Raw genomic sequence first — 55,316 nt, 5'->3', positions numbered from 1 at the left:
CGGATCGACGCCCTCATCCGGCCCTACATCGCGGCCACCCGCGACGACGCGCCGGGTGACGCCGCCCAGGTCCACCTGTTCTTCCACGGATTCCCCGGGAGCCCTGATGACCGCACTACGGCACCGTGACTTCCGCCGGCTGTGGCTGGCCGGCCTGATCTCGGACACCGGCGACTGGCTGCTGCTCGTCGCGCTGCCGATCCTGGTGTACCAGCGGACGCAGTCGACCCTGCAGACCGCGTTCGCGTTCCTCGTCGAGCTCGGCCCGGCGGTCCTGCTGGGCCCGCTCGCCGGGCGGCTGGCCGACCGTGTCGACCGCCGTCGCCTGCTCGTCGCCGTCGTCCTGGCCCAGGCCGCCGCGCTCGTGCCGCTGCTGGTGAGCAGCGCGCTGCCGGTCCTCTACGCGGTCATCGCCACCGAGGCCGCGCTCGTCGCGCTGTTCGCCCCGGCCAAGAACGCGCTGCTGCCGGCGCTGGTCCCGGACGGCGAGCTGGTCTCGGCCAACGCGCTCGTCGGGCTCAACCAGAACCTCGGCCGGCTCGCCGGCGGGCCGCTCGGCGGGCTGCTGCTCGCGGTCGGCGACCTGCGCGCGATCGTGCTCGCCGACCTGGTCACGTTCCTCACCGCGGCCGCGCTCATCGCCGGCATCGGCGCGCGGCCCGCGCCCGCCCGGGCCAAGACCGCTGCGAGAGCCCCGCTGGGCCGGATCCGGCTCGCACTCGCCGTCGCCGCCCTGGCCGGGATCGCCCAGGGCATCTTCGTCGTGCTGTTCGTCGTGTGGGTCGCCCGGGAGCTCGGCGGCGGCGCGACCGAGACCGGCCTGCTGCGCGGGGTGCAGGCGGTCGGCGCCATCGCCGCCGGTGTCCTGCTCGCCGTCCTGCGCCGCACGCCTGGCCCGGCGGTCCTGATCCCGGCCGGGGCCGGCGCGTTCGGCCTGCTGTCCGTCGCGGTGTGGAACGGCCCGGTCGTCACGACCGCGCTACCGGTCTACGTCGCGCTCTTCGTGCTGGTCGGCGTGCCGGGCCTGGTCATGGTCACCGGGCTGGTGAGCCACCTGCAACGGGTGGCCGGCGAGGGCGCGCGCGGCCGGGTCTTCGGAATCTTCGGCGCCGTCTACGACGGTGCGAGCGGCCTGGGCATGCTCGCCGCCGGCCTGCTCGGCGACCGCCTCGGGATCATGCCGATCCTCAACACCCAGGCCGCGCTCTACCTCGCCGCGGGCCTGCTCTTCGTCCTGGGCCGTCAGTCGTCGTCATCGTCGGTCGAGAACGCCTTGGCGAGCAGCGCCGCCAAGGCCACCCCGACCACCGCGATGCCGACCTGAACCCCGATCACGAGCCAGTCGTAGCTGTGCCCGCGCACCACGAGGAACTTGTCGCTGTGGATGTCCCAGCGGTCCGCGGCCCAGGTCCCGGCCACCGCCGCGCCCATGCCGATGAGGACGGTCAGGATGATCCCGATGTTCTGCCGGCCGGGGAGCACGATCCGCGCCACGATGCCGATGACGGCGCCGAAGATGATGGCGGCCAAGTAGTCCTGGAGGTTCACAGCCGCAAGTGTGCGACGGCGGCGCAAGATGGTCGAGTGCGGCACGTGTACTGGATCGGCGGCGGCAGCGGCGCCGGGAAGTCGACCGTCGCCCGGGCCCTCGCCGCCCGCCACGGGCTGCGGCTGTACGCCACCGACGACGTCATGGCCGAGCACGCCCGGCGCTGCCCGCCGGCCGACTGCCCGTGCCTGGCCCGGTTCGCGGCGATGAGCATGGACGAGCGCTGGCTGCTGCGCACGCCCCGGACCATGCTCGAGACCTTTCACTGGTACCGGGGGGAGGGCTTCCACCTGGTCGAGGCCGACCTGCGCGCGGTGCCGCAACCGGTGGTCGCGGAGGGCTTCCGGCTGCTGCCGTCCCTCGTCCGGCCGCTGCTCGGCGAGCCGCATCGAGCCGTGTGGCTCCTGCCGACGCCGCGGTTCCGCCGGGCCGCGTTCGAGCACCGCGGGGGGCTCTGGCAGATCGCCGGCCGCACCAGCGACCCGGAGCGCGCGCTGCGCAACCTGCTGGAGCGCGACCGGATGTTCACCGAGCGCCTCCGCGCCGAGACCGCCGAGCTGGGCCTGCGCGCGATCGAGGTCGACGGCTCGCTGACGTCCGACGAGCTCACCACCGCGGTCGAAGAGGCGCTCGGCCTCTGACGCGGGTCGGAGCGAGGGTCGCGCGCCTCCACCAGCCGCTAGGGTCGTCGATACAGCGGAATCGATCGATGTGGAGGCAGCACATGCTGCGCATGAGACACGCGCTGTTGTCGATCGCCGTCGGGCTGGCCGGTGCGGTCACCGGGGTCACGAGCCCCGCCGCGGCGGCCGACCCCGACATCCTCCAGCAGCTGCGGGCCGTCCCCGGCCTGACGGTGCTGGAGGAGCAGCCGGTGGCCGCGCCCTACCGGTTCTTCATCCTGAGCATCACCCAGCCCGACGACCACCGCCACCCGCGGGCCGGCACCTTCCAGCAGCGGTTCACCCTGCTGCACCGCGGCACCGACCGGCCGATGGTGCTGCACACCACCGGCTACAACGTGCCCGGGTTCGCGTTCCGCTCCGAGCCGACCCGGCTGGTCGACGGCAACCAGATCTCGGTCGAGCAGCGCTTCTTCACCCCGTCGCGACCGGCGCCGCCGGACTGGGACGACGAGCTCACGATCTGGCAGGCCGCGACCGACCACCACCGGATCGTCGAGGCGCTGAAGCCCGTCTACGCCCAGAAATGGATCTCGACCGGCGCCTCCAAGGGCGGCATGACCTCGGTGTACCACCGGCGGTTCTACCCCGGCGACGTCGACGGGACGGTCGCCTACGTCGCGCCGCAGGACGTGGTGAACAGCGAGGACTCGGCGTACGACCGGTTCTTCACCCGGGTCGGCACCGCCCAGTGCCGGGCCGCGCTCGACGCGGTGCAGGTCGAGGCGCTGCGCCGGCGGTCCGAGCTGGTCGCCCGCTACCAGGCCTGGGCGGCCGCCAACGAGCGCACGTTCACGATCACCGGCAGCGCCGACCGGGCGTTCGAGTTCATGGTGAACGGGACGACGTGGGCGTTCTGGCAGTACAGCCTGGCGAGCGACTGCGCGGACGTGCCGCCCGCCACCGCCTCCAGCGACGCCATCTGGGACTGGCTGGACCTGATCTACGGGATCGACTCGAACACCGACCAGGGCATCGAGCCGTACATCCCGTACTACTTCCAGGCGTCGTACCAGCTGGGCTACCCGGAGATCAGCCTGCCGCACCTGGCGCGGCTGCAGCGGTACCGCGGCCAGGACCGCGCCCAGTCCTACATCCCGCGCTCGATCGTGCCGCGCTTCCAGCCGTTCGCGATGGGCGACATCGACCTGTGGGTCAGGCTGTCCGGCCGGCAGTTGCTGTTCGTCTACGGCCAGAACGACCCGTGGGGCGCCGAGCCGTTCCGGCTGGGCCCGGGCACACGCGACTCGCTGTCGTACGTGGCCGCGGGCGCCAACCACGGCGCCAACATCGCCCTGCTGACCGCGCCGGAGTCGGCGACGGCCACGGCGGCGGTCCGCCGCTGGGCGGGCGTCCCGGCGGTGACGTCCCTCGCGGGCCCGTCGTACATCCCGTCCCTGGACGACCACAACCTCGCCCTGGACCGCCGCTTCACCCGCTAGCGCGTTCGTAGGGGCTCCCGGCCGTCGGTCGGGAGCCCCCTACGCTGTCGGCCGGCCCGTGACCGCGGCCGGTGGGGAGACCGGGTGGTTGCGCGCGCCCGGGAACGCGCCGTGCGTCGACGTCATTGCGCCAGCCGCTCGACGACCGCTTCCTCGTCCCAGACCTCGGCGTACTTGGCCGCCAGGTCGAACAGGTTGGCCTCGTGCGGGCGCGGGTCCCGGTCGCCGACCGCCTGGCGCACCACGATCGGCACGTAGCCGTGGGAGATCGCGTCGACGGCGGTCGCGCGCACGCAGCCGCTCGTGCTCACCCCGCACAGCACCACGGTGTCGACCCGCAGCGCGGCGAGCGTGGCGCTCAGCGACGTGCCGAAGAAGGCGCTCGCGTACTGCTTGGCGATGACCAGGTCGCCCGGCTGCGGCGCGATCTCCGGCATGATCTCGCCGAGGTCGCCGCCCGCGCCGGCGACGAAGCTGCGCAGCGCGCCGACCTTGCGGAAGAACAGGCCGCCGTCGATGCCGCCCGGGCCGTACTCGACCCGCGTGTAGATGACGGGCACGCCGCCGCGGCGGGCCGCCGCCAGGACCCGCCCGGTCGCGTCGAGGCAGTCACGGCTGCCCATGTACAGGTCGGCGCCGGGCTTGAAGTATGCCCGCACCATGTCGATGACGAGGACCGCGGGCGACTCGCCCCACTCCAGGTGCCCCCCGAAGCCGGCGGCCGCGTAGTCGTCGTCGAGCCCGCTCACGCGTCCTCCGCTTCGCTCCGGCCGCCTGAGCTCCGCCCTGAGCCCATGATGAGCGGCCTCCTCCGCTTTGCTCCGGGACCGCTCATGCGTCAGATCACGCCGGCGCCGGAGAGCCGGCCCAGCTCGTCGTCGCCGAGGCCGAGCAGGCCGCGGTACACGTCGTCGTTGTCCGCGCCGAGCGCCGGCCCGGTGGCCCGCACCCGGCCCGGCGACTCGGACAGCTTCGGGAACACGTTCTGCATGGCGATCTCGCCGATGGTGGGGTCGGTGAGGGTCACGATCGCCTGCCGGGCCGCGAAGTGCGGGTCGGCGAACATGTCCTTGGCCTTGTAGATGCGCCCGGCCGGCACGCCCGCCTCGTGCAGCGCGGCGAGCAGGTCGTCGGCCTTCAGGCCGGCGGTCCAGGCCGAGATCAGCTCGTCGAGCTCGACCATGTGCTCGCCCCGCGCGCCGTGGGTGGCGTACCGCGGGTCGCCGGCCAGTCCGGGCTGCCCCATGACGCCGGCCAGCCGACCGAACACGCTGTCCTGGTTGGCCGCGATGAGCACGCTGTCGCCGTCGGCGGTCGGGTAGACGTTGCTCGGCGAGACGTTCGGCAGCACCGGCCCGGTCCGCTCCCGCTGGTAGCCGGCGACCTGCCACTCGGGCAGCAGCGACTCCATCATCGCGAGCACCGACTCGTAGATGGCCGCGTCGACGACCTGGCCCCGGCCCGACTGCTGGCGCTCGTGCAGCGCGACGAGCGTGCCGATGGTCGCGTACATGGCGGCGAGCGAGTCGCCGAGCGAGATCCCGGCCCGCGACGGCGGCTGGCCGGGGGAGCCGGTGACGTAGCGGATGCCGCCCATCGCCTCGCCGATCGAGCCGAACCCGGCCTGCTTCGCGTAGGGGCCGGTCTGGCCGAAGCCGGTGACCCGGGTGACGATCAGCCCGGGGTTGACCTTCCACAGCTCCTCGGGCGCCAGCCCCCAGCGCTCCAGGGTGCCCGGCCGGAAGTTCTCCAGCAGCACGTCGGAGCGCGCGACGAGCCGCCGCACCAGGTCCTGGCCCTCGGGGGTGCGCAGGTCGCAGGTGACGGAGCGCTTGTTGCGGGCGACCACGGGCCACCACAGCGACTGCCCGTGCGGCTTCTCCCGCCCCCACTGCCGCATCGGGTCGCCGCGCCCCGGGTCCTCGATCTTGATGATCTCGGCGCCGAAGTCGCCGAGCAGCTGGCCGCAGAACGGGCCGGCGAGCAGCGAGCCGAGCTCGACGACGCGGACGTCGCGCAGTGGCAGCGGACGACGGGTCATGCGGTCTCCTCCGTGTTCCGTGGGCCCAGCAGCGAGGCCCGCGCCGACAGCAGGTGCGCGCGCATGACGGCCTCGGCCCAGTCGCCGTCGCGGGCGCGCAGGGCGGCGACGATCTCCAGGTGATGGTTGACGCTGCGGCGGCGCGCCGTCTCGTCGAACGCGTGCAGGGTGCGCACCAGGACCGAGGCGTGGACGAGCTGGGCGACCGTGGCGGCGACCACCGGGCTGCCGGCGAGCCCGTTCAGCGTCGCGTGGTACTCGGCGTTGAGGCGGTACACCTCCGTCAACCGTCCGGCCTCGGAGTGCTCCTTGAGCTCGGTCGCGATGGTATCGAGCCGGTCGATGTCCGCGGCCGAGGCGGTCGTGGCGGCGGCCCGGGCGGCCAGCCCCTCGACGCGCGCGCGGATCTCGAAGATGTGGTCGAGGTCCTCCCGCGGGTACTCGGCCACTCGGGCGCCCTTGTTGGTGGCGAGCTCGACGAGCCCCTCGGCCGAGAGCCGGCGCAGCGCCTCGCGGACCGGGGTCCGGCTCACGCCGAGCTTCTCGGCGAGGTCGACCTCGCCGAGCCGCTCCCCGGGTGCGTACTCCCCGCCGAGGATCCGCTCGCGCAGCTGCTCCACCGCGCGGTCGCTGGCCGCCGTCATGTTGTATACATCTAGCCGATGGGCGGCGCGAGGGCAAGAGTGCTAGAACAGGCCCATGTCGGTTGAGATCGTTGAGGTTGGCCCGCGTGACGGCCTGCAGAACGAGCGGACCCTCGTGAGCACGGCCGCGAAGATTGCATACATTGGGGCGCTCGTCGCGGCCGGTGCGCGGCGGATCGAGGCGACCAGCTTCGTCCACCCGCAGCGGGTGCCGCAGATGGCCGACGCCGAGGCGGTCATGGACGGGGTGCCCCGCGTCCCCGGGGTCAGCTACATCGGGCTGGTCGTCAACGCGCGCGGGCTGGAGCGGGCGCTCGCCGCCGGGGTCGACGAGGTCAACGCCGTGGTCGTGGCCACCGAGACGTTCAGCCGGCGCAACCAGGGCATGTCGGTCGCCGAGGCGGTGCGCTCGTTCGCCGCGATCAGCGCCGGCGCGCACGCGAACGGCCGGCGGGTCACCGCGACGATCGGGGCGAGCTTCGGCTGCCCGTTCGAGGGCGAGGTCGGCGCGGACGCGGTCGCCGAGCTGGCCCGGCAGTGCGCCGACGCGGGCGCCGGCGAGATCGCCCTGGCCGACACGATCGGCGTCGGCGTGCCGGCCGACGTGGACCGGCTCGTCGACGCGGTCCGCGCGGTGACCGGCCTTCCGCTGCGCTTCCACTTCCACAACACGCGCAACACCGGGTACGCCAACGCGCTGCGGGCCGTCGAGCGCGGCGCCGCGGCCCTCGACAGCAGCGCCGGCGGCATCGGCGGCTGCCCGTTCGCCCCGGCGGCGACCGGCAACATCGCGACCGAGGACCTCGCCTACGGCCTGCGCCGCTCGGGCGTCGCCTCCGGCCTGGACCTGGACGGCGTCGTGACGGCGGCCGCGATCGTCGAACGCGAGCTCGGCATCACCCTGCCGGCGCTGCTGGGCCGGGCCGGCGACTTCCCGGGAGGTCGGTGAGCGGTCGGTTGCGGTGTCCGCTCCGTGACGACGCACCGTGGAGGACCGAGGAAATAAGCGGTGGGACGGCGGCCGCTCCGTGTCCTGGTATCTCGCGCTCGGCGACGACCCGGCCGGACGTTCCACGAGACGCTGCGCGAGGCGGTGGTGGCGGCGCGTTGGCGCGGCTGACGCGCCGCCGGAACGTCACCGCACCGGGACGTCCACATAGGACCCGCCGGCGACGGTGACGGTGCTGCCCGGCGCGTTCGCGTCGTAGTACAGCGGATCCGTCGTGTCGACGACGAGCGTCAGCGAGTGTCCCGCCGGCAGGTCGTAGGCCGTGGCCGAGAGCGCCACGTCCACCGACCGGCTGCCACCGGCCGTCCCGAGCCAGCTCACCGGGGCGTGCGTGATGAGCTTGGCGTTGCCGAGCAGGTCGAGGTCGTAGAGGTACGCGACCAGCGTGCCCTGTGCCGCGGTCCCGGTGAGCTTCAGGTGTACCGAGGGGATCCCGCGGATCCGCAGCGCGCTCGACGGCCGCTCCGCCGCCCAGACGCCGGCCCGCAGCCGGTCCACCGCCGGCAGCCAGATCTGCGGCTGCTGCCCGGTGAACGCGCCGACCCCGTTGGTGAGCAGCACGACCCCGCCGCCGGCGACGGTGTCGAGGTCGCCGGGCAGGGTCTTGCTCCAGCCGGTGCTGGGCGCGCCCCCGAGCAGGCCGGTGCCGTCCCACCAGCGGATCTGGCCCAGTCCGTACCGCCGGCTGCCGACCGACGGCCACGCGGGGTACCCCTCGGCGGCGGCGTTGAGCGGGGTGAGCTGGACCGCCGGCTCGGCCGCGATGCCGGTGTCGACGCCGCCGAGGTACTGGTCGAACCAGCGCCGGACGCTGGTCCACACCGCGTTGTCCAGCCCGATGATGCCGGTGAGCTCGGCGATCGCGTGGTCGCCGGGGCGCAGCTCCAGCCGCTTCGGGGTGGTGAGCCGGCCGAAGAGGTCGACGAGCTGGTTCGGCGGGAAGAACGAGTCGCCCCACGCGTTGGCGATGAGCACCGCGGGGCGGTTGGCGTTGATCGCGTCGAGGTAGGTGGCCGGGGAGCGCACCCGGGCCCAGGCCTTGACCTCGTTGACGTTGCGGTTGGCGGTGAAGTCGCCGAGCTTGCCCGACAGGTCCGTGCCCGGGTTGCCGAGCAGGTCGGCGGCCAGCCCGAGCAGCCCGGCCGACTGCTGGTGGCGGGTGTTGTCGCCGTAGAGCGAGTAGACCAGGTCGGTCCAGCCGCTCATCATGGCGACCGCGCGGATGCGGCGGTCGGCGGCCGCGCCGAGCAGGCTGATTCCGGCGCCGTACGAGACGCCGGCCGCCCCGATGCGCGCCGGGTCGGTGGCGGTGTTCGCGATCGTCCAGTCGATCACGCGGGACAGGTCGGCGAGGTCGCGCGGCCCGGCCGTGTCGATCTCGCCGCCGGAGGCCCACCAGCCGCGCGGCGTGTAGGAGACGACGACGTAGCCGCGCTGGGCGAAGGCGGTGGCCTGGGCGAGGTACTCCAGGTCGTTGAGCCCCCAGCTGGACGGGAACACGATCGCGGGGTAGCGGCCGGTGGCGGCCGGCGCGACGACGTTGGCCTTGAGCGTGACGCCGTCGCCCTGGATGTCGACGAACCGGACGGGGGTGGTGGCGGCCGCGCTCGCCGGCAGCGCGGGTCCGGTGAGGCCGGCCAGCACGGCGACGACGAGCACGGCGAGCAGGCGGAGACGCATGCGGTACCTCCTCGTGGCGGGTGGCGGCAGCGTAGGAGCGGGTACCGAGAATTTGAAGTTCGTGACATTATCATTACCAGTCGGTAACATGCTGGGTCGTGCTGTACGGAGCCCCGACGCCGCAGCGTCGCGACGCGCAGCGCAACCGCGCGGCGATCGTCGAGGCCGCGAGCGAGCTCATGACGGCCCGGCCGGACAGCATCCCCATGCCGGCGATCGCCCGGCGGGCCGGGGTCGGGCTGGCCACCCTCTACCGGCACTTCCCGGACCGCTCGGCGCTCGCCGACGCGGTCGTCGCCCACCAGCTCGACCGGCTCGAACGCGCGGTCACCGGCGACTTCCGGCACCTGCTCGGCGAGGTGCTGCGCACGCAGGTGGCGATGCGGCCGCTCGTCGCGCTGGTGCGCCGGTTCGACCAGGGCACGCGGGAGCGGTACCTGCGGCGGGTCAGCGCGGCGCTGGCCGGCCCGCTGCGCCGCGCCCAGGCCGGCGGCCGGGTCCGTCCCGACCTCGTCCCGGGCGACCTCATGCTGCTGTTCACCATGGTGGCCGACGTGACCGACGAGCACGCCGAGCGCTCGATCGCGCTGCTCCTCGACGGCGTTTTCACCCCGGACGGCGCATTGACCCCGGATGGCGGCGGATCTACGGTCGCCGCATGACTGTGCTGTCCGACCTCGTCAAGGCGCTGTCCTCCGGGGCGGTCGAGGTCGTCGACCTGACCGCACCCCTGTCGCCCGCCACGCCGATCCTCACCCTCCCGGAGCCGTTCGGGCAGACGTGGCGGTTCTCGCTCGACGAGATCAGCCGCTACGACGATCGCGGCCCGGCCTGGTACTGGAACAACTTCACCACCGGCGAGCACACCGGCACGCACTTCGACGCCCCGATCCACTGGGTCACCGGGAAGGACGGCGCGGACGTCTCGCAGGTGCCGGTCAAGCGGCTCGTCGCGCCGGCCGCGGTCCTCGACTGCACGGCCGAGGCGGCCGCCGACCCCGACTTCCTGCTCGAGGTCGACCACATCAAGGCGTGGGAGGCGGCCAACGGCCCGCTCCCCGCGGGTGGCTGGCTGCTGTACCGCACGGGCTGGGATGCCCGCAGCGCCGACGACGCCGCCTACGCCAACGGCGGCCGCACCCCCGGCATCTCCGTCGAGTGCGCCAGGTGGATCGCCGAGGAGGCGCCGGTGCAGGGCGTCGGCGTGGAGACCGTCGGGACCGACGCCGGGGCGGCGCACTCGTTCGACCCGCCGTTCCCGTGCCACGCGCACCTGCTCGGCAACGACAAGTACGGACTGACCCAGCTGCAGAACGTCGCGCAGCTGCCGGCGACCGGCGCCGTCATCATCGCCGGCCCGCTGCCGATCGTCAGCGGCTCCGGCAGCCCCTGCCGGGTGCTGGCCCTCGTCGAGAGGTGAACGTCGCCGAGGCGGTCGCCCGCGTCCTGGTGGCCTGCGGGGCCGACCACGCCTTCGGGCTGATCGGCTCCGGCAACTTCCACCTCGCCAACGCCTTCGTCGCGGCCGGCGGCCGGTTCGTGCCGGCCGTGCACGAGGGCGGCGCCGCCAGCATGGCCGACGGCTGGGCCCGGACCACGGGCCGGACCGCGGTGCTCACCGTGCACCAGGGCCCGGGCGTCACCAACGCGTTCACCGGCCTCGCCGAGGCGGCCAAGAGCCGCACGCCGCTCGTCGTGCTCGCGCCCGAGGCGACGAACCCCCGCTCGAACTTCCACGTCGACCTGCCCGGCCTGGCCGCGGCGGTCGGCGCCGGGTTCGTCCGGGTGCGGGCCGAGCACGCGGCGGCCGACGTCCTGGGCGCCTTCCGCCAGGAGCGCACGGTCGTGGTGGCGCTGCCGCTCGACGTGCAGGCGGCGGAGGCACCCGGCGGGGCCTCGGTGCCGCCCGCGCCGCCGTTCCCACCGGCCGCGGTGGATGTGGCGCCGCTGGCCGGAGCCCTGCGCGCGGCCCGCCGGCCGGTGTTCATCGCCGGCCGCGGCGCGACCCGCAGCCACGGCGCCCGGGAGGCGCTCGTCGCCCTCGCCGACCGCTGCGGCGCGCTGCTGGCGACCTCGGCGGCGGCGAAGGGCCTGTTCGCCGGGGAGCCGTGGAGCCTCGACGTCTCCGGCGGGTTCGCCACCCCGCTCGCGGCCGAGCTCATCGGCGGCGCCGACCTGGTGGTCGCGTTCGGCAGCACGCTGAACATGTGGACGACCCGGCACGGCCGGCTCATCGGCGACGGCGCCGTCGTCGCCCAGGTCGACACCGACCCGGCCGCGCTCGGCGTGCACCGCCCGGTCGACGTGGCCCTGGCCGGCGACGTGGCGACCGTGGCCCGGGACTGCCTCGCGGTCACCGACGAGACGCCGGGCTGGCGCGGACCGGCCCTGCGGGAGCGGATCGCCGCCGAGGGCGCCTGGCGGTCGGTCGCCTACACCGACGACGGCGACCCCGGCCGGATCGACCCGCGCACGCTCAGCATCGCCCTCGACGACCTGCTGCCCGCGCAGCGCACGGTGGTCATCGACTCCGGCAACTTCATGGGCTACCCGTCGATGTTCCTGTCCGTGCCGGACCGGGCCGGGTTCCTGTTCACCCAGGCGTTCCAGTCGGTCGGCCTGGGCCTGGCGAGCGCGCTCGGCGCCGCGGTGGCGCGGCCCGACCGGCTCACCGTGGCCGCGCTCGGCGACGGCGGGTTCCTGATGTCGGCGGCCGAGCTGGCCACGGCCGCGACGCTGGGCGCGCCGCTGCTCGTCGTGGTCTACGACGACGCCGCCTACGGCGCCGAGGTGCACCACTTCGGCCCGGACGGCCACCCGCTCGACCTGGTCCGCCTCCCGGACCGCGACCTCGCGGCGATCGCCCGCGGCTACGGCTGCTCCGGCGTCACCGTCCGCACCCGCGCCGACCTCGACCCGGTCGCCGCATGGCTGGCCGGCGACCGCTCGCGCCCGCTCGTGGTCGACGCCAAGGTCACGTCGGAGCGGGGCGCCTGGTGGCTGGAGGAGGCCTTCCGAGGTCACTGACCGGGGTGTGTTGCGGGGTGATCGGGCGGCGGCCGGCCGGACTGTCCGGCACGCTGGTGGCATGCGTTACGACGAGCTCGTGGCCGCCTTCGAGCGGCGGCCCGACCGGCCCGAGACCCGGCTCGTGCGGCTGCCCGGGCTCGACGGGAAGCTGGCGTACAACCCCTGCCGCATCGCCGACGGGGACCGGACCCTGCTCGCCGTCCGGGTCGAGTCGCCCGGCAGCTACTGGCGTGACGCCGCGTCGTGGGACCCGGAGGTCCGGTTCTTCGAGCCGGCCGGCGACGGCTGGACGCCGGCCGCCGACGCCCCCGTGTTCGCCGCGGCCGAGGACCCCTTCGCCGCCTGGATGCGCGACCGGGCCGGCCGGCGGCGGCTGGTCTTCGGCGTGGTCACGCTCGACCACGGGGCGGAGCCGCCGCGGGCCGTCACCCGGTTCTACGCCGCCGACGGGGTCGCCGGCCTCGACCCGGCCGCGCCGTTCCTGGAGGTGGCCGGGATGAAGGACATCCGGCTGCTGCAGCGCGACGCCGACGTGGTCGTGTGCGGGCGGCCGCAGGGCGGCCGGGCCGGCATCGGCCGGATCAGCGTCGCCGTCACCGACTCGTACGAGAACATCACCCCGCAGCTCGTCACCGCCGCGCACGTCTTCACCGACCAGGTCCACCCCGGGACCAAGCTCGGGGTCAACGAGCTGCACGACCTCGGCGACGGCACGGTCGGCGCGCTCGGCCACGTCGCGGTCGGGCAGGAGGGGTCGACGCAGCGGTACTGCGCGGCGTGGTGGACGATCGACCCGCAGCGCCTGACCGCGACCGACCCGGTGGTCGTCGCCACCCGGTCGAGCTTCCCGCCGGCGCCGGCCAAGTTCGACTGGCTGGAGGACGTCGTGTTCCCCGGCTCGCTGACCCGGCTGCCCGGCGGCCGCCTCCAGGTCGTGTGCGGGCTCGGCGACGCTGTGGTGGCCGAGGCGACGCTGGAGCCGTCGGCGATCCACCCGCCGCTGGCCGTGGTCTGAGCCCGCCCTCTGGACACGTCCGTCCCCGCGGGGCTGTGATGCGTCCATGATGTTCGACGAGCAAGGATCGGCCGATGTCGTCGCGGCGAGTTTCGGCGGTACCCCCGACGCCCGCCTCCGCGAGATCATCACCGCGCTGGTCAGGCACGCCCACGCCGTCGTCAAGGAGGTGGGCCTGACGCCCGAGGAGTGGGCGGCCGGCATCCGGTTCCTCACCGAGACCGGCCTCGCGTGCGACGCCACCCGGCAGGAGTTCATCCTGCTCTCGGACGTGCTCGGCGTGTCGATGCTGGTCGAGACGCTCGCCAACCGCGCCGTCGGCGGCCTCACCGAGTCGACCGTCGAGGGCCCGTTCCACCTGGTGACGTCGCCGGAGCGGGCCCTGGGCGACACGATCGACGAGGTCGGCGCGGGGGAGCCGTGCCTGGTGACCGGCCGGGTCGTGGACGCTGCCGGCGCGCCCGTCGCCGGTGCGAGCATCGACGTCTGGCAGGCCGACGCCGACGGCTTCTACGACGTCCAGCGCCCGGCCGAGGTGCCGTCCGGCAACCTGCGTGGCCGCTTCACCGCCGACGGCGACGGCCGGTTCTGGTTCCGCTCGATCGTGCCCCGGTACTACCCGATCCCCACCGACGGCCCCGTCGGCCGGCTGCTCGCCGCGACCGCCCGCCACCCGTACCGCGCCGCGCACATCCACGTCGAGGTCACCGCGCCCGGGGTACGCAGGCTGACCACCCATCTGTTCGTGGAGGGTTCGCCGTACCTCGACTCCGACGCCGTGTTCGGCGTGAAGGAGAGCCTGATCCGCCCGTTCGCCCCGGTCGACGACCCGGCGCTGGCGGCCCGGCACGGCCTGCCGAACCCGTTCCGCCATGCGGACTTCGCGATCACCGTCCGGCGCAGCTGATCACCGGCGTCTCGCCCCCGCAAGGAGCCGCGCACCGCGCTGTCAGGGGAGGTGGCGGTCTCCCGGATGCGCTGGGCCCTGGCCACGGTCCACGACGCCTACGCCCTGGCCGCCTGACCCGCCCGGCCCGCAGTCGGCGGGGCCGGCCGCGGTACGCCGGTGCGCGATGCTGCGGGCATGGCCGAACGGCGATGCTACAGTCCGGCATGCACGACGCCTGGGTACGCCGGGTGACCGGGTGGGCGGCCCGCTGGCCGCTGGTCTTCGACGGCTTCCTCGCCGTGCTCGCGTGCGCGGCGACCGTGCTGCCGCTGACCGCCGACAAGCCCGACTGCGACTGCGTCGTGACCCCGTGGGCGTTCGTGACGGCGGCCGGCATGACGCTGCCGCTGACCTTCCGGCGGCGGGCGCCGTTCCCGGTCAACCTCGTGATCGCCCCGTTCGCGCTGTTGTTCGGCTTCAACGGCTGGCCCAGCCCGCTGGTGCCGATCGGGCCGCTGGTCGCGCTGCACGCCGTGGCCGCCTACGCGCGGGTGTGGCAGTCGCTGGTCTGCCTCGCCGCGTCGCTGCTCGCCGTTCCGATCATGTTCCTGACCCGCCCGTACAACTCGGACCCCTTCGAGGCGTTCAACCTCACGCTCGTCGTGTTCGTGGCCTGGCTGGCCGGCGTCCTGACCCGTTCCCAGCGGGCGGTCCTCGAGCAGTACCGCAGGCGCGTGGTCGCCGAGCGCGCCCGCCGCCGCGCCGAGGCGGCCCGGGCCGTCGCCGAGGAGCGCAACCTCATCGCGCGGGAGATGCACGACCTGCTCGGTCACTCGGTCGGCGTGATGGTGGTCCTGGCCGAGGGCGGGGCGGCCGCGACCGAGACCGCCCCGGCGGCCGGCACGCAGGCGTTCGACCTCATCGCCCGCACCGGGCGGGAGACGCTCGCCGACCTGCGCCGGCTGCTGGGCACCGTCCGGGCCGGCGACGACGAGGAGCTGCGGCCGCTGCCGACCACCGCCGACCTCCCGAAGCTCGTCGACACGATGCGCCGGGCGGGGGTCGACGTTACGCTCGACATGCCCGGGCCGCGGGTGGTGGCGGGGGCCGCCGGGCTGGCCGCGTTCCGTATCGTGCAGGAGTCGCTGACCAACGCGCTGAAACACGCCCCCGGCCGGCCGGTCGCCGTAGACGTCCGGGACGGGGCGGAGGAGCTGACGATCGCGGTGTGCAACGCCGTTCCCGGCGGGGCGGGCCGGGTCGAGCTGGGGCACGGTCTGCGGGGCATGCAGGAGCGGGCGGCGAGCGTGGGTGCCGCGCTGTCGTACGGGGCGGAGGGCGGGACGTGGACGGTGCGGCTGACGCTGCCGCGGGAGGCGGGGCGGTGAACCCCATCCGGGTCGTGCTCGCCGACGACGAGGAGCTGATCCGGGTCGGCATGGGCCTGCTCATCGGCTCGCAGCCGGACATGACCGTGGTCGGCGAGGCCTCCGACGGCGACCAGGTCGCCGGCCTGGCCCGCGACACCGGCGCCGACATCGTGCTCATGGACATCCGCATGCCGCGCATGGACGGCATCGCCGCGACCCGCGAGGTGACCCGCAGCGCGCCCCGGGCCCGGGTCATCATCCTCACGACGTTCGACCTGGACGAGTATGTCTTCGACTCGCTGCGCGCCGGCGCCTCCGGCTTCCTGCTCAAGGACTCGCCGCGGGCCGACCTGCTGCGCGCGGTGCGGGTCGTCGCCGGCGGGGAGTCGCTGCTGAGCCCGGCCGCGACCCGCCGGCTCGTCACCGAGTTCGTGCGGGCGGTCCCGGTGCCGGCCCGCCGCGCGGTCGACGAGGCCGTCACCGCCCGCGAGCGCGAGGTGCTCACCGCCATCGCCGCCGGCCTCACCAACGCCGAGATCGCCGGGCGGCTCGGCGTCTCCGAGCACACGGTGAAGACCCACGTCGGCAGCATCCTGGCCAAGCTCGGCCTGCGGGACCGGGTGCAGGCGGTCATCTACGCCTACGAGACGGGTCTGGCGGGGCCGCAGTAGTCCCTGGGTCCGATGCGGAGAACCAGTCCGTGCTCCGATGTGCCGGGGCGCCGGGATTCTTAGCGTTGGCGGCATGAAGGAACGGGTTGAGATCAGGGCGCTCGGCGGTTTCCGGGTCCTCGCCGCCGGCGTCGACGTCACGTGCCCCACGACACACGCCGAGCGCCTGCTGCGCCACCTGGTCCGCGTCGGCGGCACCGAGTCCCTGCCCGCCGTGACCGCCGCCCTGTGGCCGGGCACACCGCCGCGCACGGCCCAGCGCCGCCTGCGCAACGTGCTGGTCCGGCTGCGGGATCGCTACGGTGCGGTCGTCCGCCGCGCCGGCGACGACCTGGTCCTCGACGCCCCGGTCGACGCGTTCCGCCTGGCCTCCGCCGCCGACGCCGTGGCCTCCGGCGGCCGCCGTCCGGGCGCGACGGAGCTGCGCGCGTGCGCGGCCCTGTGGCGCGGCGACCTGCTGGCCGGGGACGACGCCTCCGGCCTGGAGGCCGCCCGCGAGCGGATGCGGCAGCACTACCTCACGCTGCTCGACCGCCTGGCCGACCTGGCCGCGGCCGAGGCGCGCGTGCTCGACGAGGCATACTGGCTGGACCGCGCCTACCGCACCGCCCCGCACGACGAGACCCGCATCGTCCGCATCGTCGCCCGGCTGGCGGCGACGGGGCACATCGGCCGCGCCCGGGAGGCGTTCGAGCTGGGCTGCGACACGTCAACGGAGCTGGGCGTCCGCATCCCGCCGGCCCTGGCCGCGGCGGCCGCCGCGCTGACGGCGACCACCCCGCTCACGGCCACCAGCGCGCTGGCGCCTTCCGCCCGGCTCGCGGCGGCCGTCCCGCTGGCGTGTGGCGGCGCGGTTCGGCCGGGTCTCGTCACCGCCCACGGCCTGGTCGCGGCGCCCGTAGGGTAGCCGTATGTCACCGGGGCGGGCGTGGCCTGCGGTGCAGCATCCGGGCGAACGCGCGCCGAGCCGGCCAACCTTTGGTGGACACCGCACGAGCTGGCCGCCGCGGCACGAGGCACGTGGTGGAACTCAGCGGGTCCACAGTCGACGCGGCCCGCGCCGACCCTGCTCTGGTCGCGCGGGCCGCGAGTTGACCCTGGTGGATTCCGTCGCCCCGACGACGTTGTTCTCCCGAGGCCAACTCGCGACCGCTGGCCCGGCCTTGAGCTCCTCCGCGAACGGCGCACGCCGTTTCGCGGCGGTGATCGTCGTGGCCCGGGCCGCTGGCGACCAGGGTCAGTGGCGGATCGGCGTGCGGTTCGGGGCGGGCGCTGGGCGTTGCTCGGGGAGCGGTGCGGCGCTCGTCAGGAGGGTGGCCAGGGAGTTGCTCCGAGGCGGGGCCGGGTCGGACGTCAGCAAGCGGTGCGCCTCGTCGCGGAGAGATGCCGCGGCCGGGCCGCGTTCGCGGCGCTCCAAGAGGGCCGCCTGGCGGAGCAGGGCCAGCGCGACTCGGCTTCTCGGGGCGTCGCGGCGTGAGCGGTCCAGCGCCACCAACGCCTCGACCGCCGCCAGCGCGGCGTCTCGGCGGCCCGCCGTCTCCAGGGCCGCCGACAGGGCCAGCAGGTCCCAGTCCGGGCCGGCGTCCGGCGACCGTCGGCGGGTGATCTCGGCCGTCGCGCTGCCGGTGCGCAGCACCGCCGCGGCCCAGGTGTGCAGGTGCTCGGCGGCCTCCAGCAGGAAGGGCTCCGCCGCCGACGGCGGCGTGGCCGGCGAGAAGCCGTCGACCAGGACGCATAGGGCTCGGGCCAGGCGGGGGCGGTACACCTGGGGATGGACGGTCGTCATGATCCGGAGTGCCTGCACCAGGTCGGAGCGGAGGGGGTGGTCGTTGAGGAGTACTACCTGGGCCCACGCGATCATGCCGGGGTCGGTCAACTCGCAACCTCCAGTTGTCGTGAGCGACGAGCGTACGACCGAATAACCCCAGCTCAACAGGGCTGTTTGCCCGAGTGATCGGCGCCGATGGGTGCGTTATGCTGTTCACGGACCTACCCTGCGGCCCGCGGAGCCGGCCAGGAGCATCCCCCGCCGCGACGATCACCGGCGGGGAGCGGCGGCGGCGCGTGCGTGGAAGACTTGGTGGCATGACGGCTGCGGTCCGGACCGGCAGGATCTACGACGCCCCGCAGACCGGCGACGGCCGGCGGGTGCTGGTCGATCGCGTGTGGCCGCGGGGCCTGCGCAAGGACGCCGCCCGGTTCGACGAGTGGCTGCGGGAGGTCGCGCCGTCGACCGAGCTGCGTCACTGGTATGGGCACCAGCCCGAGCGGTTCGCCGAGTTCCGCCGGCGCTACGTGGCCGAGCTGGCCGCCCCCGAGCGGCGGGAGGCGCTGGACCATCTCCGCGAGCTGGCGGAGGGAGGCCCGGTCACCCTGCTGACGGCGACGCGCGACCTGGAGCACAGCCAGGCCGCGGTCCTCGCCGAGGAGATCACCGCGTAGGGCAGGACCGGCCGGATTCGAACCGGCGTCCTTCGTCTTTGCCGGACGGTGCGTCGACCTCTGCGCTACGGCCCTGCCGCGCGTGAGTCTAAGGCCTGTTGCATCACTGGACTCCGCCTCGCTGCGGCCCCAGTGATGAGACAGGCCTTAGCGGCCCGGCCGGTAGCGGATCGCGCGCAGGAAGTCGAGGTCGGGGCGGTAGGTCCAGGCGGCGGCGCGCGGGTTCGGGCCGCCGCTCATCGCGGACGGGTCGGCGCCCGCGTCGAGCAGGCCGCGCACCAGCCCGGGCGCGCCGAGCGCGACCGCGACGTGCAGCGGCGTCTCGCCGGCCCGGTCGCGGGCGTCGATGTCGAGGCCGGCGTCGAGCAGCCGGCGCACCAGCGCCGGGGACGAGCGCCGCCCCTCCTCGTCGGACAGCCACGGCAGCAGGTGCAGCAGGGTCCGGCCGCGCTCGTCGCGCACGTGCGGGTCGACGCCCTGCTCGACCGCCGCCAGGACGGCCGGGCCGTCGCCGTGCCACACCCGGGCGAGCAGCTCGGCCCGCAGGGCGCGCATCCGGCGGTGCATCCGCACGGCCGGGTCGCGCCAGCCGTCGCGCGCCGCCATGCAGCCGGCCACCCGCCCGCCGAGCGTCTCCAGCACGCGTTCCCGCTCGATCTCGGCCGGGCCGTGCGGGACGGCGATCGTGCCGCCGCGGAACCGGACCTCGTGGGTGGCCTCGTCGCAGTGCACGCGCACGGTGCCGGGCAGCGGCGGGGCCGGCCGCGGCCCGGGCGCCGGCCGGTCGGGGAACAGCGCGGCGTGGACGAGCGGGTGCAGGTCGTCCGGCGACCACGACCCGGCGCGCAGCGCGTCGAGCTCGGCCGGCCGGCGGGCCAGCGCGTGCGGCAGGCGCGGGATCCGGTCGAGCACCGTGCCGAACGCGTCGACCTCGGCCGCCTCGCGCTCGGCGTCGGCCTGCCGGTACCGCGCGGTCGCCACCAGGCGGGCCCGGGGCCGCGGGCCGTCGAGCCGGTCGAGCACCAGGCACCGGCCGCGCAGGTCGACGCGGAACAGCCCGGAGTCCTCGGCGAGGTCGGTGCGCCACGGCGTGACCAGGGCCGGGTCGTCGTTCCACGGCGCGTTGGCCCGGGCGTCGGCCAGGTGCCACCGCACGCGCCCGGCGGCCTCGGCGAGCCACCAGTGCGCGGGCCGGAGCCAGCCCAGCGCCCGGTCGACCGCGGCCGCGCGCCGACCGGCCCGGACGACCGCGGCCGACCCGAACGAGGAAGGCCCGAACGAGGAAAGCGCGAACGCGGCAGGGTCGAACGCGGCAGGGTCGAAAGCGGCAGGGTCGAAAGCGGCAGGGTCGAACGCAGCGGGGTCGACCCGGTCGTCGCCCCAGCGCGGGTCGAACAGCAGCACCTCGAGGTCGAAGCCGGCGGCGCTCCACGCGTCGGCGGGCCGCCCCTCGTCGTCGATCTGGACGATGAACTCGACCCGGCCCTCGGGCCCGTCGCCGGCCACCGCGTCGTCGTCCAGGCGTTCGCCGCCCGTGGTGAAGAACGGCAGCCGGCTCGGGCCGCCGCAGCGGGCGCGCAGCTGCGCGGTACACCGGGAATCCCAGCGCTCGCGAAGGAGGAGCAGGCTGTCGTCCAGCGTGGCCCGGCGGAGCGTGCCGCCGGGCCGCTCGAACCGCACGGTGATCCGCTGCGGCCGGTCGAACCAGGCCGGCGGGTGCACGACGAGTGCGTGCCCGTCGGGGAACAGGGCGACCGGGTGCCACGAGTCGCTGCGCAACCGCCCGTCGGGGCGGCGCGGCAGGTGCCACCGGAGCAGGTCGGGCGCGAGATGGGTGAGGTCGTCCTCGACCCGCCGGGCGACCTCGTCCCCGTGCACCCGCCGGATCGCGGCCAGGTCCACCTCGACGTCGACCCCGGCGACCTCGCAGGCCCCGCGCCAGTCCCCGGCGAGCCGCCGCGCGGTGGCGCGCTCGACCATCCAGCCGGGGACGGCCGACGGGTGCAACGGCCGGAGCATGCGGCGAGTGTAATAGCGGCATGGCAGAGCAGTACCTGTCGGCGTGGCCGTTCCCGATGCTCGTCCCGGACGCAGCGCGGGAGGAGCTGGCGGCCTTCGACCCCGACGAGATCTACGACGACGAGCGGTACGAGGACGACGCCGAGGAGCTGATCGCCCTGCTGGGCGAGCGCCTCCCGGCCTGGCTGACCGCCGCGCACGGCCAGGGCCGCGTGCTGCTCGTGGTCCGCGACGGCGGTCGATAGCACTCTCAGTGCCGTCACAGCGGCGGTACCGCACCATGGCCGGCATGCGCGCGGTGATGTTCCGGGAATACGGTCCGCCGTCCGTCCTCACGCCGGTCGAGGTGCCCGCCCCGTCGCCCCGGCAGGGTGAGGTGCTGGTGCGGGTGCACGCCACCACCGTCACCACGGCCGAGTGCGGGATGCGGCGCGGGGAGCCCCGCTGGGGCCGGGTCATCCTGGGGCTGCGCCGGCCGCGCAGGGGCGTCCGCGTGCTCGGCCTGGAGTTCGCCGGCGAGGTCGCGGCCACCGGGGCCGGGGTGCGCCGGTTCGCGCTCGGCGACCGGGTGTTCGGCTTCACCGGCTTCGGGGTGGGCGCCAACGCCGAGTACAAGGCCATCGCCGAGCGCGCCTCGCTCGCGCCGATGCCCGCGAACGTCAGCTACGCCGAGGCGGCGGCCTCCGTCGACGGGTTCACGACCGCGTGGTATTTCCTGCACGACCTCGCGAACGTCCGGGCCGGGCAGAAGGTGCTCGTCGTCGGCGCGTCGGGGAGCATCGGCACCTACGCGGTGCAGCTGGCCCGCCACCTCGGCGCCGAGGTGCACGGCGTCTGCTCCGGGCGGAACGCGGCGCTGGTGACGTCGCTGGGCGCCACGCGCGTGCACGACTACACCGTCGAGGACTTCACGCGCAGCGGCGAGTCGTACGACGTGGTCTTCGACACCGTCGGCCGCAGCTCGTTCGCCGCCTGCCGGCCCGTCCTCGCCCGCAACGGCTCGTACCTGCCCACGACCGGGCTGGTGAACAACGTCCTCGCCGTGCGCACGGCGGTGACCGGCGGGCCGCGGGTGCGCACCGGCATGTCGGTCCGCAAGCACGCGGCCCTCGAGGCGCTGCGCGAGATGATCGAGGCCGACCAGCTGCGGATCGTCATCGACCGCCGCTACCCGCTCGCGGCCATCGCCGAGGCCCACCGCTACGTCGACACCGGCCGCAAGGTCGGCAACGTCGTCATCACGCTCACCGACCAGGCGGGCTGACCGGCGGCACCACCGAGGCGACCTCGGCGGCGTAGAGCACTGCGGGGTCGAAGGCCATGCCGGTGAAATGGCCGGCGACCTCCAGGCTCAGCACGCCGTGCAGGCGCGTCCAGAACCGCAGCGCGTGGCTCAGGGCCGCGGCCGGGTGGTCGTCGCCCGCCCAGTGCCGGTGCTGGTCGAGGTGCCGGTCGAGGCCGGTGTCCGGGCCGCCGTCGCCGGCCGGCGCGAAGCCGTCCAGCAGCAGCCGCATGATCCGTGACGCGAGAGCCGTCGCCTCCGGCGGGGCCGCGTAGCCGGGCACCGGCGTGCCGTAGATGAGCAGGTACCGGTGCGGGGCGGCGAGCGCCCACGCGCGGATCGCGCCGGCCGCCGCCGACAGCCTTCCCGCCGGCGTGTCCTCGCCCGCCGCGGCCGCCTCGCAGGTCTCGGCCAGGTCCCGGTAGGCGTCCAGCACCAGGTCGGTGATCAGGTCGTCGCGGCTGGCGAAGTAGCGGTACAGCGCGGGACCGCTGATGCCCATCTGCTTGGCGATGGCGTTGAGCGACAACGCCGACGCGCCCGCGGTGGCCACCTGTGTCCAGGCGTGCGTCCTGATCTCGTCGCGGACCTGCTCCCGGTACCGCTCGCGTGGCCCCATGCCGGTCCTCCGCTTGACACGTGATTGGTGAGGACATGATACTTGCGTTAGAGGCTATAACAAACGTGAGGAGTAGTAATCGTGCGGACCGAGATCGTCCTGCCCGGCGTGGTGGAGCCCGAGGGCCTGCAGGTGCGCCGCACGCCGGTGCCCGAGCCGGGCCCCGGTCAGGTGCTGATCCGCACGGAGGCCACCGGCGTGTCGTTCGCCGAGCAGCAGATGCGCCGCGGGCGGTACTACGACCAGCCCCCGTTCCCGTTCGTCCCCGGCTACGACCTGGTCGGCGTCGTGGACGCGGCCGGGCCGGGCGCCGACCCGGCCCTGGCCGGGCAGCGGGTCGCCGTGCTGACCAAGGTCGGCGGCTGGGCCAGCCACGTCGTCGCCGACGCCGCCGACGTGGTCCCGGTCCCGGCCGGCCTCGACCCCGCCGAGGCGGAGACGGTCGTGGTCAACGGCATCACGGCCTGGCAGATGCTGCACCGCAAGGCCCGCGTGCGCGCCGGCGGGACCGTGCTGGTCCACGGGGCGAACGGCGGGGTCGGGACGGTGCTGGTGCAGCTCGCCCTGCTGGCCGGCGCCCGGGTGATCGGCACCGCGGCGCCGCGCCATCACGAGCACCTGCGCGTCCTGGGCGTCACCCCGGTCGACTACCGCGCCGACGTCCCGGCCGCGGTGCGGGCGCTGGCCCCCGGCGGCGTCGACGCCGTCTTCGACCACCTCGGCGTCCCGAGCGTCGACGCGTCGTGGGGGCTGCTCGCCCGCGGCGGCACCCTGGTCGCCTACGGCAGCGCGACGACCCGCGACGACACCGGCAACAAGCAGCTGCCGGTCCTGCGCATCCTGTCCCGCGTGTGGCGGTGGAACGCGCTGCCGAACGGTCGCCGGGCGTACTTCTACAACATCTGGGCGGGCCGGGCCCTGGCCCGCGACCGCTTCCGCGCCCGGCTGCGCGACGACCTCACCCAGGTGCTGCGGGCGATGGCGGACGGCCGCCTCACCGCCCAGGTGGCGGCGCGGCTGCCGCTGACCGAGGCGGCCTCGGCGCTGCGGCTGGCCGAGTCCCGCACAGTGGCGGGCAAGGTCGTCCTGGTGCCGTAGGCTGCCGAGGTGGCTTTGACTGACGACTTCGAGCAGGCCCAGACCGACGCCAAGTCCCTCCCGGCCCGCCCCTCCAACGACGTTCTCCTCCGTCTGTACGCGCTGTACAAGCAGGGCACCCAGGGCGACGCGACGGGCAGCCGCCCGGGCCTGTTCGACCCGGTCGGCCGCGCGAAGTACGACGCCTGGAAGTCCGTCGCCGGCACCTCCCAGGAGGACGCCCAGCGCGACTACGTCACCCTGGTGAACAGCCTGCGGTCGTGAGACCGGACCGCAGGCTGCCCACGGGTCAGGAGGTCAGCTGTAGACCTCGAACTCGAACAGGGAGTAGCCGTACGCGGTGGCGCGGGTGGTGCCGTTGATCCGCACGTAGCGGCCCGTCGCCGCCAGGCCCGTGTGGTCGTCCACGCCGCCGTCGGCGCCGGTCACGGTCTTCACCGTGGTCCAGTTGGTGCCGTCGGCCGAGACCTGGATCTGGTAGGCGGAGCCGTATGCGGCCTCCCAGGTGAGCTTCACCCGGTTGATCGAGTACGACTGGCCCAGGTCCACCCGGATCCACTGCGGGTCGGCGAAGGCACTGGCCCACCGGGTGGTGAGCGAGCCGTCGAACGCCGCCGAGGCCGGGTAGGCCCCCGCCTCGGTCGAGGAGGCCGTCGCCGGCTTGTTCAGGGCCAGGTTCGTCGACGTGGGCGGCGGGGTGGTCCCGCCGTACACCTCGAACTCCCACAGCGAGTAGCCCCACGCCGTCGCCCGGGCCGTGCCGTTGATCCGCACGTACCGGCCGGTGGCGCCGAGGCCCGTGTGCTCGTCCACGCCGCCGTCGGCGCCGGTCACCGTCTTCACCGTGGTCCACGTGGTGCCGTTCGTGGACGTCTGGATCTGGTAGGCGGAGCCGTACGCGGCCTCCCAGGTGAGCTTCACCCGGTCGATGGCGTAGGACTGGCCGAGGTCGACCTGGATCCACTGCGGGTCGGCGAAGGCGCTGGCCCACCGGGTGGTGAGCGAGCCGTCCACCGCCGCCGACGCCGGGTACGTGCCCGCCTCGGTCGAGGAGGCCGTCGCCGGCTTGTTCAGGGCCAGGTTCGTCGACGTGGGCGGCGGGGTGGTGCCCGACGAGAACGTGAAGTCGTCGATGTCGAACAGGGATCCGGTGGTACCGCCGGTGAACACGAGATAGAGCTGATGCGTCCCCGCCGGGGGCGTGACCGCGGCGGTCACGTCCACGAACGTCTCCCAGCCGCCGGTCGGCGTCACCGGTACCGTCGCCGCCACCGGACCCGTCGGGGAGTCCACGCGGACGGTGATCGTGCCGCCGATGCCGGCCGAGGCGACCCGGGCCGTGAAGCTCGTGACGCCGGTGAGGTTGTACGGCTGGAAGGAGATCCAGTCACCGTTCTCGATGAAGCCGACCGCGTTGCCGCCGTGGGCCACGGCCTTGGCGGCGATCTGGACGCCGTTCATCGTGCTGAAGTGCTCGGCCTGCCGGGTGCGCGGCTGCAGGACGTGCTGGTCCTGGACCGCGGTCCCGCTCACCGGGGTGTACTGCGCGTTGATCACCCCGAAGATGTTCGCCGCCGCGTCGTGCTCACCGTCCACCGTGGTCTGCAGCGTGCCCGAGCACCCGGTCTTGCTCGTGATCGGGTGGCCGTGGCTGTCGTGACCCAGGATGTAGCTGACGGTGACCCGGTTGCAGTCGATCGTGCCCGCGTTCGGGTCGGTGACGGTCACCTGGAACGGGATCGCGTCGCCGAACTTGAACAGCGTCCCGTCCGCCGGCGTCGTCAGCGTGATCGACGCGCGGCCGACGCCGACGACGACGCTCGCCGTCGAGGTCTTCCCGGTGCTGTCCCGCACGGTCAGCGTCGCCGTGTACTCGCCGTTGGCCGTGTACGTGAACGTCGGGTTGGCCGCGGTCGAGTCGGTGCTGCCGTCGCTGGTGAAGTCCCAGGCGTAGGTGATCGCGTCGCCGTCCGGGTCGGAGCTGCCGGCCGAGCTGAACTGCACGGTCAGCGGCGCGTTGCCGGCCGACGGGGTGGCGCTCGCCTGGGCGATCGGGGCGCGGTTGCCGCCGCTGTTGTACTCGATGCGGTACACGGCCGAGCTGGCGTCGCCGCCGAACCAGCCGGTGCCGTAGTCGAGCACGTACAGCGCGCCGTCCGGGCCGAACTCCATGTCCATGACCTGGGTGCCGGTCCACGGGAACGCCTCGATCGTGCCGGCCGTGCCGTTCGCGTTGACGGTGGCGGTCTTGATGTTCCGCCGGCCGAACTCGCCCAGGAAGACCCGCCCGTTGTAAGAGGCGGGGAACTTCACGTCCGAGTTGAGGGCCGCGTTGTAGTTGTAGACCGGCCCGCCCATCGGCGACAGCGCGCCGTTGCCGAGCTCCGGCCGCGAGGGGCCGGCACCGCCGTAGGGCAGCCACGCGGTCTGCGACGGCGGCAGGGCGGTGATGCCGGTGTTGTTGGGCGAGTTGTTCGTCGGGCCGCCGGCGCAGTTGTACAAGCCGTTCGACGGGCCGTTCGGGAAGGTGTAGTCGTTGTACGGCGTGTTGTAGTTCGAGCAGTACGGCCAGCCGTAGAAGCCCGGCTGGGCGATCCGCTCGAAGGAGACCGTGCCGGCGGGCCCGCGGTTCGGGTCGGCGGTGCCGGCGTCGGGGCCGTAGTCGCCGAGGTACACGACGCCGGTGGCCTTGTCGACGCTCATCCGGAACGGGTTGCGGAAGCCCATCGCGTAGATCTCGGGACGGGTCTTCGCGGTGCCCGGCGCGAACATGTTGCCGGCCGGGACCGTGTAGCCGCCGGTCGCGCCCGGCTTGATCCGCAGCACCTTGCCGCGCAGGTCGTTGCTGTTGGCCGAGGTGCGCTGGGCATCGTAGACCGGGTTGCGGTCGGCCCGCTCGTCCAGCGGCGCGTAGCCCGCCGACTCGAACGGGTTGGTGTCGTCGCCGGTCGACAGGTACAGGTTGCCCTGCGCGTCGAAGTCGATGTCACCGCCGACGTGGCAGCACATGCCCCGGCTGGTCGGCACGTCGAGGACGGTGACCCCCGAGTTCGGGTCGATCGTGTAGTCGTCGCGCACCGTGAACCGCGCCAGCCGGTTCGAGCCGTTGAACGGCGCGAACTGGGCCGCCGTGCCGTTGGCCGGCGCGTCGCCGGCCGGGGTGGACAGCGGCGGGGCGTAGTAGACGTACACCCACTTGTTGGAGGCGAAGTTCGGGTCGGCCTTGATGCTCTGCAGACCCTCCTCGTCGTGGCTGTAGACCGACAGCGTCAGGGCGACCTTCGTGTTGCCGTTGACGTCGGTGTACCGGATGACGCCGTCCCGCGACGTGTGCAGCACGCCCCGGTTCGGCAGCACCGTCAGCCCCATCGGCTCGCCCACCTCGGCCACGCCCTTGGCCAGGGTGACCTGTGTGAACGTGCCGCCGGCGGGCGGGTTGGTGCCGACCGTACAGGCGCCGGTGCCCTGCGCGGCGTAGCGGATGCCGCCGAGGACGTGGGTGCGGAAGTTCGCCTCGCTGAAGCTCTCGATGGTGTGGCCGAGGCCGGTGTACCACGAGCGCCCGCCGTCGTAGGCGCGGCACCACGAGATCGGGTGGTCGGCGCCCATCGTGCCGCCGGTGTAGCTGGACTCGTCCAGGTTGGCCAGCACGTGCACGTTCGGGCGCGGGTTGGTGCGGTAGTTGTACAGCTCGTCGGTGCGGTTCCAGGTCGCCGGCAGGCCGGCCGTCGACGGGTGGACCGTGTCCTCGACCCGCACCCGCACCGGCTGGATCGCCGGGTGGCTGGAGAAGTACGCGCCGACCAGGTTGCCGTACCAGGCCCAGTCGTACTCGGTGTCGGACGCGGCGTGGATGCCGACGTACCCGCCGCCGGCCCGGATGTAGTTCTCGAACGCGGTCTGCTGGGTGGCGTCGAGGACGTCACCCGTGGTGGACAGCCAGATGACCGCCCGGAACCGGGCCAGGTTCGCGGCGGTGAACTGGCCGGCGTCCTCGGTCGCCTCGACGGTGAAGTTGTTCTGCGTGCCGAGCTGCTGGATCGCGGCGATGCCCGCCGGGATCGAGTCGTGCCGGAACCCCGCGGTCTTGCTGAACACAAGCACCGAGAAGTCGGCCGCGTAGGCCGGGGCGGCATTGATCCCCGCGGCGGCGAGCACGACGGCGACGCAGAGCAGGACTCTGCGAAACATGACTCTCCTGTCAGGATGTCGATGAGCGACGTGCGCCGATCACGTCGGTGGGCCGGTCGCGGGGCGCGTGGCACCGTCACCCGTGCGGTCCCGATGCCTCGCCTCGCCGAAGGTGGCCCGGGTGCGGGTGTCGACCGGTTGGTGTGTGGGGTGTGGCTGGGTGCTTCCGTGGTGCTTGATCGCCGTGAGCGGCGGCGATCGACGGGGTTGTCCTCCCTCCCACCGCGGCGATCAAGCTGAGAGAGCGCTCTCTCGGCGCGGTGCGGACAGTTAAGCAGACTCGCCGACACCCCACAACGGTTTCATCGACCCCGGTTTTATCGACTGCCGCAGATGGCCTGTTTCCGCCGATCCAGTCGCGCCGGGTGGAGGAGCCGAAGCGCTTCGCAGCGGGACGGCTACGGCTTGGCCGCGGTGGCCTCGCCGGCGACGTTGGTGGCCTCGCCGGCGACGTTGGTGGCGGAGCGGCGCCGGGCCGCCTTGGCCGGGGTGGCGGGGACGGTGGGGACGTCGGCCGGGACCGGCGCGCTCGTCAGGTCGGTCGCGACGCGGCGGGCCTCCGCCAGGGTCGGGTTGGCGCGCAGCCGGCGGGTGCCGGCGACGATCTGGTCGTACTTCGGGCGCCCGGCCCGCGTCCCGAGCACATATCCGGCGGCCAGCCCGGCCGCGAACGTCAGCAGTCGCATCGTGTTGGTCTCCTCGATCCGGCGTACACCTGCGCTGGGTGGTTCCCGTGCTCATGCGCACCTAAACGGCGCGGCCGCCGTTCACCTGCTGGACGGAGCGGGACAGCAGGCGGAACTCAGCGATGCCGTCACACCACCGCGGTGCGCTCGGCCTGCTCGACGAGCTGGAGGGAGTCCTCGCGGCCGAGCTGGCGCTCGCAGAGGTAGCCCAGCATCGACCACGTCGTGTCGGTGACCACGTGCGGCGGGAACGCGTCGAGGAGGCCCTCCTCGCCCAGCTGGGTGCGGATGAGCGCCTCCGCGGCGGCCGGGTCGACGTCCACGTCCTGGGTGATCGCCGCCACGAAGCCGGCGATGTCATCCGGCGGGGTGTCCTCGTCGAAGAGGCTGCGCACGGCCAGCCGGATCGCGGCGTCCAGCACCGGCGTGTCGTGCGGCTCCGGGGGCTGCCCGGCGGCCCGCTCGGCCCCCTCCGCGTCGCCGTTCAGCAGCGCGACGACCACGGCACCGACCCGCGTCCGCGGCGCCCACTCGTCCCCGTTTTCAGTCCCCATGGCATCGAGCGTAGCCACGCCGGACGGCGCCGCCCATGATCGTGGGAAGGATCCGGTCGTCGGGGCAGCCGGATCCTTCCCACGATCATGGGCGGACGGGCGGGACGATCAGCGGAGCAGGGCGTGGGCGCGGAGCAGCTCGGCCACCGACCAGGCCTGGAACGGGCAGCCCGTGGCCGCGTGCGGAGCGTCGCCGTCCGCCGTCTCCGAGACCGAGCCCAGGCCCCACTCCGCCAGGTGCAGGTGCAGGCCGTCCAGCAGGCCCGCCGTGTCGGCGCCGGTGCGGACCGCCGCGTCCGTGAACGGGCCGATCAGCCAGGGCCACACCGTCCCCTGGTGGTAGGCGTGGTCCCGTTCGTACGGGGTGCCGCCGTGGTGGCCCGCGTACGACGGGGACGACTGGGACAGCGAGCGCAGGCCCAGCGACGTCAGCAGCTCCGCGCGGCACAGCTCGACCACCGCCGGGTCGTCGACCGGTGCGTGTGGCAGGCCCACCGCCAGCAGCTGGTTGGGGCGGACCGACGCGTCGTCGCCGCCCGGGCCGTCGACCACGTCGTACAGGCCGGCGCCGTCCGGGCGGGGGAAGCGGCGACGGAAGGACGCGGTGGCGCGCTCGGCGGCGGCGGACCAGTCGTGGCGGCGGCGCAGGCGGTCGAAGAGCTCGGCCGTCACCGACAGGGCCTCGATCCACAGGGCGTTGATCTCGACCGGCTTGCCGTGGCGGTCGGTCACCGGGTGGCCGTCGACGCGGGCGTCCATCCAGGTCAGGGCGAAGCCCGGCTTGCCCTGGGTGAGCAGGCCGTCGGCCGGGTCGGCGGCGATGCCGTAGCGGGTGCCGCGCTGGTGGCAGCGCAGGATCTCGTCCATGACGTCGGCCAGCGACGCGGCCGTGTCCAGGTCGTCGGTCACGGCGACGTAGCGCCCGATCGCGTGCAGGAACCACAGCGCCGCGTCGGCGGTATTGTACTCCAGGGTCCCCGTGTCCGCCGTGTTCGCCAGCATGCCCTCGGAGACGGTCCCGCCGGCCCGCAGCAGCACCTCGCGCGCCTCGGCGTGCCGGTTGGTGGTGAGGAACAGACCCTCGAACGACGTCATGAGGTCCCGCGACCACTCGCCGAACCACGGGTACCCGGCGACCGCCGACGGGCCGGTCGGGGTCGTCACGACGAACTGGTCGGCGGCGACCGCCAGCTGGCGGCTGACGGCGTCGGAGCCGCTGAGCTGGCGGGCGACCTTGCGGGCCCGCTTGCGGGCCGCGGTGACCAGGGCCGTGGCGGCCGGCAGCGGGCCGTCGCCCGCGCCCGCCGTGACGCCCATCGCCGAGCCGGGCTCCAGCGTCGCCGTGAAGCGGCCGGCCGCCCACAGGTCCTCGACGGGGTTGAGCCCGCGAGCGGCCTCCTCCCGCGCGTACACCCCGTGGTACCACTCGCCGCCGGGCTCCCAGCCGGGGCCGGTCACCCGGTAGGCGCCCTCGAACTCGAAGCCGCCGGCGATTGGCGTGACGTCCGGTTCGCCGTACGCGACCCGTTCGCCGTGCGCGTCCCGCCAGGTGCACAGCGGCGCCATCGAGACGGAGACCGGACGCGGGGCACGTACCACGCGGAGCACCACGCCGACCGTGGGCGAGCCGTAGGCCATCGCGATCTCCCGCTCGACGACCACGTCGCCCAGGTCCCAGCGCCACACCGGCACGCCGTTGTCGAGCGTGAACGAGGCCAGGTGCGCGAGCCCGGCCGGGTCGACGGCGCCGCCGGCCCACTCGTCGGTGGCGAGCCGGAACTGCCGCTCGCCGACCCGCACCACCGGGTCGAGCGCGGCCAGGCCGAGCCGGCGCGCGCTGCCGCCCGGTTCGGCGACCACGAGGAGGCCGTGGTACCGCCGGGTGCGCAGCCCGGCCACGGTGCCCGTCGCGTAGCCGCCGAGGCCGTCGGTCACCAGCCACTCGCGGGCCGCGGCGGCGTCGAGGTCGCCGCAGACCTGCCGGCCGAACGTGATCATCGTCCCACCTCCGTGCGGCGCCCGCCCGGCCGCGCGACGAGCTCGGCGAGCAGCCCGGTCCAGCCGGTCTGGTGCGTGGCGCCGAGCCCGGCGCCGTTGTCGGCGTGGAAGTACTCGTAGAACAGCAGGTTGTCCCGCCAGTGCGGGTCGTCCTGGAGGGTGGCCACCCAGCCCGAGGCCGGACGCCGGCCGTCGGCGCCCCGGCGGTACAGCGAGAGCAGCCGCTGCCGCAGGTCCTCCGCGATCTCGCCGGCGGTGCGCTGCTGGCCGGAGCCCGTCGGGTACTCCATCTTCACCGAGTCGCCCAGGTTGGCGTGGTAGTCCGCCAGCGTGCGCAGGACGAGGTAGTTCAGCGGCACCCACAGCGGACCGCGCCAGTTGGAGTTGCCGCCGAACATGCCGGTGACCGACTCGGCCGGCTCGTAGCCGACGCTCGCCGTGTAGCCCGGCAGGTCCACGCTGAACGGATGGTCGGCGTGCCACCGCGAGAGCGCCCGCAGCCCGTACGGCGAGAGGAAGTGTTCCTCGTCGAACAGGTGGGTCAGGATGCGCCGCACCCGCCCGTGGGCGGCGACGCCGACCGCGACGAACCGCTCGTCCGGGGCGCCGACGATGTGGTGCTCGGAGATGTCGGCGAAGCTCTTGGCGAACCGCCGGACCCGCTCGAACTCCTCCTCGTGCAGCGCCTTGGTCGCGAACAGCGGGATGATCCCGACCATCGAGCGCACCCGCAGCGGCGTCGCCGCGCCGTCGGGCCCGCGCAGCACGTCGTAGTAGAAGCCGTCCTGCTCGTCCCACAGGTCCCGCTCGCGCATCGACTCCGAGATGAGCGCGAAGTGCTCCAGGAACTTGACCGCGAGGTCCTGCAGGGCCGGGTCGTGCTTGGCCAGCTCGCGGGCCATCTCCAGCAGGTTCAGGCAGTAGAAGGCCATCCAGGCGGTCGCGTCGGACTGCTCCAGCCGGTAGCCGTCCGGCAGGTGGGAGCGGTCGATCGGGCCGATGTTGTCCAGGCCGAGGAAGCCGCCCTCGAAGACGTTGTTGCCGTCGTGGTCCTCGCGGTTGACCCACCAGGTGAAGTTCAGCACGAGCTTGGAGAACACGCGCATGAGGAACGCGGTGTCGCGCCGGCCGTCGATGTCGTACACCTGCAGCGCCGCCCACGCCTGCACCGGCGGGTTGAGGTCGTCGAACGCCCACTCGTAGGCCGGGATCGCCCCGTTCGGGTGCTGGAACCACTCGCGGCAGAGCAGGATCATCTGGTACTTCGCGAAGGCCGGATCCAGGTGGGCGAGCGCGACGGCGTGGAAGGCCGAGTCCCACGCGGCGAACCAGGGGTACTCCCACGGGTCGGGCATCGACATGATGTCGGCGGCGTCGAGGTGCCGCCAGCCGGCGTTGCGGCCGGTGCGCCGGCCCGGCGGCGGGGGCGGCTGGGCCGGGTCGCCGTTGAGCCAGCGGGCGACGTCGTAGTGGTAGAACTGCTTGCCCCAGATCATGCCGGCGAAGCCCTGCCGCATGGTCCGGGCGTCCTCCTCGCTGGTGCCGGGCGGGGTGAGGTCCGCGTAGAAGGCGTCGGCCTCGGCCCGGCGCCGCTCCAGCACCGCGTCGAACCCGGGCCCGAACGCCTTCGGGTCCGTCTTCGGTGCCAGCCGGAGCGACAGGTGCGCGGTCTCGCCCGGGGCGACGGTCACGCGGTACCAGAACGCCGCCTTGGTGCCCTCCTGCGCCGGGTTGACCGTGGGCGCGCCGTGGACGACGTGGTCGTTGATCCCGTCCTTCGGGAACGGCGTGACCGACGGGGCGCCGAAGAGCCTCAGGGCGTTGGTCTCGTTCTCGCAGTACAGCTGGGAAGGCATCGTCCCGTCGGGCCCCGGCGCGGCCTGCAGGACCAGCGGGCCCTCGATCCCGATCGTGGACTCGCCGGCGGCCGCCAGGCGGGGCTTGGCCGCGTCGTCGTCCCAGGACCACGTGTTGCGGTACCACACCGTCGGCAGCACGTGCAGCGTCGCCGGCTCGGGCCCGGCGTTGGTGATCCGCAGCCGGATCCGCACGTCCTCGGGGTCGGCCTTGGCGTAGTCGGCCTCGACGACCCAGTACCGGCCGTCGTCGAAGACGCCGGTGTCGAGCAGCTCGTACTCCGGCTCCGCGCGCGAGCGGCGGCCGTTCTCGCTCACCAGCTGCTCGTAGGGGAAGGCCCGCTGCGGGTAGTGGTAGCGCCAGCGCATCCAGGCGTGGCTGGGCACGGCGTCGAGGTACCACCAGTACTCCTTGGCGTCCTCGCCGTGGTTGCCCTCGTTGCCGGTGAGCCCGAAGATGCGCTCCTTGAGGATCGGGTCCTGCCCGTTCCACAGCCCGAGCGCGAAGCACACCCGCTGGCCGACGTCGCTGATGCCGCCGAGTCCGTCCTCGTTCCACCGGTAGGCGCGGGACCGGGCGTGCTCGTGCGGGAAGGCCTCCCACGCGGCGCCGCCGTCGCTGTAGTCCTCGCGCACGGTGCCCCACGCGCGCTCGCTGAGGTACGGACCCCAGTGGTACCAGGGGGTCGCCTCGTGCAGGCCGTCCTCGGGCCGCCCGAACGACGCCACCCGCTCCCGCTCCGCATTGCTCATGGGCTCAAGCGGATCATCGCGCACCCGGCAGCGACGTCACCCGGGCGGCGTGACCGGTCCGGCCCGTGATCGATGGAGACTTCCGGCTGTCATGGGGACCGGAAGTCTCCATCGATCATCGTCAGCGGCGGCCGGAGAGGGCGCCGGTGTCGTGCACGACCTTGCCGTCGACGACGGTCAGGATCGGGCGGATGTCACGCATCGCCGCGTCGCTGACCGTGAAGTAGTCCTTGTCCAGGACCACCAGGTCGGCCAGCTTGCCGCGCTCGATCGAGCCCAGGTCGTCCTCGCGGTTGAGGTACCACGCGTTGCCCCGCGTGTAGGCCCGCAGCGCCTGCTGGCGGGTGATCTGCTGGCCCGGGTTGATCTGCTGGCCCAGCACGTTCAGGCCGGTGGTCGCGTAGTGCAGCGCGAACCACGGGTTGTGCGGCGCGATGTGGATGCCGTCCTCGTGCATGCCCATCGGGATGCCGCTGGCGAGGATGTCCTTGAACAGCGGGCCGGCCGGCAGGCCGTCGGCCCGGGGCAGGCCGCCCAGCCAGCGGAAGCCCGACACGGACACGCCGCAGTTGAGCTTCTTGAGCCGGGCGAGCTGGTCGGCCGTCGCGTAGTCGGCGTGCTGCAGGCCCCAGCGCAGGTCCTTGATGCCGAACTCCGCGTCCATCTGCTCGTAGGCCGCGACGACCTGCTCGATCGCGGCCGTGCTCGTCGCGCTGCCGCCCTGGGCGTTCTCGTTGCGCCAGCGCGCCTTGGCGACGAGCCGCTGCGACTCCAGCCAGACCGCGTAGCCGTTGGCGTTCGTCGGCGCGGCGAACGGCGCCGCCCACTCGCCGATGCCGCCGGTGCGCAGCATGTCGTCGCCGAAGAACGGGAACTGGTTCTTGAGCCGCTCGCGCAGCTCCGGCAGCTGCTTGTCGAGGCCGCCGAGCTCCGCGATGAAGCCCTGGTTGTGCAGGAAGTTCAGCTGCAGCCGGATGAAGGCGCGGCCCTGCGCGTGCAGCGAGAGCCAGGCGTCGTACATCCGGAAGTGGTTGAGCGTGGGCAGCCCGTCGGTCGGCTGCGGGTCCAGCGCCGCCGGGTTCAGCGTCCCGTTCGCGGTCGCGACGAGCGTCTGGTCCAGGATCGTGGTGAGCCCGACGCTCGCCGTGAAGGCCATCGCGTCGAGCGCGCTGCGCTGCTTGTCGGCGAAGGTCTGCCGGATCCGCAGGTGGTACAGCGCCCGGTTGGCCATGTTCGGGTTGCCGCCGGCGATCGTGCCGTCCTCGGCGACGGTCACCGGCAGGTCGGTGATCGACTCGAAGAACTGCTTGCCCAGGGTGTTCACCCGGGCCGGGCCGAAGCCGCTCTGGTACAGGAAGACCGGCCGGTCCGGCACGACGGCGTCGATCTCGGCCCGGGTGGGCAGCCGCTGCTCGGCGAACATGCGCGGCGTGCCGCCGCCCATCGCGGTGATCATGCCGCCGGGCGGGACGGTCTTGCGCCGCGCCTTCAGGAACGCGAGCACCTCGGCCACGTTCTTCGCCAGCTCCCACTCGGCGACGTGGTAGCCGGGCCGGTTGGCCAGGCTGATGAAGTGGCTGTGGCTCTCGATGAGCCCGGGGACGACGGTGCGCCCGCGCAGGTCGATCTTGTTCGCGGAGCTGCCGCGCTCGGCGTCGCGACCGACGGCGGTGAACCGGCCGCCGGCGATGCGGACGGCGGAGACGACCGAGTCCCGGTCGTCCATGGTGTGGATGCGGCCGTTGACGAGGAGTAACTCCTCGTCGTCATCGTCGTGCCGGCCGTTGGCGTGGGCGGGGGTGCCGACGAGGGCGGCCGCCGCGGCGACGGTGCCGCCGCCGACGATCAGGCCGCGCCGGGAGAGGCCGTGGGTGTCTGCCATGAGTGCTCCTGGGGTTGGGGTGGCGCGGCCGGTCAGGGCGCCGGCCGCTGCTGCGCTCACGGTGCTGCGGAGAGATTGGCGGACGATCGTCCGTCTAACGGACGGATCGACATCACAATGTTCCCGTGACCTCGTGCTGTCAAGGACGCAATTTGTGGGCGGCGGCGGACCTCTGTTCGCTGTACGGACACTCGGCTGGTCACCGGCGCCGTCGGGCCAGTCCGGGCCAGTCCGCACCCGGCGGCAAGGCGGACAGGAGTCCGTCTGGCGGTCAGCACCCGCCGCGTGCGCCCATGCCGGCCGGGATTCCCTTCTCCGGCCCGGTCCGCCCGGCATCGTGAAAGGATGCTGGGAACGGGGCCATGGCGGTTGACAGCACCCGGTCGGAGACCGAGACTGACTAGGCGCGGACGATCGTCCGTCTAACGGACAGCCGAGCGGAGAGGGAGCTGATGACGCAACCCGAGCGGGCCGACCGGCCGCCAGGGCCGCTGAGCGGCCTGCTGGTGGCGGACTTCTCGCGGATCCTCGCCGGCCCCTACGCGACGATGCTCCTGGCCGACCTCGGCGCCGAGGTGATCAAGGTCGAGGGCCCCGGCGGCGACGACACCCGAACGTGGATGCCGCCCGTCCGGGACGGCGTCTCGACGTACTACCTGGGCATCAACCGCAACAAGCGCTCCATCGCGCTCGACCTGCGCGACCCGGAGGACCTGGCCGTCGCGCAGGCCCTGGCCGCGCGCGCCGACGTCCTCATCGAGAACTTCAAGCCGGGCGGCCTGGCCCGGTTCGGCCTCGACTACACGAGCGTGTCGGCCGGCAACACCGGCATCGTCTACGCGTCGATCAGCGGCTTCGGCTCGGGCGCGGGCGCCGCGCTGCCCGGCTACGACCTCATGGTGCAGGCGATCTCCGGCCTGATGAGCCTCACCGGCGACCCCGGCGGCCCGCCGTACCGGGCCGGCATCTCGGTCTTCGACGTGATGGCCGGCCTGCACGCGAGCATCGGCATCCTGGCCGCGCTGCGGCACCGCGACGCGAGTGGCGCCGGCCAGCACGTCGAGGTCAACCTGCTGTCGTCGGCGCTGTCCGGGCTGGTCAACCACTCCAGCGGCTACGTCGCCGGCGGCACGGTCCCGTTCCGGATGGGCAACGCGCACCCGAGCCTGTTCCCGTACGAGCCGCTGCCGGTCGCCGACGGCGAGCTCATCGTGATCGCCGGCAACGACGGGCAGTTCCGCAAGCTGTGCGCGGTGCTGGACCTGGAGCACCTCGTCGGTGACCCGCGCTTCGCGCACAACCAGGACCGCACGGCCAACCGCGAGCTGCTGCGGCCGTACCTCGTCGAGCGGCTGGCGACGCGGACCAAGGACGAGTGGTTCCGCGACCTGACCGCGGCCGGCGTGGCGTGCGCGCCGATCAACACGATCGACGGCGGGGTGCGGCTCGCCGAGGAGCTGGGACTCGACCCGGTGGTGCTCACCGGCGGCGTGCCCGGCATCCGCAACCCGATCCGCTTCTCCGGCTCGGCGGCCCGCTACGAGCTGCCCCCGCCGGAGCTGGACGAGCACGGTGAGGAGATCCGCCAGTGGCTGAAGAGCTGAGCTTCCCGACCGGGATCGGCACGTCCGACGCCGACCAGATCCGGCTACTCGGCCAGGACCTGGCCGCCGACCTGATGGGGAAGGTGGGCTTCGGCGAGCTGGCCTTCTGGCTCGTCGCCGGCCGCCGGCCCACCCCCTCCGAGACGAGGGTGTTCGAGACGGTACTGGTGGCGCTGGCCGACCACGGCTTCACGCCCACGGCGATCGCCGCCCGGGTCACCTACGTGTCCGCCCCGGAGGCGCTGCAGGGCGCCCTCGCCGCCGGCCTGCTCGGCGGCGGGTCGCGGTTCCTCGGCGTGACCGAGGACGCCGGCAGGTTCCTGGCCGAGGTGCTCGCCGGGGTGGCTGAGGTGCCGTCCGACGACGCCGGCTGGGACGCGCTCGCGACCGCGGCCGTCACCGAGGCCCGCGAGGCCCGCCGCTTCGTCCCCGGCCTCGGGCACCCCGTCCACAAGGTCCAGGACCCGCGCACGCCGGTGCTCATCCGCATCGCCGACGAGGAGGGCCTGCGCGGGCCCCACCTGCGGCTGTTCGAGGCGATCGGCCGGGTCCACCCGGCGATCCTCGGCCGCACGCTGCCGCTCAACGGCGCCGGCGTCTGCGGCGCCGCCCTCGCCGACCTCGGTCTCCCGGTCGACCTGCTGCGCGGCTTCGCGCTGCTGGCCCGGGCGGCCGGGCTGCTCGGGCACCTCGCCGAGGAGCGCCGCACCGGCCTCGGCATGGAGATCTACCGCACCGTCGACCGCAACGCCCGCTACACCCCCTAGGTTTCGGAAAGGACCGCCATGGCCGAAGTTGTCGCGGTCATCGCCTCCACCCACCACCCCTTCTACTACAAGGCGTCGACCGCCACCGGCGAGGACCGCCCACCGTTCGCCGACGAGTGGGTCCGCAAGATCCTCAAGTTCCGCGAGACGCTGACCAAGGCCAACCCGGACGTGCTGGTCATGGTCGGCTCCGACCACTTCCACCAGCTCTGGCTGGACAACATGCCGCAGTTCCTGGTCGGCAAGGCGCCGTTCTACGACGCCAACTGGTACAACGAGGAGCGCGAGTTCGGCCTGCCGCGCATGCTCCTGCGCGGGCAGGAGGACCTCTCGGCGCACATCCTGCGCGAGGGCCTCGACGCCGGGTTCGACCTCGCGTTCAGCAACGAGCTGCGCATCGACCACAGCGTCACGTGCCCGATCATCACGCTGCGGCCCGAGGCCGACCTGCCGATCGTGCCGGTCTACACGAACATCTTCGCGCCGCCGCTGCCGCAGCCGAAGCGGTTCGTCCAGCTCGGCCGCACGATCCGGGAGCTCGTCGAGTCGTGGCCGTCGCACCTGCGGGTCGCCGTGGTCGGCACCGGGCACCTGTCGCTGGAGCTCGGCGGCCCGCGCCAGTTCGGCCCGCACGGCCCCGACCCGGAGTTCGACCGCAGGGCGGTCGAGTGGATCGCCACCGGCGACATCGAGGGCTGCCTGTCCGAGGTGACGCTGGACAGCCTGCACGCGCCGGGCAACGCGACCCACGGCTTCATGGACTTCATGCTCATGATGGGCGTCGCCGGCGACGGCCGGAAGGCCGACTACGTCGACACCTACGACCTGTTCCACACCATGGAGGCGTACTTCACCTGGTACCCGAACGGAGCCGTGAGCGGTCCGGAGCGCAGCGGAGGGGCCGCTCACCGGGAGGCACAGGGTGGCAGCGCGGACTCCCGGAGCGCAGCGGAGGGAGTCGAAGCATGAGCAAGTACTTGCTGAACAAGTTCCTCTACACGGTGGACCGGGATCCGTCCCTTGTGGAGCGCTACCGTTCCGACCCGGCGGGGACGGTTGCCTGGTGGGAGTCCTCGCTCGGGGTGTCGCTGCTCAACTCCCACAGCGGCGAGGCCACCACCTGGCTGCGGCTGGAGGACGCGGAGCGCGCCGCGCTCGTCGCGCACGACTACGTGCAGCTGTTCGAGCTCGGCGCGCACCCGTTCCTCACGCTGACCCTGTTCATCGCGATGTTCGAGCGCGACCACGCCGAGCCGCTCGCGTTCCAGAAGGAGTATGCGGTCCGGCTGGCCCACTTCAACCTGCCCTACCCGGACATCGCGACCTGACCATGCGCGCGTTGCAGATCGTCCAGTGTGGACAGCCGCCCGTCGTCGCGGACCGGCCGTCGCCGGTCCCCGGCGACGGCTTCGTCGCGGTCACGCTCACCGCCGCCCCGATCACCCCGCTCGACGTCCTGTGCGCCACCGGCCGGTCGTACTTCGGCGCGCCCGCCGTGCCCTACGTCCCCGGTGTGCAGGGCGTCGGCACGCTCGACGACGGCACCCCGGTGTGGTTCCCGACCGACGCCGGCATGCGCCCCGGCGACGGCTCCATGGCCGAGCGGGTCGTGGTCCCGGCCGCCGACGTCGTCGCGCTGCCGGACGGCGCCGACCCGCGGCTGGTCGCCGCCCTCGGCCTGTCGGCCGTCGCCGCGTGGAAGGCGCTGACCTGGCGCGGCGAGCTGCGCTCCGGCGAGCAGGTGCTCGTCCTCGGCGGCGGCGGGATCGTCGGCCAGGCCGCGCTGCAGATCGCCCGCCTGCACGGCGCCCGCCGGGTGGTCGCGGCCTGCCGGTCCGCGGCCGCCCAGGAGCGCGCCCGCCGGCTCGGCGCCGACGCGGTCGTGCCGCTCACCTCCGCCGACGATGTGGCCGGCCTCGCCGCCCGCCTGCGCGAGGCGCTCGACGGCCCGGCCGACCTGGTCCTCGACCCGCTGTTCGGCGTCCCCGCCGCCGCCGCGCTGCAGACCCTGGCACCGCACGGCCGCCTGGTCAACCTCGGCAGCTCGGCGGGGGAGACCGCCCCGTTCGACTCGGCGACCCTGCGCGGCGGCTCGCTGCGCGTGCTCGGCTACACCAACAACGAGCTGAGCGCCGCCGAGAAGGGCGCCACCATCCGCCTCGTCGCCGACCACGCCCTCGCCGGCCGCCTCACGGTCGACCACCACGAGATCCCGCTGTCGGAGGCCCCGGCGGCGTGGCTGGACCAGGCCGACGGCCGCGCCACCCGCCGCATCGTGCTGGTCCCGTAGCTACCGGCGGCGCCACACGGTGAGGCGGTCCGGGATGTTCGGCCACGAGGGCAGGGCCAGGTCCTCGGCCGCGGTCCAGTGCCGGGCGAGCTCCTCGTGCAGGCGTGCCGTCCCGGCCGGGCCGTCCGCGTCGCCGACGACGTAGAGCAGGGTGTCGCCGCGGTAGGCCCGCAGGACCGCGTGGCCGGCGTCGTCGTCCGGGGGCGCCGCGTCGGTGGCGACCACGTCAACGCCGCGGGCGCGGAGCAGGGCGGCCCAGTAGCCGGTGCCGGCGCCCGTCTCGAGGATCGGGCCGTGGTCGCCGATCAGGGCGAGCGCCGCCTCCGTCGGGATCGCCCAGGCCAGGCGGGCCGCCAGCTCGCGCCGGCGCCGGGGCAGGTCCAGCTCGCGGGCCGGCCCCGGCGCTATCCGCATCGGTCCCGCCTTCGGCCGGTCGCCGAGCAGGATCGACCAGGTCGAGCATCGGGTTACCGGAAGCTCCAGGGGACAGCGCCGCCAGGGCGGTGTGGAACGCCGCCAGGCGCGCGGTCGGCGGGGTCACAGGCCCAGGACGCTGCGGCGGACCTCCGGGCTCTGGCGCAGCTGCGCCGCCGGGCCGGAGGTGACCACGCGGCCCTCGCCGAGCAGGTACGCCCGGTCGGCGATGGCCAGGGCGCGCTCCACGTCCTGCTCGACCACGACCACGCTCACCCCGCCGGCGGCGATCCGCTCGATCGCCTCGTACACCTCGTCGACCCGGACCGGGGCCAGCCCCAGCGACGGCTCGTCGAGCAGCAGCAGCCGCGGCCGGGCCATGAGGGCGCGGCCGATGGCGACCATCTGCTGCTCGCCGCCGCTGAGGCTGCCGGCCAGCTGCCCGGCGCGCTCGGCGAGGCGGGGGAACATGTCGTACACCGTGGCGAGCGTGGTGCGGTGCTCGCGGCGGGCCTCTCGGCGGTACGCGCCGAGGATCAGGTTGTCGAAGACCGTCATCCGCGGGAAGATCCGCCGGCCCTCCGGGACGATCGCCACGCCGTGGGCGCAGACGCGGTGCCCGGCCAGGGCCGTCGTGTCGGCGCCGGCGACGCTGATCCGGCCGCCGGAGGCCGGGTGGATGCCGGCGACCGCGTTGACGAGCGTCGACTTCCCGGCGCCGTTGGGGCCGACGACGCACACCGTCTCGCCGGTGCCGACCGACAGGGTGACGTCCCACAGGGCCTGGGCGTCGCCGTAGCGGACGTCGAGGCCGGTGACCTCTAGAACCTGCTCAGACATGGGCCTGCTTCCCGAGGTAGGCGCGGACGACGGCCGGGTCGCTCATCACCGTCTGCGGGTCGCCGTCGGCCAGGAGCGTGCCGCGGTCGAGCACCACGATGCGGGTGGCGAGCTGGTTGAGCACGCGGAGCAGGTGCTCGACGATGACGATCGTGATGCCGCTGTGGTGGATGCGGCGCACCACGCGGACGGCGTTGTCGACCTCGGCCGGGTTGAGGCCGGCGAGCGCCTCGTCGAGCAGCAGCACCTTCGGGTCCGACGCGATCGCGCGGGCCATCTCCAGCAGCTGCCGCTGGTGCAGGTTGAGGCGGCCGGGCCGGGCGTCCGCGAGGTGGTCGAGGGCGACCGTGGCCAGGTGCCGCTCGGCGAGCGGGCGGGCCTGGCGCAGCGACATCGGCGTGCGGCCGAACATGATGGCCGTGGCGACGTTGTCCCGCACGGTCATCGAGTCGAAGGGCTTCGGGATCTGGTACGTGCGGGCCAGCCCGACGTGCGCGATGCGGTGCGGCGGCAGCCGGGTGATGTCGTGCCCGTCGACGCGGATCGTGCCCTTCGTCGGCCGGGTGGCGCCGGAGAGCAGGTTGACCAGCGTGGTCTTGCCGGAGCCGTTCGGCCCGACGAGGCCGATGAGCTCGCCGGCGCGGATGTCGAGGCTGATGTCCTCCAGCGCGTGCACGCCGCCGTAGTACTTGGCCACCGACCGGCACTCGACGAGCACTTCGCCGATGGCGGGCGGTTCGCCCGGCTCCTCCTCGACGACGTCCACAGTGGACCGAGCCGCCGCCGGGACAGCGCTGGAGCGGCGGGTGCCGAGGACGATCGCGACCAGCGCCGCCGCCAGCATCCCGGCGACCAGCCAGTCGAGCGTCTCGCCCCACACATTGAGGATGTACAACACCCCGAACACGACGACGAAGCCGGCCAGGGCCGCCCAGGGCCGCGCCCGCAGCCGCGCGTACAGGCCGGCCGGTGCGGTGGCGACCAGGATCGCCAGGATGGCGCCGAGGAAGATGGCGTTGTACTCGTCCAGGCCGTACGACGACAGCCGGTCCTGCAGCGTCACGATGAGCACGGCGCCGACGACCGGGCCCAGCCAGTGCGAGCGGCCGCCGAGCACGCCCATCACGATGACGAACAGCGGGATCGTCAGGCCGAAGACGCTCTCGACGGTGACGAAGCCGATCTGCAGCGCGTAGACGCTCCCGGCCACGCCGCCGAGGACGCCGCTGGCGACGATGGCGATCATCTTGTACCGGAAGGTCGGCACCCCGAGGACCTCGGCGACGTCCTCGTTGTCGTGGATGGCGGTGAGCGCGGATCCGGCGCGGGAGTGCTGGACCAGGAACGCGACGGCGACGGCGACCGCGGCGACGGCCAGCGCCAGGAGGTACTGGAACTGCTGGAACGTCCCGAAGAACTCCGGGTAGTCGGGCAGCGGCAGCGTCGTGCCCTGCCCGCCGTCGACCGAGCGGTTGATCCGGGCGAACGCGGCGAGGATGAACGGCACGGCCAGGGTGAGCAGCGCGAAGATCTCGCCGCGCAGCGACCCGAGCCGGAACGCGACGGCCCCGATGCCGAGCGCCAGCAGCCCGCACAGGACGGCGGCGAGCGGCACGGTCCAAAAGAAGCCGACGCCGTGCCGGCCGGTGAGCACGGCCGTGGTGTAGGCGCCGACCCCGACGTACGCGGCCTGGCCGAAGCTGAAGTAGCCGCTGTAGCCCGACAGCAGGTTCCAGCTGGTCGCCTGGGCGATCCAGAAGCACACCGAGCCGAGCAGGATCAGGTAGAACGAGGCCAGGCCGAGGTCCGGCGCGAACACGCCGAGGGCCGCCAGCACCAGGAAGGCCACCAGCAGGCGCTTCATCGGGCCGCTCCGATCGTGAACAGGCCGCGCGGGCGCAGCAGCAGCGCGAGGATGATGGCGGAGAACAGCACGAACGGCGCGGCGGCCGGCGACCAGACGACCGACACGACGCCGGAGAGCACGCCGACGAGGACGCCGGCCGCGAACGTGCCGACGACCTCGCCGATGCCGCCGAGGATGACCACGGCGAAGACGATGCCGAACCACTCGTAGGCGGTGTCCGGGGTCAGCGCGTTCGACAGCGAGAACACGGTGCCGGCCAGCGCCGCGGTCGCCCCGACGACGCCGCCGAGCAGCAGGCTGAGCCGCCGGTGGTCGACGCCGAACGCGCCGGCGACGGCGCTGTCCTGGGCGATCGCGCGCATCGCGCGGCCGGCGAACGTGCGGCGCAGCACCAGGTGCCCGCCGGCCACGACGACGACCGCGAGACCGAACGCGATGAGGGTGGTGACCGGGAAGACCAGCCGGCCGATCGAGAAGGAGGCGGTCGCGTACGGGTTGACGTCGGCGCCCATCCGCCGGAAGTCGGCCGTCCACACGTTGTGTGCGACCTGGATGGTGATGATGAGCAGACCGAAGCTGACGAGCAGCGAGTTGAACTCGCTGAGGGCGAGCCGGTCGAAGAGCCACTGCAGGGCGGCGCCGGCCACGAACATCACCGGCACCGTGACGAGCAGGGTCAGCAGCGGGTCGATCCCCCAGGACGTGGCGAGCTGGAGCGTGAGGTAGGCACCGACCAGGATCAGGCCGAAGTGGGCCAGGTTGATGACGCGCAGCACCCCCCACGTGACGGACAGCCCGATGGCCATCAGGGCGTAGAGCCCACCGATCAGCGCCCCGCTGAGAGTGGCCTGGACAACGTTCATTCGGACCTCGCGTCGTCGGCTGGTTCGCGTCGATCTTGCAGTTGTGGTGCCTCACAAACCCGGACATTCGCGGCGTTTCCCGGCACCACAACTGCAAGATCAACGCACTTGGGGGGTTAGGGGCGGCGAGCGGCGAGCGGCGCGGCGGCCTTGTCCGCCGGCCACACGACGACCCAGTCGCCCTTCTGGATCTGCTTCAGCGTCTGCGTCGTCGGCCAGAAGTTGAACGACTTCGGGTCGAAGGTCAGGTGGCCGCTGAACGTGGTGTCGACACCGTTGGCGTGCAGGGAGTCGCACAGCTTCTGCTGGTCGGTGCCGCCGGTGGCCTTGACCGCGCCGGTGAGGATCTCCCACGCGTTCCAGGAGGCCGTGGCCTGCGTCTCGAAGACGGTGTACGGCAGGTTCGCCGCCTTCGCCTTCTCGGTGAACCTCGTGGTGATCTCGGTGGCCTGCGCCCCGAGCTTGTCGAGGATCGGCTTGTTCGGCTCGAACATCGACACCGACAGCATGCCGTCGGACAGGTCGCCCAGCGCCAGCAGCGGGCCGGGCGCCGGGAACAGCCCGAACATCTGCTTCGGCCGGTAGTTGAGCTGCTTCATCGCCTGCAGGATGTTCACCGCGTCGACGCCGAGGCCGTTGTTGATGACCAGGTCGGGGTTCGCGTCCCGGACCTGGGTCGCGATCGGCGCCCAGTCGGTCGTCGTCGGCGGGTAGTGCACGTCGGCGACGACAGTGATGCCGCGCTCCTTGGCGATGCTCAGCGCGCCGGCCTTGTCGCTGCCGAAGCCGTCGGAGACGAACGCCGCCGAGCCGCTCTGGCTGGTGAGCACCGCGACCGTCTTCGGCGGGGTGGGCAGGCTGGCCAGCGCGTCGAACAGCTGGTTCGGGATGAAGCTGTTCGGCGTCGGGCCGATCGACCAGGCCGGGAACTGGCACTCGTAGGTCAGCTGCGGCGCGAGCACCGCCGAGTGCTGCGGCAGGATGTAGCCGTGCCGCTGCGCGACCGCCATCGCCGAGAGAATGTTCGGCGTGGCGTAGGGGCCGAGGATCAGGTCGACCTTGTCCTGGCTGATCAGCCGCTCGTACAGCTGGCTCACCTTGGCCTGGTCGGACTGGTCGTCGAGGACCTTCCACTCGACCTTGCGCCCGAGCAGGCCGCCGGCGGCGTTGAGCCGCTCGACGAACTCCTCCCCGGCGATCTTGTGGATCTGGCCGGTCGCGGCGAACGCGCCGGTCAGCGAGAGCGTCGAGCCGACCACGATCGGCGCGCTGCTGCCGCCTGATCCGCCGTCCCCGGACCCGCGGTTGCACCCGGTGACGACCAGGGCCGTCGCGACGGCCGCCGCGACGAGTGAACGCCTGCGCATCTGCTTATCTCCTCCCGAATGGCAGCGGTGTGCTCAGCGCACGTCGCCGGTGTCGTGGACCACCGCGCCGCCGACCACGGTCAGCACGGAGCGGAGGTTCCTGAGCTTGTCGTCCGGGACGGTGAAGTAGTCGTCGCTGAGCACGACCACGTCACCGAGGCGGCCCACCTCCAGCGAGCCGAGCTGGTCCTCGTCGTCGCCGCCGAGGAACCACTGGTTGGCCCGGGTGTAGAGGTGCAGCAGCTCCTGCCGGCTGATCTGCTGCCCGGCGTTGATCTGGTTGCCGAGCGCGTTGCGGCCGGTCGTCGCGTAGTACGCATGGATCCACGGGTTCATCGGGGCGATCTGCATGCCGTCGGAGCTCATGCCGGCCGGGATGCCGTGGTCCACGATCGTGCGGAAGGGCGGGCCGGACGTCGGGCCGGTGCCGGCGAGGTACTGGTAGCCGGTGAGGTTGACGCCACCGCCGACGGCCTTGAGGCGGTCGAGGTACTCGACGCTGATCCGCGGGACGTGCGCGATGACCCAGCGCAGGTCCTTGATGCCGATCTCGGCGTCGACCGCCTCGAACGCCTGGATCTGGGTCTGGAAGTCGGTGCCGGTGAGCGAGTGCACCTCGACCCGCCAGCGGGCCTTCGCCGTCTTGCGCGCCGCCTCGAGGAACACCGGGCCGCCGAAGTAGCTCGCCGCGATGAACTCGCCGATCGCGCCGGTGCGCACCATGTCGTTGCCGAAGAACTTGAAGGCGTTCTGGATGCGCTGGGTGAGGGTGGTGACGTTGGTGTCGGTGTCCTGGTGCAGGAAGTTGATGCGCAGCCGGATGGTGCCCTTGCCCTCGTCGAACAGCTGCAGGAAGGGCAGGTTCATCGTGTAGTTGTCCTCGTGCGCGGCACCGTCCGACGGGCTGTCGGTCTTCTGGAACGCGCCCTGGTCGAGGTGGGTGGTGGCGCCGAGGCTCACCGCGTAGGCCATCGCGTCGAGGGCGCTGCGCCGGCGGTCGTCGTCGGTGAGCGCCCGGCGCAGCGCGAGGGTCGCCTTGCCGGTCTCCTGGCCGCCGGCGATCGAGCCGTTGGCGCCGACCGTCACCGCGGGGGAGACGGCCTCGAAGAACTTCTTGCCGAGCGTGTTGGTCGCGCTGGGCCCGGTGAAGCCGATGGACAGGTACACGGGGTGGTCCGGCACGGCGGCGTCGAGCTCGGCGAGCGTCGGCAGCCGCACCTCCTGGAACTGGTTGAAGTGGAAGCCGCCGATGGTGGTGATGAACTTGCCGCGCGGCGTGTGCCGGGCCCGCTCGCGGTAGGTCCGCTGCACGTCGGCGACGGAGTAGGCGTTCTCCAGCGGGGTGTGGTAGCCGGGCCGGTTGCCCATGAGCACGACGTGGTTGTGGCAGTCGATGAGGCCGGGGATCGCGGTCCGCCCGCGAAGGTTGACCGCGGGCGCTTTGCCCTCGAACAGCCGTCTCGCGGCGCCCTCGTTGGAGCCGGCGTAGACGATCCGGCCGTCCTGGACGGCCAGCACGCTCACGACGCGCTGCTGTGCGTCCATCGTGTGGATCCGGCCGTTGTGCAGCAGGAGGTCGGTGCGCAGCGACCCCTCTTTGTAGTGCTCGTGGGCCGACGCGGCGGCGGGGACACCGAGCGCGCCGGCGGCGACCGCGGCGCCGGCGACGGCTCCGCCGCGCAGGACGCCGCGCCGGGACAAGGCGTGGTCTTCGCTCATTGCTGTGGTTCACCTGTTCTTGCGGTGGGGTGTGTGCGCAGCGGACGCGGGTCCGGCGATGCTCGCGGACCCGTCGGGCGGCGCGGTGGAGGGGTGAAAACACAAGCGGGACAAGGGAATGGGGGCGAAGCGCAGGTGCCGGCGGCCGACCGGCTCCCTGCCGCTCCATCCGAGCATCGGGGGCCGATGCTCCATTTTGCGGACGATCGTCCGTCTGACGGACGGCTGACATCACAATGTTCCCGGCACCACGTGATGTCAAGACTTAGGTTTGAAACAATTGCGCCGCGACGGCGGACTAGTGTTCGCTGTGCGGACCGACAAACGGACCTCTGGCGACGATGGGGCGGCGATGGCACAGCGTGGAGAAGGACCCGACTTCATCGAGGCCCTCGCGCGGGGACTGGACGTCATCCGGGCGTTCCACGCCGACCGGCCCCGCTTGACCCTCTCCGAGGTCGCCGCCGCCACCGGCCTGGCCCGGCCGACCGCGCGGCGCATCCTGCTGACCCTGGAGGAGCTGGGGTACGTGCGCACCACCGCCGCCGGGCACGAGCTCACGCCGCGGGTGCTGGAGCTGGGGATGGCCTACGTCGGGGCGCTGTCGCTGTGGGACATCGCCCGGCCGCACATGGAGACGCTGGTCGCCGCGACGCGGGAGTCGTCGTCGATCACCCAGCTCGACGGGTCCGACGTCGTCTACCTGGCCCGGGTGGCGGTCCCGAAGATCATCGCGCTGCGGGTCGAGATCGGCACCCGGTTCCCGGCCACCGTGACCTCGCAGGGGAAGGTGCTGCTCGCCGCGCTCCCGCCGGAGCGGCTCGACGAGGTGCTGGCCCTGCCCAGCCGCTCCGGGGTGCAGCCGTGGGTGCAGCACTCCCGGCCGGCCATCGACGCGATGCTGCGCGAGGTCAACGCGCGGGGCTGGGCGGTCGCCGACAACGAGCTCGCGCCCGGCATCCGGTCGGTGGCGGTGCCGATCCGGGACGGGCGCGGTGAGGTACGTGCGGCGATGAACGTGACCGTGAACTCGGCCGAGACCACCACCCGGACGCTGCTGGAGCAGCACCTGCCGCACCTGCTGCGGGCGGCGAGCGCCATCAGCGCCGACTGGGCGCTGTGGCAGTCCCGCCCGCAGCTCGACCTGCCGGCCGCGGAGGCGTCACCCGCCGTCGCCGGCCGGTGACGCCCGGGCGGCCCTACGGGGTTGGGCGCAGCGTGTAGTTCGAGGTGTAGCTCTGGAACTGGGCGGCGGTGGCGCTGTCGAGCACCTTCGTGCCGGTGGTCGAGGCGTCGAGCACGACGGCCTTCACCGCGACGTTGGCGGCGAAGCTGTTGTCGGACAGGCGGTTGTCGGCGCCCGACGCGACGAGGACGACCGTCGGGGTCGCGCCGGAGGGTGCGATCTTCGCCGTGGGCACGTTGTAGACGAACAGGTTGCCGCTGACCATGTTGGCGTCGCCGCGCAGGTGCACGACGCCGTAGAGGTCGTCCTTGCCGTTGCCGTACGGCTGCATCGGCGCCCACGGTTCCGCCTCCCGCCGGAAGTGGTTGCCGCTGATCAGGTTCTCCCGGTTGGTCCCCTCGAAGTCGATGAGACCGGGGTAGAAGCCGTGGAAGCGGTTGGCGCTGATCGAGGACCGGTTGGTGTTCTTGAAGTGCACCAGGCTCCGGCCCCGCGGGAAGACGTTGTTGCCGGTGACGAGCAGGCCCTCGTGGCCCTCGGCGAAGACCGAGAACCCGACGTAGCCGGCGCCGATGAGGTTGTCGGTGACCTTCGACGCCTGTCCGGAGCCGACGAGCTCGACGCAGCTGCCGCACTCGGCGATGAAGTTGCCGCTGACGCTCAGCGCGTCGGCGTCGCGCACGACGAGGGCCTGTTCGAGGTACACGAAGCCCATGCCCTCGACCCGGAACGCGTCGTTGGCGGTGTCGACCCGGATGCCCACCTTGCCGTTGCGGTAGGAGTTCTGGTGCGGGGTGAAGCCGACGCCGTCGAGGCAGAAGTTGCTGAACACCACGGAGCTCAGCCGCGGGTCGCCGGTGCGGGCGACGAGGAACGCCTCGCTGCGGCCGTCGGTGTTCTCCACCCGGATCCGGCTGCCGCCCGGCCAGATCTCGTGCCACGACGCCGTGCTGCCGGCGTTGTACCGGATGCTCGACGACGTGAAGCCGTGGCCGGAGCCGCGGATGGTGAGATAGCTGACGTCGACCACCACGCGCGTCCTGAGCGGGTAGTCGCCGGGCGGGACGTAGATCGCGGCGCCGGGCTTCGAGGCCTGGCCGGGCTGCTGGGCCTTGATGTCGGCGATGATGCTGTTGATCACCGCGCCGATGTCGGTGTAGCAGGTGAGCGCCGGGTTGCCCGGGACGCTCCAGGTCGTGACGTCATAGACGGTGGACATCGTGCTCCTTCGTCGGCTGGGCGGGTCGACAGGCTGTTCAGAGCAGGCCGATGACGGCCGTCCGCGGCCGGGTGGCGGGGGCGGCGCCGGGCGGTGGGGTGGTGGCCGGGGGCGCCGCGGCGGCCGGCGGGGTGCTGCGGGCGAACGCCGCCGTGAGCGCCGCCGCCGGTGCGGCGAGGACGGATGCGACGAGGGTGCGGCGGGACAGTGCGGGCATGACACGCCTCTCGACGGTGGGCCGCGCCGGATCGCGCGGCCGGCGGGGGTCGCGGCTCGCGCGACCGGACAGCGGCGACGAGCGCGGCCCGCGACGACCGGCCGCACCGGATCGCGGCCGGCCGTGGCGAGTCCGCCCGGTGTTTGCCAAAAGCTTTTGCCAAAACCTTTTTTCACTTCGCGTGGGCACAGCGTAGGAACGTCGCGCCGGTTCGGTCAAGACCGTGGCTGTAACACGGTCGACTCTTGACGTTCACGGAGCGGTACTTCTAAGCTCCACCCCAGCACCGATGCCAAATGGTTTTGGCAAAAGCTTTTTCCGGACACTGAACTCGGGGTATGCCTCGACTCCCCACTTCGCGCATCCACACCCCTTACGATCACGCTGCGTCGTGGTCGGCCCCGTGAACGGAGCGAACATGGCACCACTCAGCGCGCCCGGTATGGACCGGCGCCGCTTCCTCGGTCTGACCGCCGGCGCCGGCGTCACGCTGCTCGCCGGCGCGGCCTGCGGGGCGGGCGGCGGCAGCGCCGACGCCGGCGACCCCAAGACCCTCAACGTGCTGTGCGAGGGCGGCGGCAAGGCGGAGCTGCAGCCGGTCGTCGATGCCTACCAGAAGTCGGCCGGCGTCACCGTGAACCTGGTCGAGCTGCCCTACGACGGGCTGTTCAACCGGCTCACCACCGAGCTGGCGAACGGCAAGCCCAGCTTCGACGTCTGTGCCGTCGACGCCGTCTGGCTGCCGCTGTTCGCCGGGAAGCTGGCCGCCATCGACCAGCTCTTCACCGACCAGGTCAAGGCCGACCTGTTCCCGGCCCTGGTCAAGGAGGCGAGCACCGGCGGGAAGTTCGTCGGCATGCCGGTCTGGACCAACGCCGAGGTGCTGCTCTACCGCAAGGACCTCTTCGAGAACCCGGCCGAGCAGGCGGCGTTCCAGACCCGGTTCGGCTACCCGCTCGCGCCGCCGAAGGACTGGAAGCAGTTCACCGAGGTCGCGCAGTTCTTCACCCGGCCGGACCAGAAGCTCTACGGCACCGACGTGAAGGGCGCCGTCGAGACCGAGTGGCTCGCGCACGTGCTGCAGGCCGGCTCGCCCGGCGTCGTCCTCGACGACAGCGGCGCGGTCATCATCGACAACGCGCAGCACCTGGCGGCGCTGACCTTCTACGCCGACCTGGCGAACAAGCACAAGGTCAACCCGGCCGGCCCGCAGCAGACCGACTGGAACGCCGCCCAGAACCTGTTCAACTCCGGCGGGACCGCCATGACCCGCTTCTGGGCCCACGCCTACCGGCAGATCCCGAAGGACGCGGCCGTGGCCGGCAAGGTCGGCGTGGCGCCGATGATCGGCGGGACGGCCGGTGTCGCCGCGATCCCCGGGCCGTGGTACCTCGGCATCCCGCAGGCCGGCACCAAGCAGGACACGGCCGCCGAGTTCATCAAGGCCTGCTACGACAACAACGCGCTGAGCGTGCAGTCGTCGCTCGGCCTCGCCGCCCGCAAGTCGGCGTACCAGCAGTACGCGACGCAGGCCGGCTACGAGTCGTTCGGCCCGCTGCTGTCCACGCTGGACGCCTCGGCGACCCGCACCCGCCCGGCGACCCCGCACTGGCAGCGGATCGTCGACGGCGTGCTCATCCCCATGCTGCAGAAGTCCCTGACCCCCGGCGCCGACTACGCCGGGCTGCTCAAGGACGCCAAGACCCAGATCGAGGGCATCATCAAGTGAACCAGGCAACGCTGCCGGCGCCGGCGCAGGTCGACGACCGGAGGCGGCCCCAGCGCCCCCGGATGTCCGACGCGCGCTACGCGCTGCTCCTCGTCGCGCCGGCAGCGGCCGTCCTGCTCGGGCTGGTCGGCTGGCCGATCGTCCGGCTCGTCGTCGACAGCTTCCACACCGGCTCCGGCCTCGGTGACGGGCGGCGGTTCGCCGGCTTCGACAACTACGTCACCGCGCTGACGGACCCCGCGATCCGCGCCGCGGCCGGCCGCACGCTGGCCTACACCGTCCTGGTCGTCGCGGCCGAGCTGGTCATCGGGCTCGGCATGGCGCTGCTGTTCCGGGCCCTGGGCTCCCGCTCGCGACCGCTGCAGACCCTGTTCCTGTACCCGCTGATGATCGCGCCGGTCGTGGCCGGCCTGCTCTGGCGGTTCCTGATAATCGACAACTTCGGGATCGTCAACGAGCTGCTGGCCCGGGCCGGGATCATCGACTCGCCGTCGGCCGTGTCCTGGCTCAGCGACCCCGGCATCGTGCTGTTCTCGGTGGCGCTGCCGGACATCTGGCTCACCACGTCGTTCATGACCCTGGTGCTGTACGCCGGCCTGCAGTCGATCCCGCCCGACCTCTACGAGGCGGCCCGGCTCGACGGCGCGGGCGGCCTGCGGATGCTGTGGAACGTCACGCTGCCGCTGCTGCGCCCGGTGATCGCGGTCGCGCTCGTCATCCGCGGCGTCGACGCGGCCCGCGCGTTCGACGTGATCCTGGTGCAGACGAACGGCGGGCCCCAGTCCGCGTCGGAGACGCTGAGCCTGACCGTCTACAAGACGATGGTCACGTTCAACGACCCGGGCGCCGCCGCCGCCGTCAGCACCCTCTTCATGATCGTCATGATGGTCGTCGCGCTCGTCGCGGTGTTCACCGTCTGGCGACCGGCCCGGGAGTCGTGATGAAACGCGCCCTGCTGTGGGCGACCGCCGTGCTGGTCGTCCTCCTGTACGCCTTCCCGTTCCTGTACCTCGTCCTCACCTCGCTGAAGCCGCCGGTCGACGCCATCGCCGTGCCGCCGAGCGTGCTGCCGCACCGGTTCTCGCTCGACAACTACGCCGAGGCCCTGCGGCGCGAGGGCGTGGCGGCGTCGTTCGTCAACAGCGTCACGACGGCGGCCATCACCACGGCGCTCTCGATGGCCCTGGCGATCCCGGCCGCCTGGGGGATCACGCGGTACCGCACGCGGGCGGGCCGGGCGCTCCTCGCCGGTTCCCTGCTGGTCCGGATGACCCCGGCCGTCGCCGTCGGTGTCCCGCTGGTCGGCATCATGGGCAGCCTGGGCCTCTCCGACACCCCGACCGGCCTCGCCCTGGCCCAGACCACGGTGGCGCTGCCGCTGGCGATCTGGCTGCTCGCGAGCTTCTTCGAGTCGGTGCCCCGGGAGATCGAGGAGGCCGCGCTCGTCGACGGCTGCTCGCGCCCCCGGGCGCTGCTCAGCGTGATCCTGCCGGTCGTCTCCGGCGGGGCCGCGGTCGCCGCGATCTTCGCGTTCCTGGCGTCGTGGAACGAGTTCCTGTTCGCCCTGCTGCTCACCTCGCTGCGGTCGCAGACCACTCCGCTGGCGATCGCCAACCTGCAGACGCAGTTCGGCCTCGACTGGGGGCCGATGACCGCCCTCGCCACCCTCTACTCCCTGCCCGCCGTCGTGCTCACCCTGCTGCTGCAGCGGCGCATCGTCGCCGGGCTCAGCCTCGGTGCCGTCAAGGGCTGACCCAGCCCGTACCACACCTTCGAAAGGACGAAGATGACCTTCTGGCAGCCGACCAGCCCACTCGCCGGGCTGCCGCGGATCAAGGCCGGCCGCTCCCGCCGGGAGAGCAGCTGGGACCGGACCGGCGGCAACCGCGACTTCAAGACCGTGCCGGCGGGGGAGACCCACGTCCTGGCCGACATCGAGGGCGCCGGCGTCATCGAGCACATGTGGATCACCACGCGGTGCTACTCGCCGATGTACCTGCGCAAGCTCGTGCTGGAGATCTTCTGGGACGGCGAGGAGCACCCGAGCGTCCGGACGCCGCTCGGCGACTTCTTCGGCGTCGGGCACGCCGTCTCGGCGCACTTCGTCTCGCTGCCGATCAGCATGGTGACCGGGCCGCGACGCGGGCCGAAGGGGCCGTTCGCCGCCGCGATGAACAGCTACTTCCCGATGCCGTTCGGCAGCCACGCCAAGGTGCAGATCCGCAACGAGAGCGACCTGCCGATCGAGAACCTGTTCTACTACGTCGACTACGAGCTCACCCAGGAGCCGACGCCGGCGGACGTCGGGCGCTTCCACGCGCAGTACCGCCAGGAGAAGCCCTGCCAGAAGGTCGTGCACCCGGCCACCGCGGCGGGCCGGCCGGCGCCGTGGGACCTGCCGGGCGTGAACCTCACCGGCGCGGACAACTACGTCATCCTCGACGCCGAGGGCACCGGGCACTACGTCGGCTGCGTGCTGAACATCGACAACTTCGACGCCTCGAACCAGGTGTACTCGTGGCCCGGTGAGGGCGACGACATGATCTTCATCGACGGGGAGCAGTGGCCGCCGTCGCTGCACGGCACCGGCACCGAGGACTACTTCAACGCCGCCTGGGGCTTCCCGAGCGGCGCCTACGCCGGCCCGTACCACGGCATCACCCTCGCCAGCAGCGTGCAGGAGCACTTCGGGCTCTGGAGCATGTACCGCTTCCACATCGAGGACCCGGTGCGCTTCCAGCAGTCGATCCGGGTGACGATCGAGCACGGGCACGCCAACGACCAGGGCAACGACTACTCCAGCGTCGCGTTCTGGTACCAGGCCCACCCGCACCGCCCGCTGCCCGAGCTGCCGCCGGTCGACGAGCGCCTGCCGCGCCGCTGGCCCGAGCACGGCCTGTGGGACGAGTGAGCGATCCGCTACGGTAGTCGGCGATCTTCATCGAGCTTGGTGGTTGACACATGGCACGCAAGGTGACCATCCGGGACGTGGCGGCGGAGGCCGGCGTCTCGGTGACCACGGTGTCCCACGTGCTCAACCGGTTCTCCGGGGCACGTGTGAGCGACGAGACCCGGGAGCGGGTCGAGACCGCCGCCCGGCGGCTCGGCTACGCCGCCAACGGGCTGGCCCGGGGGCTGCGGCTGCAGCGTTCGCAGACCCTGGGGCTGCTCGGCGACGAGATCGCCACGACGCCGTACGCGGGGCGGATCATCCTGGGTGCCCAGGAGACGGCCTCGGCGCGCGGCTGGCTGCTCATCCTGCTGACGACGGGCAACGACCCGCAGGTCGAGGAGCGCGAGATCCGGGCGCTGGCGCAGCACCGAGTCGACGGGGTCCTCTACGCCACGATGTACCACCGGCGGGTCGAGGTGCCGGCGCAGCTGCGGTCGATGCCGCTGGTCCTGCTCGACGCCGCGTCGGACGACCCGACCATCCCGTCGGTGGTGCCGGACGAGTTCGGCGGCGGGCACGCCGCGGTGCGGCACCTGGTCGAGCACGGCCACCGCCGCATCGGCTTCGTCACCAACGTCGACGACATCCCGGCCACCCACCTGCGGCTCGAGGGCTACCGGGCGGCGCTGCGGGAGGCCGGCATCGACCACCGGCCGGACCTGGTCGTGGCCGAGACGACGGACGCCCGCGGCGGCTACCGCGCCGCGACCGCGCTGCTCGACCGGCCCGACCGCCCGACCGCGCTGTTCTGCTTCAACGACCGCCTGGCGATGGGCGCCTACCGGGCCGCGGCCGAGCTCGGGCTGCGCATCCCGGACGACCTGTCCATCGTCGGGTTCGACAACCAGGAGCTGATCGCCGAGGGCCTCTACCCGGGC

Annotated in this window: 51 protein-coding genes and 1 tRNA gene (2 of these 52 running past the window's edge); 29 read left to right on the top strand and 23 right to left on the bottom strand. The window is 73.2% G+C overall.

Going from position 1 to position 55,316, the window contains the following annotated elements; translation table 11 throughout:
- Both IEZ31_RS02295 and IEZ31_RS02290 read left to right on the top strand, forming a co-directional pair.
- Positions 1-129 carry the end of a winged helix-turn-helix domain-containing protein gene (locus tag IEZ31_RS02295; protein ID WP_190247988.1) on the top strand. It extends 438 nt beyond the left edge of the window, so only the last 129 of its 567 coding nucleotides appear in the window; its start codon lies beyond the left edge, outside the window; its stop codon occupies positions 127-129.
- Positions 107-1,324 carry an MFS transporter gene (locus tag IEZ31_RS02290; protein ID WP_190247987.1) on the top strand — a complete coding sequence of 406 codons (1,218 nt, stop codon included), beginning with the start codon at positions 107-109 and terminating at the stop codon, positions 1,322-1,324. Before IEZ31_RS02295 ends, IEZ31_RS02290 begins: the two co-directional genes overlap by 23 nt.
- On the opposite strand, the gene IEZ31_RS02285 is transcribed toward IEZ31_RS02290, so the two are convergent.
- Positions 1,243-1,548 (bottom strand): GlsB/YeaQ/YmgE family stress response membrane protein, encoded by a 306-nt coding sequence (locus IEZ31_RS02285; RefSeq protein ID WP_229833997.1) that lies wholly within the window; start codon positions 1,546-1,548, stop codon positions 1,243-1,245. The genes IEZ31_RS02290 and IEZ31_RS02285 overlap by 82 nt on opposite strands.
- 36 nt (positions 1,549-1,584) lie before the next feature.
- On the opposite strand from IEZ31_RS02285, the gene IEZ31_RS02280 reads away from it, so the two are divergent.
- The gene (locus tag IEZ31_RS02280) at positions 1,585-2,190 is read left to right on the top strand and encodes a hypothetical protein (protein WP_190247986.1); all 606 of its coding nucleotides are present in this window, start codon (positions 1,585-1,587) and stop codon (positions 2,188-2,190) included.
- 83 nt (positions 2,191-2,273) lie between these two features.
- On the top strand, positions 2,274-3,674 hold the full coding sequence (locus IEZ31_RS02275) for a S28 family serine protease (RefSeq protein ID WP_190247985.1): 1,401 nt from the start codon (positions 2,274-2,276) through the stop codon (positions 3,672-3,674).
- A 122-nt stretch (positions 3,675-3,796) separates the two neighbouring features.
- Here IEZ31_RS02275 and IEZ31_RS02270 read toward each other — a convergent pair whose 3' ends face one another.
- The 3 genes from IEZ31_RS02270 to IEZ31_RS02260 all read right to left on the bottom strand — a co-directional run bounded on the left by IEZ31_RS02270 (position 3,797) and on the right by IEZ31_RS02260 (position 6,359).
- Positions 3,797-4,423, bottom strand: a complete 627-nt coding sequence (locus tag IEZ31_RS02270) for an isochorismatase family protein (RefSeq protein WP_229833996.1) — start codon at positions 4,421-4,423, stop codon at positions 3,797-3,799.
- A gap of 89 nt (positions 4,424-4,512) precedes the next feature.
- Positions 4,513-5,715 carry a CaiB/BaiF CoA transferase family protein gene (locus IEZ31_RS02265; RefSeq protein ID WP_190247984.1) on the bottom strand — a complete coding sequence of 401 codons (1,203 nt, stop codon included), beginning with the start codon at positions 5,713-5,715 and terminating at the stop codon, positions 4,513-4,515.
- Positions 5,712-6,359 (bottom strand): GntR family transcriptional regulator, encoded by a 648-nt coding sequence (locus tag IEZ31_RS02260; protein WP_190247983.1) that lies wholly within the window; start codon positions 6,357-6,359, stop codon positions 5,712-5,714. Before IEZ31_RS02260 ends, IEZ31_RS02265 begins: the two co-directional genes overlap by 4 nt.
- A 55-nt stretch (positions 6,360-6,414) precedes the next feature.
- On the opposite strand from IEZ31_RS02260, the gene IEZ31_RS02255 reads away from it, so the two are divergent.
- A complete protein-coding gene (locus IEZ31_RS02255; RefSeq protein ID WP_190247982.1) occupies positions 6,415-7,308 on the top strand; it encodes a hydroxymethylglutaryl-CoA lyase in 894 nt (297 codons plus the stop codon).
- A gap of 186 nt (positions 7,309-7,494) precedes the next feature.
- On the opposite strand, the gene IEZ31_RS02250 is transcribed toward IEZ31_RS02255, so the two are convergent.
- Positions 7,495-9,048: a CocE/NonD family hydrolase gene (locus tag IEZ31_RS02250; protein WP_190247981.1), complete on the bottom strand. Its 1,554-nt coding sequence runs from the start codon at positions 9,046-9,048 to the stop codon at positions 7,495-7,497.
- Between the two features lie 98 nt (positions 9,049-9,146).
- Here IEZ31_RS02250 and IEZ31_RS02245 point away from each other — a divergent pair, with 98 nt between their 5' ends.
- The 8 genes from IEZ31_RS02245 (at position 9,147) to IEZ31_RS02210 (ending at position 16,930) form a co-directional block, all read left to right on the top strand.
- Positions 9,147-9,710: a TetR family transcriptional regulator gene (locus tag IEZ31_RS02245; RefSeq protein WP_190247980.1), complete on the top strand. Its 564-nt coding sequence runs from the start codon at positions 9,147-9,149 to the stop codon at positions 9,708-9,710.
- Positions 9,707-10,468, top strand: a complete 762-nt coding sequence (locus tag IEZ31_RS02240) for a cyclase family protein (protein ID WP_190247979.1) — start codon at positions 9,707-9,709, stop codon at positions 10,466-10,468. The genes IEZ31_RS02245 and IEZ31_RS02240 overlap by 4 nt, the downstream gene beginning before the upstream one ends.
- Positions 10,465-12,075 carry a thiamine pyrophosphate-binding protein gene (locus IEZ31_RS02235; protein WP_190247978.1) on the top strand — a complete coding sequence of 537 codons (1,611 nt, stop codon included), beginning with the start codon at positions 10,465-10,467 and terminating at the stop codon, positions 12,073-12,075. The genes IEZ31_RS02240 and IEZ31_RS02235 overlap by 4 nt, the downstream gene beginning before the upstream one ends.
- A 61-nt stretch (positions 12,076-12,136) precedes the next feature.
- Positions 12,137-13,093: a DUF1861 family protein gene (locus IEZ31_RS02230; protein WP_190247977.1), complete on the top strand. Its 957-nt coding sequence runs from the start codon at positions 12,137-12,139 to the stop codon at positions 13,091-13,093.
- 46 nt (positions 13,094-13,139) lie between these two features.
- Positions 13,140-14,000, top strand: a complete 861-nt coding sequence (locus IEZ31_RS02225; RefSeq protein ID WP_229833992.1) for a dioxygenase family protein — start codon at positions 13,140-13,142, stop codon at positions 13,998-14,000.
- Positions 14,001-14,206: 206 nt separating this feature from the next.
- The gene (locus IEZ31_RS02220; protein ID WP_190247976.1) at positions 14,207-15,370 is read left to right on the top strand and encodes a sensor histidine kinase; all 1,164 of its coding nucleotides are present in this window, start codon (positions 14,207-14,209) and stop codon (positions 15,368-15,370) included.
- Positions 15,367-16,023, top strand: coding sequence for a response regulator (locus tag IEZ31_RS02215; protein WP_190247975.1), 657 nt, complete (start codon positions 15,367-15,369; stop codon positions 16,021-16,023). The genes IEZ31_RS02220 and IEZ31_RS02215 overlap by 4 nt, the downstream gene beginning before the upstream one ends.
- A gap of 73 nt (positions 16,024-16,096) precedes the next feature.
- The gene (locus tag IEZ31_RS02210; RefSeq protein WP_190247974.1) at positions 16,097-16,930 is read left to right on the top strand and encodes an AfsR/SARP family transcriptional regulator; all 834 of its coding nucleotides are present in this window, start codon (positions 16,097-16,099) and stop codon (positions 16,928-16,930) included.
- Between the two features lie 330 nt (positions 16,931-17,260).
- On the opposite strand, the gene IEZ31_RS02205 is transcribed toward IEZ31_RS02210, so the two are convergent.
- Complete coding sequence (locus IEZ31_RS02205) at positions 17,261-17,899, bottom strand: hypothetical protein (RefSeq protein WP_190247973.1); 639 nt, start codon at positions 17,897-17,899, stop codon at positions 17,261-17,263.
- A gap of 209 nt (positions 17,900-18,108) precedes the next feature.
- Here IEZ31_RS02205 and IEZ31_RS02200 point away from each other — a divergent pair, with 209 nt between their 5' ends.
- Positions 18,109-18,465 (top strand): DUF488 domain-containing protein, encoded by a 357-nt coding sequence (locus IEZ31_RS02200; RefSeq protein WP_190247972.1) that lies wholly within the window; start codon positions 18,109-18,111, stop codon positions 18,463-18,465.
- Positions 18,466-18,467: 2 nt separating this feature from the next.
- Here the strand turns inward: IEZ31_RS02200 and IEZ31_RS02195 are convergent.
- Both IEZ31_RS02195 and IEZ31_RS02190 read right to left on the bottom strand, forming a co-directional pair.
- Positions 18,468-18,540 (bottom strand) — tRNA-Cys (locus IEZ31_RS02195).
- 72 nt (positions 18,541-18,612) lie between these two features.
- A complete protein-coding gene (locus IEZ31_RS02190) occupies positions 18,613-20,484 on the bottom strand; it encodes an ankyrin repeat domain-containing protein (protein WP_190247971.1) in 1,872 nt (623 codons plus the stop codon).
- A 20-nt stretch (positions 20,485-20,504) separates the two neighbouring features.
- Here IEZ31_RS02190 and IEZ31_RS02185 point away from each other — a divergent pair, with 20 nt between their 5' ends.
- Both IEZ31_RS02185 and IEZ31_RS02180 read left to right on the top strand, forming a co-directional pair.
- Positions 20,505-20,729, top strand: coding sequence for a hypothetical protein (locus IEZ31_RS02185; protein WP_190247970.1), 225 nt, complete (start codon positions 20,505-20,507; stop codon positions 20,727-20,729).
- 44 nt (positions 20,730-20,773) lie between these two features.
- The gene (locus tag IEZ31_RS02180; protein ID WP_190247969.1) at positions 20,774-21,748 is read left to right on the top strand and encodes an NAD(P)-dependent alcohol dehydrogenase; all 975 of its coding nucleotides are present in this window, start codon (positions 20,774-20,776) and stop codon (positions 21,746-21,748) included.
- Here the strand turns inward: IEZ31_RS02180 and IEZ31_RS02175 are convergent.
- Positions 21,729-22,385, bottom strand: coding sequence for a TetR/AcrR family transcriptional regulator (locus IEZ31_RS02175; RefSeq protein ID WP_190247968.1), 657 nt, complete (start codon positions 22,383-22,385; stop codon positions 21,729-21,731). The genes IEZ31_RS02180 and IEZ31_RS02175 overlap by 20 nt on opposite strands.
- A gap of 81 nt (positions 22,386-22,466) precedes the next feature.
- Between IEZ31_RS02175 and IEZ31_RS02170 the strand changes: the two genes are divergently transcribed.
- Together IEZ31_RS02170 and IEZ31_RS02165 are read left to right on the top strand one after the other, a co-directional pair.
- Complete coding sequence (locus IEZ31_RS02170; protein WP_229833991.1) at positions 22,467-23,483, top strand: medium chain dehydrogenase/reductase family protein; 1,017 nt, start codon at positions 22,467-22,469, stop codon at positions 23,481-23,483.
- Between the two features lie 9 nt (positions 23,484-23,492).
- Positions 23,493-23,747, top strand: coding sequence for an acyl-CoA-binding protein (locus IEZ31_RS02165; RefSeq protein WP_190247967.1), 255 nt, complete (start codon positions 23,493-23,495; stop codon positions 23,745-23,747).
- A 33-nt stretch (positions 23,748-23,780) separates the two neighbouring features.
- Here IEZ31_RS02165 and IEZ31_RS02160 read toward each other — a convergent pair whose 3' ends face one another.
- The 6 genes from IEZ31_RS02160 to IEZ31_RS02135 all read right to left on the bottom strand — a co-directional run bounded on the left by IEZ31_RS02160 (position 23,781) and on the right by IEZ31_RS02135 (position 35,403).
- Positions 23,781-27,674, bottom strand: a complete 3,894-nt coding sequence (locus tag IEZ31_RS02160; protein ID WP_190247966.1) for a ThuA domain-containing protein — start codon at positions 27,672-27,674, stop codon at positions 23,781-23,783.
- Between the two features lie 398 nt (positions 27,675-28,072).
- A complete protein-coding gene (locus IEZ31_RS02155; RefSeq protein ID WP_190247965.1) occupies positions 28,073-28,360 on the bottom strand; it encodes a hypothetical protein in 288 nt (95 codons plus the stop codon).
- A gap of 128 nt (positions 28,361-28,488) precedes the next feature.
- Positions 28,489-28,914, bottom strand: a complete 426-nt coding sequence (locus IEZ31_RS02150) for a hypothetical protein (protein WP_190247964.1) — start codon at positions 28,912-28,914, stop codon at positions 28,489-28,491.
- Between the two features lie 108 nt (positions 28,915-29,022).
- Positions 29,023-30,912 carry an amylo-alpha-1,6-glucosidase gene (locus IEZ31_RS02145; RefSeq protein WP_190247963.1) on the bottom strand — a complete coding sequence of 630 codons (1,890 nt, stop codon included), beginning with the start codon at positions 30,910-30,912 and terminating at the stop codon, positions 29,023-29,025.
- Positions 30,909-33,521 carry an MGH1-like glycoside hydrolase domain-containing protein gene (locus IEZ31_RS02140; protein WP_190247962.1) on the bottom strand — a complete coding sequence of 871 codons (2,613 nt, stop codon included), beginning with the start codon at positions 33,519-33,521 and terminating at the stop codon, positions 30,909-30,911. Before IEZ31_RS02140 ends, IEZ31_RS02145 begins: the two co-directional genes overlap by 4 nt.
- Positions 33,522-33,642: 121 nt before the next feature.
- Entirely contained in the window at positions 33,643-35,403 is a 1,761-nt protein-coding gene (locus IEZ31_RS02135) for an amidohydrolase (RefSeq protein WP_190247961.1), read from the bottom strand.
- A gap of 452 nt (positions 35,404-35,855) precedes the next feature.
- On the opposite strand from IEZ31_RS02135, the gene IEZ31_RS02130 reads away from it, so the two are divergent.
- From IEZ31_RS02130 to IEZ31_RS02110, 5 genes are read left to right on the top strand one after another with little or no spacing between them, the layout of a single operon-like run.
- Entirely contained in the window at positions 35,856-37,007 is a 1,152-nt protein-coding gene (locus IEZ31_RS02130) for a CaiB/BaiF CoA transferase family protein (RefSeq protein WP_190247960.1), read from the top strand.
- The gene (locus IEZ31_RS02125) at positions 36,992-37,774 is read left to right on the top strand and encodes a citryl-CoA lyase (protein ID WP_190247959.1); all 783 of its coding nucleotides are present in this window, start codon (positions 36,992-36,994) and stop codon (positions 37,772-37,774) included. Before IEZ31_RS02130 ends, IEZ31_RS02125 begins: the two co-directional genes overlap by 16 nt.
- 18 nt (positions 37,775-37,792) lie before the next feature.
- The gene (locus IEZ31_RS02120; RefSeq protein WP_229833990.1) at positions 37,793-38,743 is read left to right on the top strand and encodes a DODA-type extradiol aromatic ring-opening family dioxygenase; all 951 of its coding nucleotides are present in this window, start codon (positions 37,793-37,795) and stop codon (positions 38,741-38,743) included.
- The gene (locus IEZ31_RS02115) at positions 38,740-39,102 is read left to right on the top strand and encodes a hypothetical protein (RefSeq protein WP_190247958.1); all 363 of its coding nucleotides are present in this window, start codon (positions 38,740-38,742) and stop codon (positions 39,100-39,102) included. Before IEZ31_RS02120 ends, IEZ31_RS02115 begins: the two co-directional genes overlap by 4 nt.
- Positions 39,103-39,113: 11 nt before the next feature.
- A complete protein-coding gene (locus IEZ31_RS02110; RefSeq protein WP_229833989.1) occupies positions 39,114-40,064 on the top strand; it encodes a quinone oxidoreductase family protein in 951 nt (316 codons plus the stop codon).
- On the opposite strand, the gene IEZ31_RS02105 is transcribed toward IEZ31_RS02110, so the two are convergent.
- The 6 genes from IEZ31_RS02105 to IEZ31_RS02080 all read right to left on the bottom strand — a co-directional run bounded on the left by IEZ31_RS02105 (position 40,065) and on the right by IEZ31_RS02080 (position 47,134).
- Complete coding sequence (locus IEZ31_RS02105) at positions 40,065-40,478, bottom strand: class I SAM-dependent methyltransferase (protein ID WP_190247956.1); 414 nt, start codon at positions 40,476-40,478, stop codon at positions 40,065-40,067.
- Positions 40,479-40,601: 123 nt separating this feature from the next.
- Complete coding sequence (locus IEZ31_RS02100) at positions 40,602-41,318, bottom strand: ABC transporter ATP-binding protein (protein ID WP_190247955.1); 717 nt, start codon at positions 41,316-41,318, stop codon at positions 40,602-40,604.
- A complete protein-coding gene (locus tag IEZ31_RS02095; protein WP_190247954.1) occupies positions 41,311-43,182 on the bottom strand; it encodes a branched-chain amino acid ABC transporter ATP-binding protein/permease in 1,872 nt (623 codons plus the stop codon). Before IEZ31_RS02095 ends, IEZ31_RS02100 begins: the two co-directional genes overlap by 8 nt.
- Positions 43,179-44,048, bottom strand: coding sequence for a branched-chain amino acid ABC transporter permease (locus IEZ31_RS02090; protein ID WP_190247953.1), 870 nt, complete (start codon positions 44,046-44,048; stop codon positions 43,179-43,181). The genes IEZ31_RS02095 and IEZ31_RS02090 overlap by 4 nt, the downstream gene beginning before the upstream one ends.
- A gap of 116 nt (positions 44,049-44,164) precedes the next feature.
- Positions 44,165-45,415 carry an amino acid ABC transporter substrate-binding protein gene (locus IEZ31_RS02085; RefSeq protein ID WP_190247952.1) on the bottom strand — a complete coding sequence of 417 codons (1,251 nt, stop codon included), beginning with the start codon at positions 45,413-45,415 and terminating at the stop codon, positions 44,165-44,167.
- A gap of 33 nt (positions 45,416-45,448) precedes the next feature.
- Positions 45,449-47,134: an amidohydrolase gene (locus IEZ31_RS02080; RefSeq protein WP_190247951.1), complete on the bottom strand. Its 1,686-nt coding sequence runs from the start codon at positions 47,132-47,134 to the stop codon at positions 45,449-45,451.
- Positions 47,135-47,486: 352 nt separating this feature from the next.
- Here IEZ31_RS02080 and IEZ31_RS02075 point away from each other — a divergent pair, with 352 nt between their 5' ends.
- On the top strand, positions 47,487-48,320 hold the full coding sequence (locus IEZ31_RS02075; protein WP_190247950.1) for an IclR family transcriptional regulator domain-containing protein: 834 nt from the start codon (positions 47,487-47,489) through the stop codon (positions 48,318-48,320).
- Positions 48,321-48,333: 13 nt separating this feature from the next.
- On the opposite strand, the gene IEZ31_RS02070 is transcribed toward IEZ31_RS02075, so the two are convergent.
- Positions 48,334-49,539 (bottom strand): NosD domain-containing protein, encoded by a 1,206-nt coding sequence (locus IEZ31_RS02070; RefSeq protein ID WP_190247949.1) that lies wholly within the window; start codon positions 49,537-49,539, stop codon positions 48,334-48,336.
- Between the two features lie 37 nt (positions 49,540-49,576).
- Positions 49,577-49,756 (bottom strand): hypothetical protein, encoded by a 180-nt coding sequence (locus tag IEZ31_RS02065; protein WP_190247948.1) that lies wholly within the window; start codon positions 49,754-49,756, stop codon positions 49,577-49,579.
- Between the two features lie 418 nt (positions 49,757-50,174).
- On the opposite strand from IEZ31_RS02065, the gene IEZ31_RS02060 reads away from it, so the two are divergent.
- The 5 genes in view from IEZ31_RS02060 to IEZ31_RS02040 are tightly spaced (at most 50 nt apart) and all read left to right on the top strand, a layout consistent with a single transcriptional unit that may run on beyond the window.
- Positions 50,175-51,485, top strand: a complete 1,311-nt coding sequence (locus tag IEZ31_RS02060) for an extracellular solute-binding protein (RefSeq protein WP_229833984.1) — start codon at positions 50,175-50,177, stop codon at positions 51,483-51,485.
- Positions 51,482-52,426: a carbohydrate ABC transporter permease gene (locus tag IEZ31_RS02055; protein ID WP_229833982.1), complete on the top strand. Its 945-nt coding sequence runs from the start codon at positions 51,482-51,484 to the stop codon at positions 52,424-52,426. Before IEZ31_RS02060 ends, IEZ31_RS02055 begins: the two co-directional genes overlap by 4 nt.
- Positions 52,426-53,238, top strand: a complete 813-nt coding sequence (locus tag IEZ31_RS02050; protein ID WP_190247947.1) for a carbohydrate ABC transporter permease — start codon at positions 52,426-52,428, stop codon at positions 53,236-53,238. Before IEZ31_RS02055 ends, IEZ31_RS02050 begins: the two co-directional genes overlap by 1 nt.
- A 33-nt stretch (positions 53,239-53,271) precedes the next feature.
- Complete coding sequence (locus tag IEZ31_RS02045; protein WP_190247946.1) at positions 53,272-54,396, top strand: glycoside hydrolase family 172 protein; 1,125 nt, start codon at positions 53,272-53,274, stop codon at positions 54,394-54,396.
- A 50-nt stretch (positions 54,397-54,446) separates the two neighbouring features.
- Positions 54,447-55,316, top strand: partial view of a LacI family DNA-binding transcriptional regulator gene (locus tag IEZ31_RS02040; RefSeq protein ID WP_190247945.1) — the 5' portion only. 153 nt of this gene lie beyond the right edge of the window; the window shows 870 of its 1,023 coding nt (coding positions 1-870); the start codon lies at positions 54,447-54,449; its stop codon lies off the right edge, out of view.

It is taken from the genome of Dactylosporangium sucinum, from assembly GCF_014647515.1.
GTDB lineage: Bacteria > Actinomycetota > Actinomycetes > Mycobacteriales > Micromonosporaceae > Dactylosporangium > Dactylosporangium sucinum.
The sequence above is the reverse complement of the archived record's forward strand: the minus strand, read 5'-3'. Positions and strand labels throughout refer to the sequence as shown.

What these genes read in the sequence shown, in the direction of transcription:
- IEZ31_RS02290 (WP_190247987.1), top strand. Translation starts at nt 107, where the DNA reads ATGACCGCACTACGGCACCGTGACTTCCGCCGGCTGTGGCTGGCCGGC.
- IEZ31_RS02275 (WP_190247985.1), top strand. Translation starts at nt 2,274, where the DNA reads ATGCTGCGCATGAGACACGCGCTGTTGTCGATCGCCGTCGGGCTGGCC.
- IEZ31_RS02265 (WP_190247984.1), bottom strand. Translation starts at nt 5,715, where the DNA reads ATGACCCGTCGTCCGCTGCCACTGCGCGACGTCCGCGTCGTCGAGCTC.
- IEZ31_RS02260 (WP_190247983.1), bottom strand. Translation starts at nt 6,359, where the DNA reads ATGACGGCGGCCAGCGACCGCGCGGTGGAGCAGCTGCGCGAGCGGATC.
- IEZ31_RS02255 (WP_190247982.1), top strand. Translation starts at nt 6,415, where the DNA reads ATGTCGGTTGAGATCGTTGAGGTTGGCCCGCGTGACGGCCTGCAGAAC.
- IEZ31_RS02250 (WP_190247981.1), bottom strand. Translation starts at nt 9,048, where the DNA reads ATGCGTCTCCGCCTGCTCGCCGTGCTCGTCGTCGCCGTGCTGGCCGGC.
- IEZ31_RS02240 (WP_190247979.1), top strand. Translation starts at nt 9,707, where the DNA reads ATGACTGTGCTGTCCGACCTCGTCAAGGCGCTGTCCTCCGGGGCGGTC.
- IEZ31_RS02230 (WP_190247977.1), top strand. Translation starts at nt 12,137, where the DNA reads ATGCGTTACGACGAGCTCGTGGCCGCCTTCGAGCGGCGGCCCGACCGG.
- IEZ31_RS02225 (WP_229833992.1), top strand. Translation starts at nt 13,140, where the DNA reads ATGATGTTCGACGAGCAAGGATCGGCCGATGTCGTCGCGGCGAGTTTC.
- IEZ31_RS02220 (WP_190247976.1), top strand. Translation starts at nt 14,207, where the DNA reads ATGCACGACGCCTGGGTACGCCGGGTGACCGGGTGGGCGGCCCGCTGG.
- IEZ31_RS02210 (WP_190247974.1), top strand. Translation starts at nt 16,097, where the DNA reads ATGAAGGAACGGGTTGAGATCAGGGCGCTCGGCGGTTTCCGGGTCCTC.
- IEZ31_RS02200 (WP_190247972.1), top strand. Translation starts at nt 18,109, where the DNA reads ATGACGGCTGCGGTCCGGACCGGCAGGATCTACGACGCCCCGCAGACC.
- IEZ31_RS02190 (WP_190247971.1), bottom strand. Translation starts at nt 20,484, where the DNA reads ATGCTCCGGCCGTTGCACCCGTCGGCCGTCCCCGGCTGGATGGTCGAG.
- IEZ31_RS02185 (WP_190247970.1), top strand. Translation starts at nt 20,505, where the DNA reads ATGGCAGAGCAGTACCTGTCGGCGTGGCCGTTCCCGATGCTCGTCCCG.
- IEZ31_RS02180 (WP_190247969.1), top strand. Translation starts at nt 20,774, where the DNA reads ATGCGCGCGGTGATGTTCCGGGAATACGGTCCGCCGTCCGTCCTCACG.
- IEZ31_RS02175 (WP_190247968.1), bottom strand. Translation starts at nt 22,385, where the DNA reads ATGGGGCCACGCGAGCGGTACCGGGAGCAGGTCCGCGACGAGATCAGG.
- IEZ31_RS02160 (WP_190247966.1), bottom strand. Translation starts at nt 27,674, where the DNA reads ATGTTTCGCAGAGTCCTGCTCTGCGTCGCCGTCGTGCTCGCCGCCGCG.
- IEZ31_RS02155 (WP_190247965.1), bottom strand. Translation starts at nt 28,360, where the DNA reads ATGCGACTGCTGACGTTCGCGGCCGGGCTGGCCGCCGGATATGTGCTC.
- IEZ31_RS02150 (WP_190247964.1), bottom strand. Translation starts at nt 28,914, where the DNA reads ATGGGGACTGAAAACGGGGACGAGTGGGCGCCGCGGACGCGGGTCGGT.
- IEZ31_RS02145 (WP_190247963.1), bottom strand. Translation starts at nt 30,912, where the DNA reads ATGATCACGTTCGGCCGGCAGGTCTGCGGCGACCTCGACGCCGCCGCG.
- IEZ31_RS02140 (WP_190247962.1), bottom strand. Translation starts at nt 33,521, where the DNA reads ATGAGCAATGCGGAGCGGGAGCGGGTGGCGTCGTTCGGGCGGCCCGAG.
- IEZ31_RS02135 (WP_190247961.1), bottom strand. Translation starts at nt 35,403, where the DNA reads ATGGCAGACACCCACGGCCTCTCCCGGCGCGGCCTGATCGTCGGCGGC.
- IEZ31_RS02130 (WP_190247960.1), top strand. Translation starts at nt 35,856, where the DNA reads ATGACGCAACCCGAGCGGGCCGACCGGCCGCCAGGGCCGCTGAGCGGC.
- IEZ31_RS02120 (WP_229833990.1), top strand. Translation starts at nt 37,793, where the DNA reads ATGGCCGAAGTTGTCGCGGTCATCGCCTCCACCCACCACCCCTTCTAC.
- IEZ31_RS02115 (WP_190247958.1), top strand. Translation starts at nt 38,740, where the DNA reads ATGAGCAAGTACTTGCTGAACAAGTTCCTCTACACGGTGGACCGGGAT.
- IEZ31_RS02105 (WP_190247956.1), bottom strand. Translation starts at nt 40,478, where the DNA reads ATGCGGATAGCGCCGGGGCCGGCCCGCGAGCTGGACCTGCCCCGGCGC.
- IEZ31_RS02100 (WP_190247955.1), bottom strand. Translation starts at nt 41,318, where the DNA reads ATGTCTGAGCAGGTTCTAGAGGTCACCGGCCTCGACGTCCGCTACGGC.
- IEZ31_RS02095 (WP_190247954.1), bottom strand. Translation starts at nt 43,182, where the DNA reads ATGAAGCGCCTGCTGGTGGCCTTCCTGGTGCTGGCGGCCCTCGGCGTG.
- IEZ31_RS02090 (WP_190247953.1), bottom strand. Translation starts at nt 44,048, where the DNA reads ATGAACGTTGTCCAGGCCACTCTCAGCGGGGCGCTGATCGGTGGGCTC.
- IEZ31_RS02085 (WP_190247952.1), bottom strand. Translation starts at nt 45,415, where the DNA reads ATGCGCAGGCGTTCACTCGTCGCGGCGGCCGTCGCGACGGCCCTGGTC.
- IEZ31_RS02080 (WP_190247951.1), bottom strand. Translation starts at nt 47,134, where the DNA reads ATGAGCGAAGACCACGCCTTGTCCCGGCGCGGCGTCCTGCGCGGCGGA.
- IEZ31_RS02075 (WP_190247950.1), top strand. Translation starts at nt 47,487, where the DNA reads ATGGCACAGCGTGGAGAAGGACCCGACTTCATCGAGGCCCTCGCGCGG.
- IEZ31_RS02070 (WP_190247949.1), bottom strand. Translation starts at nt 49,539, where the DNA reads ATGTCCACCGTCTATGACGTCACGACCTGGAGCGTCCCGGGCAACCCG.
- IEZ31_RS02065 (WP_190247948.1), bottom strand. Translation starts at nt 49,756, where the DNA reads ATGCCCGCACTGTCCCGCCGCACCCTCGTCGCATCCGTCCTCGCCGCA.
- IEZ31_RS02060 (WP_229833984.1), top strand. Translation starts at nt 50,175, where the DNA reads ATGGCACCACTCAGCGCGCCCGGTATGGACCGGCGCCGCTTCCTCGGT.
- IEZ31_RS02050 (WP_190247947.1), top strand. Translation starts at nt 52,426, where the DNA reads ATGAAACGCGCCCTGCTGTGGGCGACCGCCGTGCTGGTCGTCCTCCTG.
- IEZ31_RS02045 (WP_190247946.1), top strand. Translation starts at nt 53,272, where the DNA reads ATGACCTTCTGGCAGCCGACCAGCCCACTCGCCGGGCTGCCGCGGATC.